This window comes from Streptomyces sp. NPDC088923 (assembly GCF_044749745.1).
Lineage (GTDB): Bacteria > Actinomycetota > Actinomycetes > Streptomycetales > Streptomycetaceae > Streptomyces.
Window position 1 is genome coordinate 224,366 of record NZ_JBIVIO010000001.1, and the last position, 54,214, is coordinate 278,579.

Annotated in this window: 60 protein-coding genes, 1 tRNA gene and 1 pseudogene (2 of these 62 cut by a window edge); 33 read left to right on the forward strand and 29 right to left on the reverse strand. The window is 72.2% G+C overall.

Going from position 1 to position 54,214, the window contains the following annotated elements; all coding sequences use genetic code 11:
* Together ACIP4O_RS01110 and ACIP4O_RS01115 are read right to left on the reverse strand one after the other, a co-directional pair.
* On the reverse strand, positions 1-2,008 hold the 5' portion of the coding sequence (locus ACIP4O_RS01110) for an MFS transporter (RefSeq protein WP_401570002.1). The gene continues 548 nt to the left of window position 1, outside the view; the window shows 2,008 of its 2,556 coding nt (coding positions 1-2,008); the start codon lies at positions 2,006-2,008; the stop codon falls past the left edge of the window.
* A 13-nt stretch (positions 2,009-2,021) separates the two neighbouring features.
* Positions 2,022-2,507 carry a MarR family winged helix-turn-helix transcriptional regulator gene (locus ACIP4O_RS01115; RefSeq protein WP_007824809.1) on the reverse strand — a complete coding sequence of 162 codons (486 nt, stop codon included), beginning with the start codon at positions 2,505-2,507 and terminating at the stop codon, positions 2,022-2,024.
* 348 nt (positions 2,508-2,855) lie between these two features.
* Here ACIP4O_RS01115 and ACIP4O_RS01120 point away from each other — a divergent pair, with 348 nt between their 5' ends.
* Positions 2,856-3,062 (forward strand): hypothetical protein, encoded by a 207-nt coding sequence (locus ACIP4O_RS01120; RefSeq protein ID WP_361326438.1) that lies wholly within the window; start codon positions 2,856-2,858, stop codon positions 3,060-3,062.
* Positions 3,063-3,137: 75 nt separating this feature from the next.
* On the opposite strand, the gene ACIP4O_RS01125 is transcribed toward ACIP4O_RS01120, so the two are convergent.
* The 3 genes from ACIP4O_RS01125 to ACIP4O_RS01135 form a co-directional block, all read right to left on the reverse strand.
* On the reverse strand, positions 3,138-4,223 hold the full coding sequence (locus ACIP4O_RS01125) for an RNA polymerase sigma factor SigF (RefSeq protein ID WP_361326771.1): 1,086 nt from the start codon (positions 4,221-4,223) through the stop codon (positions 3,138-3,140).
* A 263-nt stretch (positions 4,224-4,486) separates the two neighbouring features.
* A complete protein-coding gene (locus tag ACIP4O_RS01130) occupies positions 4,487-5,311 on the reverse strand; it encodes an RNA polymerase sigma factor SigF (protein ID WP_164290739.1) in 825 nt (274 codons plus the stop codon).
* Between the two features lie 261 nt (positions 5,312-5,572).
* Positions 5,573-5,746: a hypothetical protein gene (locus tag ACIP4O_RS01135; RefSeq protein ID WP_361326441.1), complete on the reverse strand. Its 174-nt coding sequence runs from the start codon at positions 5,744-5,746 to the stop codon at positions 5,573-5,575.
* Between the two features lie 278 nt (positions 5,747-6,024).
* Here ACIP4O_RS01135 and ACIP4O_RS01140 point away from each other — a divergent pair, with 278 nt between their 5' ends.
* From ACIP4O_RS01140 to ACIP4O_RS01150, 3 genes are all read left to right on the forward strand, one after another.
* Positions 6,025-6,231 (forward strand): DUF3592 domain-containing protein, encoded by a 207-nt coding sequence (locus ACIP4O_RS01140; protein WP_401570007.1) that lies wholly within the window; start codon positions 6,025-6,027, stop codon positions 6,229-6,231.
* Between the two features lie 279 nt (positions 6,232-6,510).
* Positions 6,511-6,942: a DUF3592 domain-containing protein gene (locus ACIP4O_RS01145; RefSeq protein ID WP_401570010.1), complete on the forward strand. Its 432-nt coding sequence runs from the start codon at positions 6,511-6,513 to the stop codon at positions 6,940-6,942.
* Positions 6,943-7,026: 84 nt separating this feature from the next.
* Entirely contained in the window at positions 7,027-7,410 is a 384-nt protein-coding gene (locus ACIP4O_RS01150) for a DUF3592 domain-containing protein (protein ID WP_401570012.1), read from the forward strand.
* A 228-nt stretch (positions 7,411-7,638) separates the two neighbouring features.
* Here ACIP4O_RS01150 and ACIP4O_RS01155 read toward each other — a convergent pair whose 3' ends face one another.
* From ACIP4O_RS01155 to ACIP4O_RS01170, 4 genes are all read right to left on the reverse strand, one after another.
* Complete coding sequence (locus tag ACIP4O_RS01155; RefSeq protein WP_401570015.1) at positions 7,639-8,628, reverse strand: aldo/keto reductase; 990 nt, start codon at positions 8,626-8,628, stop codon at positions 7,639-7,641.
* Between the two features lie 338 nt (positions 8,629-8,966).
* A complete protein-coding gene (locus tag ACIP4O_RS01160) occupies positions 8,967-9,863 on the reverse strand; it encodes an SDR family oxidoreductase (RefSeq protein WP_401570018.1) in 897 nt (298 codons plus the stop codon).
* 35 nt (positions 9,864-9,898) lie between these two features.
* Positions 9,899-10,648, reverse strand: coding sequence for an SDR family oxidoreductase (locus ACIP4O_RS01165; protein ID WP_401570021.1), 750 nt, complete (start codon positions 10,646-10,648; stop codon positions 9,899-9,901).
* Positions 10,649-10,761: 113 nt separating this feature from the next.
* Positions 10,762-11,244 carry a MarR family winged helix-turn-helix transcriptional regulator gene (locus ACIP4O_RS01170; protein ID WP_401570023.1) on the reverse strand — a complete coding sequence of 161 codons (483 nt, stop codon included), beginning with the start codon at positions 11,242-11,244 and terminating at the stop codon, positions 10,762-10,764.
* Positions 11,245-11,355: 111 nt separating this feature from the next.
* Between ACIP4O_RS01170 and ACIP4O_RS01175 the strand changes: the two genes are divergently transcribed.
* From ACIP4O_RS01175 to ACIP4O_RS01185, 3 genes are all read left to right on the forward strand, one after another.
* Complete coding sequence (locus ACIP4O_RS01175) at positions 11,356-12,147, forward strand: SDR family NAD(P)-dependent oxidoreductase (RefSeq protein ID WP_401570026.1); 792 nt, start codon at positions 11,356-11,358, stop codon at positions 12,145-12,147.
* Positions 12,148-12,432: 285 nt separating this feature from the next.
* Entirely contained in the window at positions 12,433-13,515 is a 1,083-nt protein-coding gene (locus ACIP4O_RS01180) for an NAD(P)-dependent alcohol dehydrogenase (RefSeq protein WP_401570029.1), read from the forward strand.
* A gap of 68 nt (positions 13,516-13,583) precedes the next feature.
* Complete coding sequence (locus ACIP4O_RS01185; protein ID WP_401570032.1) at positions 13,584-13,907, forward strand: putative quinol monooxygenase; 324 nt, start codon at positions 13,584-13,586, stop codon at positions 13,905-13,907.
* Positions 13,908-13,937: 30 nt separating this feature from the next.
* Here the strand turns inward: ACIP4O_RS01185 and ACIP4O_RS01190 are convergent.
* The 4 genes and pseudogenes from ACIP4O_RS01190 to ACIP4O_RS01205 form a co-directional block, all read right to left on the reverse strand.
* Positions 13,938-14,051 (reverse strand): annotated as a pseudogene (locus tag ACIP4O_RS01190) (IS5/IS1182 family transposase); the annotation flags it as partial.
* Positions 14,052-14,117: 66 nt separating this feature from the next.
* On the reverse strand, positions 14,118-15,443 hold the full coding sequence (locus tag ACIP4O_RS01195) for a tetratricopeptide repeat protein (protein WP_401570035.1): 1,326 nt from the start codon (positions 15,441-15,443) through the stop codon (positions 14,118-14,120).
* Positions 15,444-15,470: 27 nt separating this feature from the next.
* The gene (locus ACIP4O_RS01200; RefSeq protein ID WP_401570037.1) at positions 15,471-16,160 is read right to left on the reverse strand and encodes a class F sortase; all 690 of its coding nucleotides are present in this window, start codon (positions 16,158-16,160) and stop codon (positions 15,471-15,473) included.
* Positions 16,157-17,851 (reverse strand): DUF4331 domain-containing protein, encoded by a 1,695-nt coding sequence (locus ACIP4O_RS01205; protein WP_401570040.1) that lies wholly within the window; start codon positions 17,849-17,851, stop codon positions 16,157-16,159. Before ACIP4O_RS01205 ends, ACIP4O_RS01200 begins: the two co-directional genes overlap by 4 nt.
* Positions 17,852-18,336: 485 nt before the next feature.
* On the opposite strand from ACIP4O_RS01205, the gene ACIP4O_RS01210 reads away from it, so the two are divergent.
* The gene (locus ACIP4O_RS01210; protein WP_401570042.1) at positions 18,337-20,118 is read left to right on the forward strand and encodes a nickel/cobalt transporter; all 1,782 of its coding nucleotides are present in this window, start codon (positions 18,337-18,339) and stop codon (positions 20,116-20,118) included.
* A 27-nt stretch (positions 20,119-20,145) separates the two neighbouring features.
* Positions 20,146-20,493 (forward strand): hypothetical protein, encoded by a 348-nt coding sequence (locus ACIP4O_RS01215; RefSeq protein ID WP_401570044.1) that lies wholly within the window; start codon positions 20,146-20,148, stop codon positions 20,491-20,493.
* A gap of 22 nt (positions 20,494-20,515) precedes the next feature.
* Here ACIP4O_RS01215 and ACIP4O_RS01220 read toward each other — a convergent pair whose 3' ends face one another.
* On the reverse strand, positions 20,516-21,016 hold the full coding sequence (locus ACIP4O_RS01220) for a hypothetical protein (protein ID WP_401570046.1): 501 nt from the start codon (positions 21,014-21,016) through the stop codon (positions 20,516-20,518).
* Between the two features lie 113 nt (positions 21,017-21,129).
* Positions 21,130-22,392: a Type 1 glutamine amidotransferase-like domain-containing protein gene (locus tag ACIP4O_RS01225; RefSeq protein WP_401570049.1), complete on the reverse strand. Its 1,263-nt coding sequence runs from the start codon at positions 22,390-22,392 to the stop codon at positions 21,130-21,132.
* Between the two features lie 234 nt (positions 22,393-22,626).
* On the opposite strand from ACIP4O_RS01225, the gene ACIP4O_RS01230 reads away from it, so the two are divergent.
* Together ACIP4O_RS01230 and ACIP4O_RS01235 are read left to right on the forward strand one after the other, a co-directional pair.
* Entirely contained in the window at positions 22,627-23,451 is an 825-nt protein-coding gene (locus tag ACIP4O_RS01230; protein WP_401570052.1) for a hypothetical protein, read from the forward strand.
* 246 nt (positions 23,452-23,697) lie between these two features.
* Positions 23,698-24,153 carry a class F sortase gene (locus ACIP4O_RS01235; RefSeq protein WP_401570054.1) on the forward strand — a complete coding sequence of 152 codons (456 nt, stop codon included), beginning with the start codon at positions 23,698-23,700 and terminating at the stop codon, positions 24,151-24,153.
* Between the two features lie 295 nt (positions 24,154-24,448).
* Here ACIP4O_RS01235 and ACIP4O_RS01240 read toward each other — a convergent pair whose 3' ends face one another.
* Positions 24,449-25,258, reverse strand: coding sequence for a class I SAM-dependent methyltransferase (locus ACIP4O_RS01240; protein WP_401570057.1), 810 nt, complete (start codon positions 25,256-25,258; stop codon positions 24,449-24,451).
* 57 nt (positions 25,259-25,315) lie between these two features.
* Between ACIP4O_RS01240 and ACIP4O_RS01245 the strand changes: the two genes are divergently transcribed.
* From ACIP4O_RS01245 to ACIP4O_RS01320, 16 genes are all read left to right on the forward strand, one after another.
* Positions 25,316-26,032 (forward strand): GntR family transcriptional regulator, encoded by a 717-nt coding sequence (locus ACIP4O_RS01245; protein WP_401570060.1) that lies wholly within the window; start codon positions 25,316-25,318, stop codon positions 26,030-26,032.
* A gap of 557 nt (positions 26,033-26,589) precedes the next feature.
* Positions 26,590-26,856, forward strand: a complete 267-nt coding sequence (locus ACIP4O_RS01250; protein WP_401570063.1) for a DUF6284 family protein — start codon at positions 26,590-26,592, stop codon at positions 26,854-26,856.
* Positions 26,853-27,182, forward strand: coding sequence for a hypothetical protein (locus ACIP4O_RS01255; protein ID WP_401570065.1), 330 nt, complete (start codon positions 26,853-26,855; stop codon positions 27,180-27,182). Before ACIP4O_RS01250 ends, ACIP4O_RS01255 begins: the two co-directional genes overlap by 4 nt.
* Positions 27,182-28,222: a DUF2637 domain-containing protein gene (locus ACIP4O_RS01260; RefSeq protein ID WP_401570068.1), complete on the forward strand. Its 1,041-nt coding sequence runs from the start codon at positions 27,182-27,184 to the stop codon at positions 28,220-28,222. Before ACIP4O_RS01255 ends, ACIP4O_RS01260 begins: the two co-directional genes overlap by 1 nt.
* Positions 28,219-28,839, forward strand: a complete 621-nt coding sequence (locus ACIP4O_RS01265; RefSeq protein WP_401570071.1) for a GGDEF domain-containing protein — start codon at positions 28,219-28,221, stop codon at positions 28,837-28,839. Before ACIP4O_RS01260 ends, ACIP4O_RS01265 begins: the two co-directional genes overlap by 4 nt.
* Entirely contained in the window at positions 28,836-29,174 is a 339-nt protein-coding gene (locus tag ACIP4O_RS01270; RefSeq protein WP_401570074.1) for an RRQRL motif-containing zinc-binding protein, read from the forward strand. Before ACIP4O_RS01265 ends, ACIP4O_RS01270 begins: the two co-directional genes overlap by 4 nt.
* 51 nt (positions 29,175-29,225) lie before the next feature.
* Complete coding sequence (locus tag ACIP4O_RS01275; RefSeq protein ID WP_401570077.1) at positions 29,226-29,720, forward strand: hypothetical protein; 495 nt, start codon at positions 29,226-29,228, stop codon at positions 29,718-29,720.
* 31 nt (positions 29,721-29,751) lie between these two features.
* The gene (gene traA / locus ACIP4O_RS01280; RefSeq protein WP_401570080.1) at positions 29,752-30,318 is read left to right on the forward strand and encodes a plasmid transfer protein TraA; all 567 of its coding nucleotides are present in this window, start codon (positions 29,752-29,754) and stop codon (positions 30,316-30,318) included.
* A gap of 13 nt (positions 30,319-30,331) precedes the next feature.
* On the forward strand, positions 30,332-32,401 hold the full coding sequence (traB, locus tag ACIP4O_RS01285; RefSeq protein WP_401570083.1) for a plasmid transfer protein TraB: 2,070 nt from the start codon (positions 30,332-30,334) through the stop codon (positions 32,399-32,401).
* Positions 32,402-32,569: 168 nt separating this feature from the next.
* On the forward strand, positions 32,570-33,004 hold the full coding sequence (locus tag ACIP4O_RS01290; RefSeq protein WP_401570086.1) for a hypothetical protein: 435 nt from the start codon (positions 32,570-32,572) through the stop codon (positions 33,002-33,004).
* A 73-nt stretch (positions 33,005-33,077) separates the two neighbouring features.
* A complete protein-coding gene (locus tag ACIP4O_RS01295) occupies positions 33,078-33,809 on the forward strand; it encodes a DNA methylase (RefSeq protein WP_401570088.1) in 732 nt (243 codons plus the stop codon).
* Positions 33,806-34,699 (forward strand): bifunctional DNA primase/polymerase, encoded by an 894-nt coding sequence (locus ACIP4O_RS01300; RefSeq protein ID WP_401570091.1) that lies wholly within the window; start codon positions 33,806-33,808, stop codon positions 34,697-34,699. The genes ACIP4O_RS01295 and ACIP4O_RS01300 overlap by 4 nt, the downstream gene beginning before the upstream one ends.
* A gap of 340 nt (positions 34,700-35,039) precedes the next feature.
* Positions 35,040-36,188 (forward strand): DUF3631 domain-containing protein, encoded by a 1,149-nt coding sequence (locus ACIP4O_RS01305; protein WP_401570093.1) that lies wholly within the window; start codon positions 35,040-35,042, stop codon positions 36,186-36,188.
* A gap of 169 nt (positions 36,189-36,357) precedes the next feature.
* Positions 36,358-36,564: a helix-turn-helix domain-containing protein gene (locus ACIP4O_RS01310; RefSeq protein WP_401570095.1), complete on the forward strand. Its 207-nt coding sequence runs from the start codon at positions 36,358-36,360 to the stop codon at positions 36,562-36,564.
* Positions 36,565-36,637: 73 nt separating this feature from the next.
* Entirely contained in the window at positions 36,638-37,927 is a 1,290-nt protein-coding gene (locus tag ACIP4O_RS01315; protein WP_401570098.1) for a tyrosine-type recombinase/integrase, read from the forward strand.
* Positions 37,928-38,016: 89 nt separating this feature from the next.
* Complete coding sequence (locus tag ACIP4O_RS01320) at positions 38,017-38,613, forward strand: hypothetical protein (protein WP_401570100.1); 597 nt, start codon at positions 38,017-38,019, stop codon at positions 38,611-38,613.
* 67 nt (positions 38,614-38,680) lie between these two features.
* Here ACIP4O_RS01320 and ACIP4O_RS01325 read toward each other — a convergent pair.
* From ACIP4O_RS01325 to ACIP4O_RS01340, 4 genes are all read right to left on the reverse strand, one after another.
* A tRNA-Ser gene (locus ACIP4O_RS01325) sits at positions 38,681-38,768 on the reverse strand.
* Positions 38,769-38,833: 65 nt separating this feature from the next.
* Entirely contained in the window at positions 38,834-39,325 is a 492-nt protein-coding gene (locus tag ACIP4O_RS01330) for a nucleoside deaminase (RefSeq protein ID WP_401570103.1), read from the reverse strand.
* 159 nt (positions 39,326-39,484) lie between these two features.
* Positions 39,485-40,051, reverse strand: a complete 567-nt coding sequence (locus tag ACIP4O_RS01335; RefSeq protein ID WP_401570106.1) for a hypothetical protein — start codon at positions 40,049-40,051, stop codon at positions 39,485-39,487.
* Positions 40,052-40,525: 474 nt separating this feature from the next.
* Positions 40,526-40,861 carry a hypothetical protein gene (locus ACIP4O_RS01340; protein ID WP_401570109.1) on the reverse strand — a complete coding sequence of 112 codons (336 nt, stop codon included), beginning with the start codon at positions 40,859-40,861 and terminating at the stop codon, positions 40,526-40,528.
* Between the two features lie 109 nt (positions 40,862-40,970).
* On the opposite strand from ACIP4O_RS01340, the gene upp reads away from it, so the two are divergent.
* Positions 40,971-41,606 (forward strand): uracil phosphoribosyltransferase, encoded by a 636-nt coding sequence (gene upp / locus ACIP4O_RS01345; RefSeq protein ID WP_007824873.1) that lies wholly within the window; start codon positions 40,971-40,973, stop codon positions 41,604-41,606.
* A gap of 256 nt (positions 41,607-41,862) precedes the next feature.
* On the opposite strand, the gene ACIP4O_RS01350 is transcribed toward upp, so the two are convergent.
* From ACIP4O_RS01350 to ACIP4O_RS01360, 3 genes are all read right to left on the reverse strand, one after another.
* Positions 41,863-42,483, reverse strand: a complete 621-nt coding sequence (locus tag ACIP4O_RS01350) for a LytR C-terminal domain-containing protein (RefSeq protein ID WP_361326774.1) — start codon at positions 42,481-42,483, stop codon at positions 41,863-41,865.
* A 924-nt stretch (positions 42,484-43,407) separates the two neighbouring features.
* The gene (locus ACIP4O_RS01355) at positions 43,408-43,704 is read right to left on the reverse strand and encodes a type II toxin-antitoxin system VapB family antitoxin (RefSeq protein WP_009067182.1); all 297 of its coding nucleotides are present in this window, start codon (positions 43,702-43,704) and stop codon (positions 43,408-43,410) included.
* A gap of 135 nt (positions 43,705-43,839) precedes the next feature.
* Positions 43,840-44,706 (reverse strand): NAD(P)H-binding protein, encoded by an 867-nt coding sequence (locus ACIP4O_RS01360; RefSeq protein ID WP_401570111.1) that lies wholly within the window; start codon positions 44,704-44,706, stop codon positions 43,840-43,842.
* Between the two features lie 154 nt (positions 44,707-44,860).
* Between ACIP4O_RS01360 and ACIP4O_RS01365 the strand changes: the two genes are divergently transcribed.
* Positions 44,861-45,538 carry a helix-turn-helix domain-containing protein gene (locus ACIP4O_RS01365; protein WP_361326777.1) on the forward strand — a complete coding sequence of 226 codons (678 nt, stop codon included), beginning with the start codon at positions 44,861-44,863 and terminating at the stop codon, positions 45,536-45,538.
* Here the strand turns inward: ACIP4O_RS01365 and ACIP4O_RS01370 are convergent.
* The 3 genes from ACIP4O_RS01370 to ACIP4O_RS01380 all read right to left on the reverse strand — a co-directional run bounded on the left by ACIP4O_RS01370 (position 45,499) and on the right by ACIP4O_RS01380 (position 48,875).
* Positions 45,499-45,804, reverse strand: coding sequence for a hypothetical protein (locus tag ACIP4O_RS01370; protein WP_401570114.1), 306 nt, complete (start codon positions 45,802-45,804; stop codon positions 45,499-45,501). The two genes, ACIP4O_RS01365 and ACIP4O_RS01370, sit on opposite strands and share 40 nt — an antisense overlap.
* Positions 45,805-47,185: 1,381 nt before the next feature.
* Entirely contained in the window at positions 47,186-47,878 is a 693-nt protein-coding gene (locus ACIP4O_RS01375; protein ID WP_401570116.1) for a histidine phosphatase family protein, read from the reverse strand.
* 37 nt (positions 47,879-47,915) lie between these two features.
* Positions 47,916-48,875 (reverse strand): NAD(P)-dependent alcohol dehydrogenase, encoded by a 960-nt coding sequence (locus tag ACIP4O_RS01380; protein ID WP_401573756.1) that lies wholly within the window; start codon positions 48,873-48,875, stop codon positions 47,916-47,918.
* Between the two features lie 114 nt (positions 48,876-48,989).
* Here ACIP4O_RS01380 and ACIP4O_RS01385 point away from each other — a divergent pair, with 114 nt between their 5' ends.
* Positions 48,990-49,730, forward strand: coding sequence for a TetR/AcrR family transcriptional regulator (locus tag ACIP4O_RS01385; RefSeq protein WP_401570118.1), 741 nt, complete (start codon positions 48,990-48,992; stop codon positions 49,728-49,730).
* A 190-nt stretch (positions 49,731-49,920) separates the two neighbouring features.
* Here ACIP4O_RS01385 and ACIP4O_RS01390 read toward each other — a convergent pair whose 3' ends face one another.
* Positions 49,921-50,502, reverse strand: coding sequence for a TetR family transcriptional regulator (locus ACIP4O_RS01390; RefSeq protein ID WP_401570120.1), 582 nt, complete (start codon positions 50,500-50,502; stop codon positions 49,921-49,923).
* Positions 50,503-50,634: 132 nt separating this feature from the next.
* Between ACIP4O_RS01390 and ACIP4O_RS01395 the strand changes: the two genes are divergently transcribed.
* Both ACIP4O_RS01395 and ACIP4O_RS01400 read left to right on the forward strand, forming a co-directional pair.
* Complete coding sequence (locus ACIP4O_RS01395) at positions 50,635-50,985, forward strand: antibiotic biosynthesis monooxygenase family protein (RefSeq protein WP_401570123.1); 351 nt, start codon at positions 50,635-50,637, stop codon at positions 50,983-50,985.
* A 71-nt stretch (positions 50,986-51,056) separates the two neighbouring features.
* Positions 51,057-51,488 carry a DUF4267 domain-containing protein gene (locus ACIP4O_RS01400; RefSeq protein ID WP_401570125.1) on the forward strand — a complete coding sequence of 144 codons (432 nt, stop codon included), beginning with the start codon at positions 51,057-51,059 and terminating at the stop codon, positions 51,486-51,488.
* Between the two features lie 596 nt (positions 51,489-52,084).
* Here the strand turns inward: ACIP4O_RS01400 and ACIP4O_RS01405 are convergent.
* Both ACIP4O_RS01405 and ACIP4O_RS01410 read right to left on the reverse strand, forming a co-directional pair.
* Entirely contained in the window at positions 52,085-52,822 is a 738-nt protein-coding gene (locus ACIP4O_RS01405) for an anti-sigma factor domain-containing protein (protein ID WP_401570128.1), read from the reverse strand.
* Complete coding sequence (locus ACIP4O_RS01410) at positions 52,819-53,406, reverse strand: sigma-70 family RNA polymerase sigma factor (protein ID WP_361326499.1); 588 nt, start codon at positions 53,404-53,406, stop codon at positions 52,819-52,821. The genes ACIP4O_RS01405 and ACIP4O_RS01410 overlap by 4 nt, the downstream gene beginning before the upstream one ends.
* A gap of 600 nt (positions 53,407-54,006) precedes the next feature.
* On the opposite strand from ACIP4O_RS01410, the gene ACIP4O_RS01415 reads away from it, so the two are divergent.
* Positions 54,007-54,214: the 5' end (the start) of a hypothetical protein gene (locus ACIP4O_RS01415; protein ID WP_401570130.1), read on the forward strand. The gene runs 284 nt beyond the window's last position; the window shows 208 of its 492 coding nt (coding positions 1-208); it begins with the start codon at positions 54,007-54,009; the stop codon falls past the right edge of the window.

The window sequence follows — 54,214 nt, forward strand, 5'->3', positions numbered from 1 at the left end:
CGACGACGATCGTGGTGGCCTGCGGCTGGAAGCCGTCGGCCGAGGCGATCAGTACGTAGCTGCCCGCTCCGGGCGCCTCGGTGGCGTATCCGCCGTCGGGGCGGGCCGCGGCGCGGCCGAGCTGGCTGCCGCCGAGCGAGATGAGCGTGACGCTCGCCTGCGCCAGCGGGGCGTTCTCGGCGCCGCGCACGTAACCGCTGACCGGGATGCCCCCGGTCGGGGCCCCGTCCTCGGGCGCCGCGGCCGTGGCCTGGGCGACGGGGGCGGTGGCGAGGGCGGTCGCCGTGCCGGTACCGCTGCCTTCGGTGGCGAGCGGCTGCGTCTCGCTGACGGCGGTGGTGGTCTGCGGGGCGGGGACCTGGGCGGCGGCCTGGGCGGGCGCCTCCGAGGTGACCGCACCGGCCGTGGCCGGCTCCGCGCTCATCGAGGTGCGCAGCGGCACCTCCTTGATGAACAAGGTGATGAGGAAGGCGACCAGCGCGCACGGCGCGGCGAAGAGGAACACGTCCGCGACGCCGGAGCCGTAAGCGCTCTCGACGACCGTCTTGAAGGGCTCGGGGATGAGCTTCACGTTCGGGATGGCGTTGCCGTTGCCGAGTGCGCCACCGGCGGCCTTGGCGGCCTTGGGGCCGAGGTCGGCGATGCCGTCCTTGATGTGGTCGCTGACCCGGTTGCCGAGCACCGCGCCGAGCGCCGAGACGCCGACCGCACCACCGAGGGAGCGGAAGAAGGTGACGACGGAGCTGGCGGAGCCGAGGTCCTGCGGCTTGACCTGGTTCTGCGTGCAGAGCACCAGGTTCTGCATCATCATGCCGATGCCGAGGCCCATGAGGGCCATGAAGATCGCGATCTGCCAGTACGCGGTGTCGTACTCGATCGTGCCGAGCAGGCCGAGGCCCGCCGTGACGAGCGCGCCGCCGGAGACCAGCCACGCCTTCCAGCGTCCGGTCCTGGTGATGATCTGCCCGGAGACCGTCGAGGAGATGAAGAGTCCCCCGATCATCGGGATCGTGAGGATGCCGGACATCGTCGGCGACTTGCCGCGCGCCAGCTGGAAGTACTGGCTGAAGAAGACGGTGCCCGCGAACATCGCGATACCCACGAAGAGCGAGGCGAGGGAGGCGAGCGTGATCGTCCGGTTGCGGAAGAGCCGCATCGGGATGATGGGCTCCGCGGCCTTCGATTCGATGAAGACGAAGATCACTCCGAGCACCACCGCGCCCGCGAGCATCGCCCCGGTCTGCCACGACAGCCAGTCGTACTTGTCACCGGCGAAGGTGACCCAGAGCAGGAGCAGCGAGACGGCCGCGGCGACGAAGAAGGCGCCGGCCCAGTCGACCTTGACCTTCCGCTTCACGACCGGCAGGTGCAGCGTCTTCTGGAGCACGATGATCGCGATGATCGCGAAGGGGACGCCGACGTAGAAGCACCAGCGCCAGCCGAGCCACGAGGTGTCGGTGATGACGCCGCCGAGCAGGGGGCCGCCCACGGTGGCGACCGCGAAGGTCGCGCCGATGTAGCCGGAGTACTTGCCGCGCTCGCGCGGCGCGATCATGGCCGCCATGACGATCTGCGCCAGGGCGGAGAGACCGCCCACGCCTATGCCCTGGAAGACGCGGAAGATGATCAGCATCCCCGCGCTCTGCGAGAGACCGGCGGCGGCGGATGCCAGCACGTAGATGATCAGGGCGACCTGGACGAGCAGCTTCTTGTTGAACAGGTCGGAGAGCTTGCCCCACAGGGGTGTCGTCGCGGTCATCGCGAGGAGCGAGGCCGTGACCACCCAGGTGTAGGCGCTCTGGCCGCCACCGAGGTCACCGATGATGTGCGGCAGGGCGTTGGAGACGATCGTCGACGACAGGATCGCCACGAACATGCCGAGCAGCAGCCCGGAGAGCGCCTCCATGATCTGCCGGTGGCTCATCTGCACCTGGCCGTTGTCGCCAGGCGCCGCGGAACCGTGCTTGGCATGGCTGCCCCGCACACCGGATGGTGTGGTTGTTGCCATGAACTTCCTTCTTCTACGAGGGTGTACCGGTGGTCTGTGCGATGGAGTCCGGGAGCTTGGACCAGGCGGTCCGGCAGTCCCCGAAGCTGTCGCGCAACCGCGCGAGCAGCGAATTGAGCTGGTCCACGTCTTCGTCGGACCAGTCCTCCAGGTAGTAGGAGAGCGCCGTGACGTGGCGCTCGGCGAGCTGAGCCAGCAGGTCCGTGCCCTCGGGTGTGAGCCGCAGGATGCGGGACCGCTTGTCGTGCGGGTCCGCGACGCGTTCCACCCACCCCCGATCGGCCACGTGCGCCACGTGCCGGCTGGTCACGGACATGTCCACCGCGAGCAGCTCTGCCAGTCTGCTCATCCGCATCTCTCCGTACCTGCTCAGCAGGTGGAGGACGGCGGCGGAACCACCGGGGCAGTCGGGGGGGAGAATGCGGCCGAGGCTGCGTTTGACGACGCCGAAGGCGCTGAGCTGACGGGCCAGCTCCTCGTATCGAGGCTGCTTGGCCATCTCGATCTCCCGTTTTGTTGCTTAAGGCAAACATAAAACCGATGGTTGCCCCAGGCAAACGAAATCGGACCAAGCGAGTCAAAGGTTTCGCAAAGGGTCCGCAAAGCGGATGTGTTTGTTACGGAGCGTGGTGGCCGGGTGTGGTGCGTCACGTGGGGTTGTGGCCCAGGTGATGATGCGTGGGGCTCCGCCCCACACCCCGCTCCTCAAACGCCGGAGGGGCTGATAATTCCCCTCAACGGCCGGGGGCTGATGAAAGTGCGTGACCGGGCCTCAAAACCCGGGCGAAACGGGCTTGTTCGGGGGCCCGGGTTGGGGCTTGGCCCCGGATTCGCTAGGGTCCCGCCCATGGCACACAACCAGGGCCCCGAGCAGACCCCCGACCCGGCCGGCAACACGCAGATGTTCCGCGCCTTCGTGGACGAGGAGGCGCCGCGCCGCCAGGGCGGTGTTCAGCAGCCCGCCCAGTCCTCCGGCCCGCGCGTCGGATTGATCATCGGCGTCGTCGTGGCGATCGTGATCATCGCCGCCGTGGTGTGGCTGGCCGTCGGCTGACCAGCGCTTCTTCTTGTTCTACGCGTGCGGGGCGGGCCTCCGACAGGGAGGCCCGCCCCGGGACGGCGCGTACGTTCAGTCCGCGATCAGCCCTTCGCGCAGCTGCGCCAGCGTCCGCGTGAGCAGCCGCGAGACGTGCATCTGCGAGATGCCGACCTCCTCGCCGATCTGCGACTGGGTCATGTTCGCGAAGAAGCGGAGCATGATGATCCGCCGCTCGCGGGGCGGGAGCTTCGCGAGCAGGGGTTTGAGCGACTCGCGGTACTCGACACCCTCCAGCGCCGTGTCCTCGTAGCCGAGGCGGTCCGCGAGCGAGCCCTCGCCGCCGTCGTCCTCGGGAGCCGGGGAGTCGAGCGAGGAGGCGGTGTACGCGTTGCCGACCGCGAGGCCGTCGACGACGTCGTCCTCGGAGACGCCGAGCGCCTTCGCCAGCTCAGGCACCGTCGGGGAGCGGTCGAGCTTCTGCGCCAGCTCGTCGCTCGTCTTGGTGAGCGCGAGACGCAGCTCCTGGAGCCGCCTCGGCACCCGTACCGACCACGAGGTGTCGCGGAAGAACCGCTTGATCTCGCCGACCACGGTCGGCATCGCGAAGGTCGGGAACTCGACCCCGCGCTCGCAGTCGAAGCGGTCGATCGCCTTGATCAGGCCGATCGTGCCGACCTGGACGATGTCCTCCATCGGCTCGTTGCGGCTGCGGAAGCGCGCCGCCGCGTACCGCACGAGCGGGAGGTTCAGCTCGATGAGGGTGTCGCGGACGTAGGCGCGCTCCGGGCTGTCCTGGGCGAGGGTCGCCAGGCGCAGGAAGAGGGCGCGCGAGAGGGTGCGGGTGTCGAGGCTCGCGGAGGAGGCGGCGCCCGTCTCCGGCGCCGCTCCCGCCTGGGCCTCGGCGGGCGGGGCGTCGACCGGCGGGATGCCGGCCGGTGGCGCGTCGATCGACGGGACGTCAGCCGCCAGTACCGACAGCAGGTCTGACGGGGTATCGGTGGCGGCCTCGGCGAGGCGCTCCGTGACGGCTTCGGTACGGGGCTGCGGGAGCGCCGTATCGAGCGTGCTGCGGCCCGCGAAGGGCCTGGCGGGAGGCGTGGCGGCCACCCGGTCGAGCCCGTCGGGGGTGCCCTTGCTGAGCGTGAGCACCTGCGAGCTGCCCTGTTCTGCGGACATGGCGGACATGGAGGACATGCCACCCCCTTGAGGTCGCGGACGGTCGCGGCGGGCGCTCCCGTCTGAGGAACGCAGCCTTCCCCCTGAATACCGGAGGTCGGGCTGCGGCAAACGCCGTTCCAGCAGAATGTCACATGTCGGCAACACGCTGTAGCGGTATGTCGACAATCGACAGCCGGGCAGACCCGGGAAAAGGGGCTTCGAGGGCTATTTCAGGCGGGTCACGGCCTGGTGGGAGGCAAAAGCGAAAGTACCCGTTCCGGTTACGCGTCGATCCTGTTTGCGGATCTGAGACGCGCGAAGCTGCGCGCGAGCAAACGTGACACGTGCATTTGCGAGACGCCGAGCTCGGCGCTGATCTGGCTCTGCGTCAGGTTGTTGTAGTAGCGCAGCAGGAGGATGCGCTGCTCGCGCTCGGGGAGCTGGACGAGCAGGTGGCGGACGAGGTCGCGGTGCTCGACGCCGTCGAGGGCGGGGTCCTCGTACCCGAGCCGGTCGAGCAGCCCGGGGAGCCCGTCGCCCTCCTGCGCGGCCTCCAGCGAGGTCGCGTGGTACGAGCGGCCCGCCTCGATGCAGGCGAGCACCTCGTCCTCGCCGATGCGCAGGCGCTCGGCGATCTCGGCGGTGGTGGGGGAGCGGCCGTGCGCGGTCGTGAGGTCCTCGGCGGCGCTGTTGACCTGGACCCACAACTCGTGGAGTCTGCGCGGTACGTGGACGGTGCGGACGTTGTCGCGGAAGTACCGCTTGATCTCGCCTACCACGGTGGGCATCGCGAAGGTCGGGAACTGCACGCCCCGCTCGGGGTCGAAGCGGTCGATCGCGTTGATCAGGCCGATCGTGCCGACCTGGACGACGTCCTCCATCGGCTCGTTGCGGCTGCGGAACCGGGCCGCCGCGTAGCGCACGAGCGGCAGGTTCGCCTCGATGAGCGCGGCCCGCACCCGCCCGTGCTCCGGGCTGCCGGGGGTGAGGTCCTTGAGCCGGGCGAAGAGCACCTGGGTCAGGGCGCGGGTATCGGCCCCCCGGCTCCGGGGCGTCGTCGGCGGCGGTGTCGCGGGCGTCGTACTGGCCGGCACGGTCATCGCCATCCCTTTTCCGCCTCGGTCTGTCCCTGACCCGACCTGTTCACTCTTCCGTCAAAAGCGGTCATAGCATCACAAGACATGCGCATCGTGCGCAAGCACCGGTGAAGGTCGTGTTGGGGGCGCGGAGGAACGGCGCAAGGGGCGCGTGCGGTGGTACGGGCGCGGGACGGGGCCACGGGGCGGGGCCGCAGGGCGGGGCTGTACGGGGATGCGCGGGGGCCGCCGCGCGCGGGCTCGGCGCGGGGCGTTACGCGGTGGCGGGGCTCACTTGGCCCCGTTGGCCACCCAGGTCATGAAGTCGCCGACGGCGCTCGCGCCGTCCGAGACGCCCTCGAAACCCATCTGGACGTAGTCCGCGGCCTTGGCGGGGTCGGTGATGATCACGTACAGCACGAAGACGATCACCGCGAAGAGCGCGATCTTCTTGGCCTGCGGCACCCCGGTCCCCTCCCCTGTGCGTGACCCCGTGCGTGACGTTCTGTCATCGCGCCCGTGACGGCCAATCGTACGGTCGTACGGTACGCGCGGGGAGTCTAGCCTGTCCGCCCCACGAGGACCCGTGCGGAACTTCCCCCCGCGCCCGGGCGTTCCCCTCACGAGGCCCCGCCGACCCGAAGGGTGACCTGCCGTGAGCGACCCCGGCACTGCCGCCGACCCCACACCCGTCGTCGGCCTCCTGCACCCCGGCAGCATGCGACCCGGCCGATCCCACGATCGTGTCGCACCTCAAGGGGGACGGCGTCCGGCGGCACTTCCGGGAGGGCGAGCGCGTCACTCTCTCCTACGACCCCAAGAACCACCGGGACACGAAACTGGCCGAGGACCGTACGCGTCTCGACCCGTGGTGGGGCGTGCTGTACGTGTCCCCTTTCGGGCTGATCCCTCTCGCGCTGGCCTGGGTCGGCCTTTCCCTGCGGGGCTAGGAACCTGACGGGCGAGTGGCGGGGCGGCCTCGGTCTCCTCGGACACGGGCACGCCGGTCGAGTGGTGCTGGCGCCCGCTCCCGTCCCAGGCCGCCGGCACCTTCAGCGCGCGCCACGAGATCGCTCCTGGCCAGTGGAGGAACTCAAGTGTCAGGTCTTCTCGTTCGGTGTGGCCTGAGGGCTTTCGCCGTGATCTGATGTCCTGTTGAGGCGCGCGCGGCGACATCCCGGGAGCGGCCCCGACAGGTACGGGCGGGGCGGGCAGGGAGGGGCGATCGGGTGCTGTACAGCGAACTGGCGGTGGATCTGTCGGGGGGCGCGATCTGGTTCTTCACGGGTGGATTCGTGTGGATAGGAATCGGAATCCTGCTGTCGCTGGCGGAGGTGCGGCGCGCGCGGCGCAGGCGGGAGACCACCGGAAAGTGCGTGTCCTCGTCGTACCGGCCCTCGGACAGGTCGTACTCGTACACGTTCAGGGACCCGGCCGATTCCACGATCGAGGCGCGCGTCCGAGTGGGTTCGGGCGCCGGCCAGCGGCACTTCTCGGAGGGACAGAGCGCCACCCTCTCCTACGATCCCCGGGACCACAGGGATGCGAAGCTGGCCGAGGAGCGTTCTCGCCTCGACCCGTGGAAGGGCGTGCTGTACGTCTCGCCCTTCGGGCTCATACCTCTCACCCAGGCCTGGGTCGGCCTTTCGATACTCCGGTAGGGCGGCGGCGGGCATGCGGGCTTTCAGCAAACTCCCACGCGCCGTCGGCGACGGAGAACACGCAACGAACAAAGGGGTCGTGTCATGACCCTTCTTCTCTATTCGCCCGCTGCCGTTGCCGCGGTGATCGGGCTCTTGATGATGCTCCCGAGGCGTTTTCTGAAGAGGCACGGCAAACCCGTCATGGGGGAGCGGGGAAGCGCGAGCGTCGGGACCGGTTCGCTCGACGTCGTCATCCACTACGCGGACCAGCACGGCATGAAGCGGCACATCACGGTGGACTTCTCGGATATCGGCAGCGAGGAGCGGGGCGATCCGGTCGCGCTCGTCTACGACCCGGGCAGGCCGGGCCGGGCCATGACCCTGAAGGAGTTCACGGCGCCCTGGTGGCGCACGGTCGGCGGGTTCCTCGTCATCCTCGGAATGGTCATCGCTCTCGGGGCGAGCGTTCCGTTGGTCCTCGCCTGAGCCGGAGCGCGCGAGCCGGCCCGCCCGTGTCTCCCGCCGGACACGGGCTGGGCGTGAACGCGCAGTACAGCTCTTCGGCGCTCGCCTTCCCCGGGGCGCGGCGCGGCACTGGTTCGCCGGGTGGATCAGCGACCGCCGCCGCTGCCGCCGCTCGTCTCATCCGTTGAGGCTCAGTCTTCCGCAGGCCGAGCCCCGGTCTCCCTGCCGCAGGCGTCCCTTCCCCTCACCTCACCGGTTCACCGCCCGCATGCCCGCCTCGTCGTACCGTTCGCCGGCCGCCTTCGGCACCTCCGCCTCGATGCGCGCCAGCTCCTCCGCCGTCAGCTCAACGTCCAGCGCAGCCACGTTCTGTTCGAGGTAGGTACGGCGCTTCGTGCCCGGGATGGGGACCAGGTCCTCGCCCTGGGCCAGGACCCAGGCGATGGCGAGCTGCGCGGGGGTGACGCCCTTCTCGGCGGCGATCTCCTTCACCTTCGCCGCGAGGCGCTGGTTCGCGGTGAGGTTGTCGCCGGTGAAGCGGGGGCCGTGGCGGCGGAAGTCGTTCTCGTCGAGTTCCTCGGGCGAGGAGAACCGGCCCGCGAGGAAGCCGCGCCCGAGCGGCGAGTACGGCACGAAGCCGATGCCCAGCTCGCGGCACGCGGGCAGGACCTCGGCCTCGGGATCGCGCGTCCACAGCGAGTACTCGGTCTGCACGGCCGCGATCGGGTGCACCGCGTGCGCGCGCCGGATCGTCGCCGCGCTCGCCTCGCTCAGGCCGATGTGGCGGACCTTCCCCTCCGCGACGAGTTCCGCGAGCGCCCCGACCGTCTCCTCGATCGGCACCCGGGGGTCGACCCGGTGCTGGTAGTAGAGGTCCACGTAGTCGGTCCCGAGCCGCTTCAGCGAGCCCTCGATCGACGTGCGCACGTGCTCCGCCGAACCGTCCTGGGGCCCGACCGTGCTCGGGTCGCCCGGTACGGCGTCGTCCATCCGCAGGTTGAACTTCGTGGCGATCACGTACTCGTCGCGGTGGCCCTTGACCGCCCGGCCGACCAGCGACTCGTTGGTGAGCGGACCGTACATCTGCGCCGTGTCGAGAAAGTCCACGCCCAGTTCGCGGGCGCGGCGAATCGTTTCGATGCCCTCCTTCTCGTCGGCGGTGCCGTAGAAGGCGGACATCCCCATGCAGCCGAGACCGAGCGGCGAGACCTCCAGGTCCCCGAGTGTGCGCTGCTTCATGTGCGTACGAGCCTTTCGTCGTGGCCTTCGTCCGGTTATGGGCAGCCGGTGCCAGGGAACGACGCTAGGAGATGGAGTGCGCTCCAAGTCAAGAGGCGTCGCCGTGGTGTCGCTGGGGTCCGGGGTGGTGTTCGTCGACCGAGAGGACGGGGAAGGTATGCGCGGCGGACGTCCGGCAGGGCTTGTGGACGGCTCCCGTTCTGCCGTCAGTTCGCGTACTCGTTGAAGCACACCCCCGCCGGCTTCATCTCCCGGCCGGAGCCGAGCTGGGCGGCCTTGCCCGGGTTCTTGCTCGATGTGGCCCCCGGGTGAGTGGGTGGTTGCCCCGTTCCCGGCGGTTATCCGTCGGTCGGCGTGAGGAGGTCTTCGAGACCGATGCGCCGGTAGAACTCGCTGCGCACGCGGTCGCCGACGGCGTTGACCACTTCCGCGCCGTCGTCGGCCGGGTCGATGTGCACCCGGAAGGGGCGGCGTCCCTTGGGTGTGGCGACAAGCCTCACGACGGCGCGCGCGACCTCGGTCGGGTCCTGGTCGTCGGGAGCCAGCTCTGCCAGCTTGTGCGCGACTTGGTCGACCAGTCCGGCGTACTCGGCCTCGTACGCCTCGACGACGCCGCGGTCCTCGGCCTGCCCGGCGTTCGCGAAGTGGTTGGTGCCGACGGTGAACGAACCGGGTACGACGATGCAGGTGTCGATCCCGAAGCGCGCCAGCTCGGCGGCGTAGCTCACCGCGAGCGAGTCCATGGCGGCCTTCGCCGCGAAGTACGGCGCCAGGTAAGGAGGTGTGCCCCCGCGTGTGCTGGTCGACCCGATCCACACCACGAGGCCCTCGCGTCGCTGCCTCATGTGCGCGAGCGCGGCCCTGTTGACCCGTTGCGTCGAGAGGACATTGGTGTCGTAGACGCCGGCGAGTTGTTCCACCGTGAACGCCTCGGCGGGCCCCAGCACCATGTGGCCGGCGTTGTGGATGAGGACGTCGATGCCTCCCGCCTCGGCCAGGACTGTGGCTATGGCGCTGTCGACCGATGCCTGGTCGGTGACGTCCATCTCTACCGGTTTCAGCGCTACGGAGTGCGTGGCGGCGTAGTCGCGGGCGTCGGCGGCGGCCGGGCGGTTGCGGTCGTCCACGTTCCGCATGCCCGCGTAGACGGTGTGTCCGGCGTCGGCCAGTGCCCTGGCCGTCATGGCACCGAAGCCGCTGGAGGCGCCGGTGATGAGAACGGTGTTGTTCACCATGGGTCGTCCTTTCAGAGGTTGACGGTGACGGGGTGTCAGGCGACGCCGCCGTTGACGTAGAGGATTTGACCGTTGACCCACCGCGCGGGACCGGCGAGGAACGCGACGGCCTCCGCGATGTCGGCGGGCTCGCCGAGCCGCTCGAGCGGCGGTGCGGAGGACAGCTCGTCGATCACCTGCTGCGGCTTGCCGTCGAGAAACAGCGGTGTCGCGGTGGGGCCGGGCGCGACGGCGTTCACGGTGATGTCCCTGCCGCGGAGTTCCTTGGCCAGGATCATGGTGATGGCGTCGACACCGCCCTTGGTGGCCGCGTAGGCGGTGTAGGCGGGAAGAGCGAGCTTCACGACCGTACTGGAGAAGTTGATGACGGCTCCGCCGTCGCGGATGCGTCGCACGGCCTCCTTCGCCACGACGAAGGTGCCGCGCAGGTTGGTGCGCACCATCTGGTCGAAATCGTCCAACGCGAGTTCGGCCAGCGGCGACAGCCGCATGATCCCCGCGGTGTGGACGAGGACGTCGATGCCCCCGAGCTGCCGCTCGATCTCGTCGAACATCTCGCGGACCGCCACCTCGTCCGCGACGTCCGCGCCCACGGCGATCGCGGGAGCCCCGGCGGTGCGGGCCTTCTCGGCGACCGTCTCGGCGGCGTCCCGGTTACCGGCGTAGTGGACGGCGAGGGCGAAGCCGTCGGCGGCGAGTCGTTCGACGACGACGGTCCCGATGCCGCCGGAGCCACCGGTGACCAACGCGACACGGGGACTGCCGGGGAAGGTGCTCGTAGTCATGATCTCCACCTCTGTTGTCGGAAGACGATGCGTACGGGAAGACGAACCGGTGCGCGGCCCCCGTGCCCCGGGTCGGCCGCGAGCCTCGTGACCGCCCCGGGCGGCGGGCCGCGTCAGCGGTCGGAGCCCGGCGACGGCCTCCAGCCGTCCTCGGCCCGGATCGCCCTCATGATGCGGCGGCTGATGTCGTGCAGTTGCCGGGCCTGGGCCCGGGTCAGGGAGTCGAAGACCAGCCGGTTGACGGTGTCCACGTGACCCGGGGCCGCTTGACCGACCTTCCGCGCGCCGGCCTCGGTCAGAGTGGCGAGGGTGTAGCGCCCGTCGGCCGGGTCCGGTGCGCGCCGCACCCAGTCCTTCGCCTCCAGACGTGCCACCGCGCGTGAGAGGCGGGACAGGGAGCTGTTGGAGTAGCCGGCCAGGATGCTCATCCGCAGCGTGCGGTCCTTGGCGTCGGCGAGCGCGAACATCACCCCGTACTCGAAGTGCGTCAGCTCGGCGTCGCGCTGGAGCTGTGCGTCAAGGGCGGCCGGAAGCCATTCCAGGACCGTGGCCAGGGCCGACCAGGTTTCCAGATCGTCGTCGCTGAGTCGTGACATGGCGGCATCCTAGCCTCAATGACTTGACCAGGAAAGTCATCGGCCGTACGTTTTACTTGCTCAGGCAAGTAAAAGACTGCCGGCACGGCACCACAGGGACGAGCGCGACTCATGGATTTGCGACTGAACGACAAGACCGCCTTCGTCAGCGGTTCGACACGAGGCATCGGCTTCGCCATCGCGCGCGCCCTGCTCGGCGAGGGCGCCGCGGTCGTCATCAACGGACGGAGCGACACCGGCGTCGAGGATGCCCTGCGACGGCTCCGCACCGAGTTCCCCGACGCGCGGGTCTCCGGCCTGGTCGCCGACTTCGGCGACCCCGCGCAGGTCCAGAACCTGCTCGGAGCCCTGGACGAGGTCGACATCCTCGTGAACAACGTCGGTCTCTTCGGCCTCGCCCGCTTCGAGGACATCTCCGACGACGAGTGGCGGCGCTACTTCGACGTCAACGTCATGAGCGGCGTCCGGCTCTCGCGCCACGTGCTCGGCGGCATGATCGCCAGGAACTGGGGCCGCGTCATCTTCGTAGGCAGCGAGTCCGGCGTGAACATCCCCGCCGACATGCTGCACTACGGGGCGACGAAGGCGGCGATGCTGGCTCTCGGCAACGGCCTGGCCAAGCTCACCCGGGGCACCGACGTCACCGTCAACACGATCCTCGGCGGCCCCACGTACTCGGACGGGGTCGCGGACACGGTCACCCAGATCGCCCAGGCTCAGGCCGTGGCACCCGAAGAGACGAAAGCCGCGATCATCGGCGCCAACCGGACCACGCTGCTTCAACGGTTCATCGAACCCGTCGAGATCGCGCAGCTCGCGCTCTACCTGGCCAGCCCGCTCTCGTCCGCCACCAACGGAGCAGCCGTCCGCGCCGACGGGGGCGTGCTGACCGCGATGGTCTGACCGCGGCCCGACCGGCCTCTCGCGCCCGGCTCTGGAGGTCCGCGCGCCGTACGTCCGAGGCCGGGTACCCGATCAGGGTCAAGTTCGGTGGAGGTCTCATCGGTTGGCTCGTGTGCCAGGACCTGCGCGCCGCGAACACGGGGCGTCCCCACCTCCCGTCCATCCGGGTCTGCCGTCCGGCGGGAGAGCGGCGCCCACCGCCCAAGCCGTCGCTGTCCAAGCCGCCATTCCGGGCCGGGCCGCACCCCGGGGGAGGCGCGACCAATCCCTACATCTGGAGACCTCATGAGGACCACCATCGGCTGGCGGGCACAGGACGCGTCGGCGACTCTGCGGCGTACCCGTCTGGAGCGCCGCGACCTCCGTCCCGACGATCTCGCCGTCCGCGTCGACTACTGCGGTGTCTGCCACTCGGATCTGCACGCCCTCGACGCACGCAACGGCCAGGAGGACCAGCCGCTCGTGCCCGGCCACGAGTTCACGGGCGTGGTGACCGGGGTCGGGCCCTCGGTCACCCGGTTCGGCGTCGGCGACCGTGTGGCCGTGGGCAACATCATCGACTCCTGCGGCCAGTGCGCCATGTGCCGGGCGGGTCAGGAGAACTTCTGCCGCTCCTTCCCGACGCTGACCTACGGAGGCACCGATCGGCACGACGGGACACCCACACTCGGGGCCTACTCCCGCGAGTACGTCGTCCGCGAGGACTTCGCCCACCCCCTCCCGCCCGGGCTGGACCCGGCCGCCGCGGCGCCGCTGCTCTGCGCCGGGGTCACCGTGTGGGAGCCGCTGCGCGCCCTTGGAGTGGGACCGGGCAGCGAGGTCGCCGTGGTCGGACTGGGCGGCCTGGGGCACCTCGCGGTCAAGCTGGCCGCAGCACTCGGCGCCACCACCTCAGTGATCAGCCGATCACCCGACAAGGCAGACGACGCCTACTTGCTCGGCGCCCGCGACTTCGTCCTCTCCACGGCCCCCGACCAGATGGCTCACGCCCGCGACCGGTTCGATGTCGTCCTGGACACCGTCTCGGCCCCCCACGACGTCGGCCCCTACCTGCGCCTGGTCGCTCTGGACGGGACCCTGAGCCAGTTGGGACACCTCGGCCCCCTCACCGTGGACACGCTCGATCTGCTCGTAGGACGCAAAAAGCTCAGCTCCGCGGGCAGCGGCGGACGACCGTCGACAGCGGCGATGCTCGAATTCTGCGGCAAGCACGGCATCACCGCGGACATCGAACTACTGCCCTCCGCCCGCGTCAACGAGGCCCTGGACCGGCTCCGGCACAACGACGTCCACTACCGCTTCGTCCTCGACATGTCCGACCTGGACGCCGCGCCCTCACCAAGCCGAGAAACGCGGAGCCGGCTCTGACGACGCCCCGGGACCATAGTGGTCACGTCGGGCGAGCACGGAACACGACTCGTAAAAAGGGATTCACCATGACAGCAACGCGCACCGGCTACGTGACCGTCATCTGGGACGCGAAGGCGAAGGCGGGCAGGGAGGACGACCTCAAGGCGTTCATCACCGCCGCCGTCACCCCCTCGCGCAACGACCCCGGCAACATCGACTACGAGGCCCACGAAGTCGAGGGCCGACCTGGCGAGTTCGTCATCTACGAACGCTGGGAGACTCGCGCCCACCTCGACGCGCACCTCGCCGCGCCCCGGATGCGGGAACTCGTCCCGCAGATGCTCGAACTGTTGGAAGGCTCCATCGAGGACGGCATCCGGCTGCTGCAACCGTTCCGCCCCGCCCGCTAGGCCGCGTCCGCAATGACAGTCGGGGAGCCGTAGTCGCAGGCAGGCGAGGATGACGAGGGCTTTGTCGTGGCGGGCTCGTTTGTCGTAGCGGGTGGCGAGGGCCTTGTTCTGCTTGAGCTTGCCGAAGCAGCGTTCGACGACGTTTGCTCACGCTCTGTGCTCGTGCAATGGTCGTGCGGACCCAGGCCCCAAGGCACTCCGCGTTCTCGGCTACTTCCCCAGGTCCGCCAGTGCGGCGCGTGCCCGGGGTGCGTGTACGGGGCTGAAGTGCGGGTTCGTCGCGAGGGCCGCGCGCAGGGCGGTGCGGGCGGAGTCCTTCTCGCCGAGGGCCTTGAGAATCATCGCGCGGTGGTAGGTGAAGAGAGCGTTGCGGGTGCCGAGGGCGAGGGCGCGGTCGGACTCGGTGCGGGCTTCGCGGTCGCGGCCGTTGACGTGGAGGGCCCAGGCGAGGGCGTCGTGGGAGTCGAGGAAGGGGCGGGTGCGCAGGCCCGCGCGGGCGAGGGCGAGTGCGCGGTGCGGGTCGCCGTGGTCGGCTTCGAAGAGCGCGGCGTCGGAGTCGAGGGCGACCCCGTTCGCGGAGAAGAGGCGCTGTTCGGCGCGGAAGACATCGAACTGCTGCCGGGCTTCCTGGCGGTGACCGAGGGAGGCGTGCAACTCGCCCAGCTGGAGGATGTATTCGGGAAGCGGGAGCGCCCGTACGGCCTTGCTGAGGTCCTGGACGGCTGCCTGCCCCTGGCCGAGCGCGGTGCGGGCCCGTGCGCGGGCCTGGAGCAGGGTGGGGCTGTCCGGTGCGGCGCGGAGACCGGCTTGGGCTTCGGAGAGCGCCGTCTTCGGGTCGCCGCTGCTGAAGGCGATCTCGCTGAGGTAATAGCGGGCGAAGGAGATGTCCTCTGGGCCGCTCGCCGCGTCGAGTGCCCTGCGCATCTCGCGGCGGGCCGCGGAGAGGTCGCCGCGGAGTTCGGCGGCATAGGAGGCGCGGGAGAAGGAGGGGGTGCCGGGCTTGAGGTCGACCATTTTCTGCACGGCGTCGGAAGCTTCGGCGTACCGCCCGAGCTGGGTGTACGCGTCGGCGAGTGTGCCGTACAGGGTGGCGTTCCAGGGGTTCGCGGCGACGGCCCGGCGTGCCCAGGCGAGGCCGTCGGCGAACTGGTGTCGGGCGGCTTCCAGGGCGGCCATGCCGCCCATCGCGAGGTAGTTGCCGCTTTTCTGCGCGGTGAGGGAGCGGCGCAGGACGGTCTCCGCCTTCGGGTAGTAGGAGGGGTCTCCGCTCGTGTGCGCCTTCTGCACGTAGGCGAGGCCGAGTTCGCCGAGGGCGGCGGGATCGCGGGGGGCTTCGCGTACGCGTGCCTGGAGCGCCGCGAGGCCGGTGGCGCGGGCCGGGGAGGCGGGGCCCGGCGCTGCGTCCAACGGTGTCGTGTGGTCCGGGGCGAGCCCGAGCCCGCCGGCGAGGAAGAAGCTCACGCCGAGGACGGGGACGGCGATGATGGTCGCGAGGTGCCGGCGGGTCCGGTGGGGGCGGGGGAGTGGGCCGCTCACGTGCGTACTCCAGAGTCGGTACGGGGTTCAGTGGGTGAGTGTCGCGAAGACGACGAGGTTGTCCCGGTAGCCGCGCCCGGCTCCCTCGTAGGTGCCGCCGCAGGTGATCAGGCGGAGTGCGGGGGGTCCGGTGGTGGCGTAGACCTGGCTGTCGGGGACGGCGTCCTTGGCGTACTGGCGCAGGGCGCGGACGGTGAAGCCGGCGGTGCTGCCGTCGCCGCGCGTGACGTTGATGCGGGCTCCCGGGCGGAGCGCGGAGACGTTGTAGAAGGCGGCCGGGCCGTGGGCGGAGTCGAGGTGACCGACGAGGACGGCCGCGCCGTTCTCGCCGGGGCGCGGGCCGTCGCTCCACCAGCCCGCCTGGGCGGGGTCGGCGGGGACGGCGAGGTGTCCGTCCTGCTGGACGCGCAGCCCGGTGAGTGGCTCGTCGAGGTCGATGGAGGGGATGCGCACGCGGACCGGCGCGGCGGGGCGCGGTGCGGGTGAGCCGCTGGGAGCGTGGGTGACCGGTCCCGCCTCGGCGTGCACGGGGACGGTGCCGGTGTCGCGTACGTGGATCTCGTGCGGTTTCGGGCCGACGAGTACGGCCGCCCCCGCGCCCGTGACGGCGGCGGCGCCGATGCTGAGCGCGGCGGCGCCGAGCCACCAGCGGCACGGCCCGGGGCGCCCGCCCTCCGCGAGGGAGGGCGGGCGCCCCTTGGGGAGCGAGCCGGTCATGCGCGCTCTGCGCGCCTGCGGCGCAGCGCGAGGGCCCCGGCGCAGGCGAGGAGCGCGCCGCCGCCCGCGACGGTCACGGGCAGGACGGGGAAGCCGCCGCCGAAGGCCGTACCGCCGAGACCCGCGCCGACGCCGCCCTCGGGGTTGAGCGAGTCGGCCTGGTTGACGGCGGCAGTGTTGGGCAGGGCGACGTACGGGAAGTGGGCGCCCGGCTGGCGGTAGGGGGCGTCCACGGCGTCACCGGCCGCGAGGGCGGGGACGATCTTCCCGGTCTGGGCGGCGCCTTCGAGGGCCTGGAGCTCGATGTCCACGACATCGTCGTTGAGGCGGCGGCCGTTGGGGAAGCCCGCGAGGTCCTTGCCGAGGACGCCGAGCCGGTTGGGCTTCGCGGCAGGGGGGACGGCCATGTTCAGGCGCAGTTCCTCCGCCGGCACGAACGCGCTCTTGTCCACGTCGGCGTTGAGGAGCTGCGAGTTGAGGTCGGCCTTGACGGGGCCGCACGCCTTGCAGATGCCGGTGAGGAAGATCTCGACGAGGTCGTCGCGCGGGGTCGCGGGCGCGGGGACGCCGTAGATCTTCTGGATGAGCTTCGGGACGATCGGGTCCTTGACCTTGTCCACGACCGGCGTGACGGTGTGGTCGAGGTCCGGGGTGAGGGCGTTGAAGGCGTCCTTGTACTTGAGGGGGACGACGACCTCGTTGACGAGCGGGTTGCCCAGGCGCGAGACCTGGCGCCACCCCGTGTCGCGGTTGCCCATGCCGTCCTCGCGGCGCTTGCCGTCGTCGGCGGGCATGTCCTTGGCGCGGGGCGCCGGGGTGCCCTCGCCGCCCTTGGTCTGCGCGCCCGCGACGGCGGTGCCCTGACGGTCGGTCGTGGACCACACGCCGACAACGGGGTTGCGGTGGTGGTCGCCGTTGAGGGCCACCGACTTCTTCGGCACCTGGAGGGCGATGGTGTTGACGTTGTACCCGGCGAGCGTGTTGTGGCCGGTCTCCTTGAGGTTGCCCCCGTAGAGCAGGTCGAAGACGCGGAGGTCGAGGAAGAACGGGTCCGATGCCTGACCGGCGTACGTCCGGCCGCCGCCGGGAAGTCTGACGATCGCCTGGTCGCGCAGCGCGGCGTAGTCGGGCATCGACGCCTTGCCGACGTTGGAGGGCGCGGCGGGGGCGTCCTCGACGAGCGTCGTCGTGTTGCCGTGCGCGTCCGTCGAGGTCAGCGTGTACGTCTGGCGGAAGTTGAGTGTCTTGTCGTGCACGGAGTTCACGACGCCGGTGTTGTAGAGGAACTGGTTGGCGGCGTCCCGTACGTGGTCGGTGAACTTCCATGTGTAGGTGGTGTCGGGCTTGCCGTCGCCGTCCGCGTCGATCTTGATGTTGTAGCGCGCGTCGTTGGCGAAGGGGTAGAAGTTCGGTCCCCCGTTGGGCTCCTCGAAGGGAATCCAGTTCGCCACGAGGGTGACGGTGTCCGGCTTGTCGGGGCTGGTGAAGGCGTAGACGTCGGTGTTGTCAGCCTTCGGGTCGCCCGAGGTGAGCGGTGCCTCGCGGTGGCTGGAGGCGGCGCTGTTCGTGGGCGCGAGCCCGGTGATCGCCGCGGCGGTGACGAGCGAGAGCGTGCCGGCGCAGGCGAGGACGCGCTCGGTGCGCTTGGAGACGCGGGCCCGCGTGGGGCGCGCTGTGGGGGAGGACTGCATGGCCATCCGTTCGGGTGGAGCCGCGAGCCCTCCGAGGGGTGAAGGCGAGCAGCGGTCGAGGTGAGCTGATCCGGGTCCAGCGCCGTCTGTCCCCAGGGCAGCGAGGAGGACAGGAAGGCGGATTAATCCGCTTATGTGACGCAGGGCCACTTCCAGAGCACCACGGGTGTCCGGGGCCCGCAACGACGCCGGACCGAAAGGGAAGGCGGCAACCCGAACGGCCCCCTGCTGGGCTCGCCGCTCTGACCTTCCACTACGCAGGTGGGATACGGGCTACGCCTTCTTGAGCCTGTCCGGCGGCGGCGCTGAGCCGAGCGGGTGGCGCGGGCGGTGACCCGGGCCGGGCAATTCCGTCGCGGGTACGTATGTGGCTCCCGTCCGTGACGACGGTTCGGCGGTGCGCATCGCCCGCCCGCGCCCCGCCGTTCTCTCGCCGGTGGCCGCGCCCGTACGCCTCAGCCTGTCGACCGCCGGAGTTCCCCAGGATGTCCTTGCCCCTCAGCCACGCCTCCCCCCGCCGTTCCCGTCGCCTCCGCCGTCAGCGGTACGCGCTCGCGGCGGCCCTCACCCTCGGCCTGTGGTGCGCGGGCAGCCCCGAGGCCGGAGCCCATCCGCTCGGCAACTTCTCGGTCAACGAGTACACCGGCCTCACCCTGCACCCCGACCGTGTGGAAGCCCTCCGGGTGACCGACACCGCCGAGATCCCCACCCTCCAGGCCGCGCCCTCGCTCGACACCGACCACGATGGAACGGCGGACGCCGGCGAACGCGCGGCCTGGGCCGCCCACCGCTGCGACGACGCGGCGCGCGCCTTGGAAGTCACGGCCCCGCGCCGCCTGTCCTGGCACGTGACCTCGGCGCGTTTCCGGTACGAGGCGGGGCAGGGCGGCCTGCGGACCGGGCGCCTCGAATGCCGGATGCGCGCCCCGCTGAGCATCGGCGACGAACCGGTACGCCTGAACGTGCGGACCGGGGACGACGCGAAGCGCGTGGGCTGGCACGAGATCACCGCGAAGGGCGTCGGCGTGAGCTTGCGCGACTCCACGGCGCCGCGCACCTCTCCCAGCGACGAACTGCGCGACTACCCCCGCGACCTGCTGTCCACCCCCCGGGGCGACACGCGCGCACGCCTCACCGCCGTCGCGGGCGGGGCGACGGACGGGGCGAGCGGGGCGGGGCCCGCCGCTCCTTCCGCCAACGGCCCCACCGCGCAGGTCGAGGCGCTCTCGCAGCGGCTCCTCGCCCTCACCGGCACCCGCGACCTGACGCTGCCGGTCGGCCTGCTCGCCGTGCTCCTCTCGCTGCTCCTCGGCGCCGGACACGCACTCCTGCCCGGCCACGGGAAGACCGTCATGGCGGCCTACCTCGCGGGCCGCCGCGGCAGCGCGCGGGACGCGGTCGTCGTCGGCGCGACGGTGACACTCACCCACACCCTCGGCGTCGTGGTCCTCGGCCTGTGCCTGACCAGCTTCTCCTGGCTGGCCGGCGACACGGTGCTCGCCTGGCTCGGCGTGGTCAGCGGTGCCCTCGTCGCGCTGGTCGGTGCCATGCTCCTGCGCGAGGCGGTGCGCCGGGCCCGTAGCGTCTCCTCGGCGCGCGGGCCCGAGGGGGTACGGAGCGGACTCCCCGCCCAGCCGGGCGGGGCGGCGACGGGTCCCGAAGCCCCGGACACCCGCGCCGGACACGCCGTCGCCCCGCAGACCGTCGCCCTGCTCGCTCCGTTCCCGCACGAGGCCGACGGGCACGACCACCACCACAGCCATGCTCCGGACGAGGGTGGCGCTGCCCCCGGCACGCGTCCGCACCACCACGCCCACCCGCACCCGCACCCGCACGAGGACGAGCAGCCGCACCGCCACGGCTGGTTCGGCCACCACCACACTCACGGCCACGGCCACCACACCCACGCGCACGAACTCCCGCCCGAGGGGCGCCCGTTCGGGCTGCGCGGCCTGATCGGGCTCGGTGTCGCCGGAGGGCTGGTGCCCAGTCCGTCCGCCCTCGTCGTCCTGCTCGGTGCCATCGGCCTGGGCCGCACGCTCTTCGGCGCGAGCCTCGTCCTCGTCTACGGCCTCGGCATGGCCGCCACGCTCACCGCCGTGGGCCTCCTGCTCGTACGGCTCGGCGCTCGCGCGGACCGGATCGCGGCCCGCCCCGCCTTCGGCCTGCTGCGCCGCCTCGCCCCGTACACGGCGCTGCTCACCGCGGCACTGGTGCTCCTCGTCGGCCTCGGGCTGATCATCCGCAGCCTTCCTCCCATGCTCTGACCTTTCGCCACCCGCTTGGAGCAGCCCGTGCGCCGCACCTTTCGTGCCGTTGTCCTCCTCGTTCCGTGCGCGCTCGTAGCGACCGCGTGCACGGCGTCCCCCACCACCGCTGATCTCGTCACCGGGGCCGCCTCCCCGTCCGCCGACTGCCGCGTCCACCAGAAGGCCGCTCCCGCCTCCCGGTACACCGCCGGTGCCGGCGCCGATCCCGCTGCCGTGCTCGCGATGCTGCGGTACTGGACCGCCAATGGGGAGAAGCGATTCTGCGACGGCAAGGGCCCGACCGACGCCGACCACGCCTGGGCGGAGCTGTACGCGAGGCTCGGCGGACGCACGGCGGATGCCGGGGGCCCCGCGTCCCCCCGCGCACACTGACCGCGACGGCCTGCCGCCCCGCTCACGCATCCCCGGCCTGCCCCGCGAGCGAGTACGGCAACGCGGCGAGCGCGGCACCGAGTCCGGGCAGGCCCGCGAGGTAGGCGGCGACCACGGGGTCGGTGCGCCGCAGGAAGACGAGATGCCGGACGGCGTGTGCCGCGACCTGCGCGACGCTCACGTGTTCGGGTGCGGGCCGGTCGCTCGCCGCTCCCCGGGCGAGAACCTCCGGCGCGGTCAGGGTGACCGCGGGTGCGGCCGGGTCAGGATCGGGGTGCGCGAGGTAGGTCAGCACTACCTGGCCCCCCTCCTCGCAGCGCCAACTCGTCGAGTGCGCGAGCGCCGCCGCGGACGGCTGCCCGCCGGAGCGGCCGAGGTGTCCCACCACGCGGTCGGGGTGGGTGCGCGCGGGCAGGTCCGTCGCGACGCGGCGCCAGGCGAGGCCAGAGGCCGGGTCGTGACGGAGGAACAGCACCTCCACCACGACGGGTGGTACGGCTCGCGGCGTCGCGGCTGCGCTCATCGTGCGCTCCTGGATCGGCGGGCATCCTGCCGCCGACCTTATTGCGCATCATACGCAACTGCGACATATGGGAATTTGATCCGGTCGCCGGGGAAGGCGCAGGGCCGTCCCCGTCAGGACGCGGACGAGTCCGTAAGCAGTTCCCACTCCCCACCCTCGGGGGTGTCCCTGATCGCCACGCCACCGGATGCCAGCGCGACCCGCAGTTCGTCGGCAAGCGTGAAGGAACGCTCGGCACGCAGCCTGTCCCGCAGTTCCACCAACGGGCCGAGGAGAAGCCCCAGCGAGCGTTGGGGCTCGGCGAGGCCCCGGGCCAGCGGTGCGGCCAACTGCCGTACGAGACCGCGCAGCACCGTACGGGCCCACTCGCCCCCTTGGTCCTCCTCCGTGTCCGCGCCCCACGCGACGATGACCGCCTCCAGGCCGAGGACCGCCGCGACCATCCCCGCCGCGTCCCCGTCCGCGTGGCTCCGCTCGAACCGCGCCTCCCACGCGGCGACGGCCTCCGGCAACGGAGCGTCCGGCTCCTCCGCCTCCGCCGCGTGGACCTCCGTCACCGCGGGAACGGCTGCGACCGCCACCTTCCTCCCCCGTACGAGTCCCCTCAGCTCCCCCAGCGAGAGCACCGAACCGGCAGGCACCGTCACGCTCGACCCGTGCCGCCGTACCGTCATGACGCCGCGCCCCCGCACCCGCACCTCGGACGAGCCGAGGTCGACGAGCACGGCGGTGTGCTCGTCGATGCCGAGCACGGCGCTCCCCGGCGGCAACTCCTCCTCCATCGCGGCGAGGCGGGTCTCGCCCAGGTAGCAGAAGCGGGTGTCATGGGTGCCGCCCTCCGCGTTGTCGTAGTGCGGGACGACCGCGACCGGTACGTCCAGTGCGCCGAGGACGTCCAGCCCCTCCAGCCAGTGCGGCGCGTGGCCCGCCTTGTAGATCTCGTACACCGGTATCGCCGCCAGCCCGGCCGTGCAGGCCGCCGCCGAGGCGAGCAGGGTCACCCCTCGCCCGCGCCGCACCCGCTCGCGCAGGACGCCCGCCAGTCCCCATGCGCGCCAGCCCGCCAGCGCGTACGAGGGACTGCCCGGCCCCGAGAACACCCAGCTCGCACGCCGTACCCGATCACGCAGGAGGTCGTGGTCCGAGGCGTCGGCCCCGGTATCCGGGAGCACGCTCGTGCCCAGCCCCACGCTGTGGCGAAAGTACTCGCGGGCCTTCGCCGAGATGTCCTCCCGGTTCACCTGGAACGCGTACGGGGTCTCCAGAATCACCGACTCGTCCCCGTCCCCGAGCCCGGCGGCGATCTCCCGGTGCGGGGTCACCATCGTCGGACTCGTCTCGCCCGAACCCATCAGCGCCAGCAAACCGTTGCGCACAGCCAGTCCCCCTGCCTTCGCCCGTATGCCCCTCCGTACCCACAAGTGGCGGTGATCGTGCCGAGCCGGGCCCACGGCCGTCCGCATCCCGCCCCCGAAGCGGTGCGCGGTCAACTCCTCGTGTCAGTAAGCGCGAAGTGAGACCAATCCGCGCGGGACACCTGTGCGAATCCCTTGTGTCACCGCTGACACCTCCCTCCCGCAACCGGGGACGGACGACGAAGGGGAATCCACGTGAAGAACCAGCTGACCGCCCGTCTCGCCACGCTGCTGGCCGCCTCGGCCGCGCTCACCCTCTCGGCCGCGCTCCCCGCCGCCGCCCACACGGGCCACGGCGAGCAGGCGAGCGCGGCGGCGGACGCGCACTCGTACCAGGTCGACCTGGACCAGCTCAACGACTCCGGAGCCCACGGCACCGCGATGCTCACCCTCGACGGCCGCGCACTGACGGTGAAGATAGAGGCGACCGGCCTCGTCCCCGGCCAGCCGCACGCCCAGCACCTCCACGGCTCCACCGACGGCCACGACTTCCACTGCCCCGACGCGAGCGCGGACAAGAATCACGACGGAATCGTCACCACCGCCGAGGGTCTGCCGATGTACGGCGACATCAACATCTCCCTGACCACCAAGGGCGACACCTCGAAGAAGAGCGGCCTCGACGTGACCCGCATGCCCGTCGCGGACAAGAGCGGAAAACTCTCCTACGAGCGGATGCTGACCGTCTCGCAGGCCGTCGCCGACCACATCAAGGACCTCCACGTCGTCCAGCACGGCATCGACCCGAACGGTAATGGGAAGTACGACTTCGGCAAGGGCGAGAGCGAACTCGACCCCAAGCTCCCGCAGGAGGCGACCGCCCCCGCGGACTGCGGGATGCTCTCCGGCGCGGCAGTGGGCTCCATGCCCGTGGGCGGTGTCGAGACGGGCAGCGGCGGTACGCAGGGGGTGCAGAGCCCCGCGCTGCTGGCGGGCGGTGCCGCCGCGGTGCTCGGCGCGGGCGCCCTGGGCTTCGCCCTCCGCCGTGACCGCGCCCGGAACGCCACCGGCCGGAGCTGACCGCTCGTGACCAGCGATCGCGCCGCGCCCGGCGGTGAGCCGAGCGCTCCCCGGCGACTGCGCCGGGGACTGCTCACCGGGCTCGCCTGCGCCCTCGTCGCCGGTGGCGGCGTCGCGCTGGGGACCGGCCTCACGGACCAGGAGCCCGGCCCCCCGGGCATCTCGCCGAGTGCCGAAAGCTCCCCGGGCCCCCGCCCCGTGACGGGTAAGGCCCGTGGGACCCCGCGGTCTACCCGAGGGCCGGTCATGCCCGCGGCACGCCCCACCCGGCTGACGATCCCCGCCCTCGATGTCTCGACCCCGCTCGAACGACTCGGCCTCGACACGCACCAAGTCCTCGAACCACCGCACGACCCGGACCAGGCCGGCTGGTACGAACGAGGCGCCGAACCGGGCACGCGCGGCCCCGCGGTGATCGCCGGACACGTCACCTGGAACGGCGCGAAGGCCGTCTTCTTCGACCTCGCCCGCCTCCGCCCCGGGCAGCGCATCGAGGTACGCCGTGCGGACGGCACCACCGCCGTCTTCCACGTCACGCGCGTCAGCCAGTACCCCAAGGACCGCTTCCCGGGCATCGAGGTCTACGGCAACACCGCCCGCGCCGAACTCCGCCTCATCACCTGCGGCGGCAAGTACAGCGGCAGTGCCCACCATTACAGCGACAACATCGTGGTCTACGCGACCCTGGCCACGCGAAGCTGACTCCGCCCCATGGTCCGCAACCACCCATGACGCTCCGCCCCACATACAAAACCGCCCCCGGCCTGGTCTCCCAGGTCAGGGGCGGTTTTTGCTGGCGGTAGCGGTGGGATTTGAACCCACGGTGACGGGTTACGCCACACTCGCTTTCGAGGTCTGCTCGCGGGGCGCGGCGGTTTGTTCAGGGGAGTTCGCGGGCGTTCATCTCGCGGTTCCTCCAGCGCGCCAGTACCGGGCTGAACGAGGCTGAACGAGCCTGACTGAGACGGAAACCGAGACGGACCGCTCCCGGTCCGGCCTACTGCGGGGCCCGCCCTACCGCCAGGAGGTGAGAGCTGGCGGCGAGCAGTTCGGGGTAGGGCTCCGCCATTCTGGCCGCTTCCAGAGCGGAGGCGATCAGGTCGTCAGTCGGGCCGCTGCCCGGCTGCTGCTCGGCGGCCTTCACGAGCGCCCAGGCGGGCCCCTCGATCCCGAAGACCTGTACGTCGGTGAGACCGGCGCCGCTCAGCTCCGCCGCCAGCCCCTCGGCCCTGTGGAAGTAGGCCAGGGTGAATCCCCTGGCTCCGTCGTGCACTGCCGTCGCCAGAATCTTCGAGACGGAGGCCCGCATCCGGTCTGTGTGCAGGTGCGCGTACGTGACGTGCTCGAAGAGGGAAGCGTAGCGGTTGATAGCAGCCGCCGCGATCAGGCCCCCGGGCTTCACGACGCGGCAGGCTTCCGCGAGCGCCTTGCGCCGGTCCTCTTCGGCCGGCAGGTGGTAGAGGGGCCCAAGGAGCTGCACGGCGTCGAAGGTGTCATCCGGCTCCGGCAGAGACCTCGCGTCACCCACGACGGCATGACACACGGCGGATGCTTGCTCCACGTGACGGGGCACGGGGTCCACCACCGTGACTTCGTAGCCGTCCTTGATCAGCCACTCCGCGTGGATGCCGGTTGCCCCGCCGACGTCCAGGACTCGGGCGGGCGCATCGGGGAGAAACCGGCGCAGAAGCTCCTGCGTGCGTACCAGCTCCATCCGCCCGTCCGCTGTGTCGCGCAGGCGCGCGTCCTCGTTCACCGTCTCGCCGTAGAACCGCATCACGGAGGGAGCCAATTCGAGATTCGACATGAGCGCAGTATCGTTGCGTACCGGTGGACCAGTCCAGCGCGCGAGGTAGGGAAACCCATGGCTGTCCTGAAATACGAAGAGATCGCGGAGTCGCTGCGCGCACGTATTGCCGCAGGTGAGTACGGTCCGAACGACACCATTCCTTCGGGCCGGGAGCTGGCCGAGCAGTGGAATGTGTCGCGAGCCACTGCCATCAAGGCGGTGGACGTGCTGCGTAACGACGGCATCGTCGTGGCCAAGCAGGGAACGGGGTTCGTCGTCACCGAGACGCCCGTCGCGCGGCCGGCTGGCGCTCGCCGCGCCGGATCTGCGCGCATCCTCGGCGGGATGCCGTTCCTTCGGGTAGGCGAGCCGGATTGGGCGGAGCCGCCTCCGCATGTCGCTGCGGCGCTGCGTACCGCGCCGGGCGAACTCGCCCTCCGGCGGGTTCGGGTTCTCCAGTTGCCGGACGGCAGTCCGAACAGCTGCGTCGAAGCGTGGTTCCCCCGTTCGATCGGTGAGGCGGCGCCGCGTCTGTCCGACACCGCTCCCATTGCCGAGGGGACGACGCGCTACGTACGTCGGCAGACCGGACGATTCCCGGTGGAGGGGGTGGATGTCACCACGGTCCGTCAGGCGACCGAAGTGGAAGGCGAGCGGTTGAACGTGCCGGAGGGGAGCGCGGTCGCTGTCCTGCTCCATACCGCGTACGACCAAGAGGGCCACCCCCTGGTGTGCGAGGAGGGGGTCACTCCCGCCGCCCTCTTCGAGCAGGTGGACACCTACGCCATGTAGGCGTCCACCCCCTCAGGCAAACTGGACCGGCTGACCGGTCCAGCTTTTTTGACGCCTTTTTAGGTCGTCTGAGCTGCAAAAACGTCACCTGTTCGTCGCCAAGTCCATCTTTGACGCTTGACTGGACCGGTCCACCGGTCCAGTCTGGTTCTCGTGAACGCCGCTCCTGAACGTCGGGAGGGCTTCGGTTCGGGATAGCTCGTGCTGTTGGGGCCCTGAGCTGCTCGTTCTTTGAGAACTGAACAGTTGAAGCAGCGGTTGAAGCCGGGAGTTCCGCATGGGCCCGGCTGAGCCCCAGGTAGGTCCCTGGCTAGCTCGCACTGCCCGATAAGGGCCTGTAGGCCGCTGCACGCGCCGCCGCACCCCGCTCACGGCGGGAGTCAGTGTCTAGGCGCGCATCTAAGCCCCGATGGTCGTAGGCCGGGTTCGACTCCCGGCCGGGGCACTGCCTGCCGCTCCTCGCGGCGGGCCACCTTCCCAACGGCGTGAGCCCCCGGTGCTCGAACACCGGGGGCTCTGTTCGGGCCGTTGCCCATCTGCAAGGGAGATCACGACCCATGGATCACATCGTTACTGTTCAGGACGCCGTTACGGCGTTCGCTGACTGGCTGGAGCCGACCGCCGACGAGTTGGACGCCGTCGAGGCGGAGATGCCCGCGATCCTCGCGGACGTCGACCTGCTCGACGCGCACATCCTCGTCCTGGACCGGACGCCGAGCGAGCTGGACGCGGCGCGGCTGCGGCGGGCCCAGCGCAGGGTGCTGCGCGAGCGGGCCGCCCTGGCGAACGTCGCCTTCGGGCGGCAGGCGGGCGGTGCGGCGTGAGCGGCATTCGCCTCAAGGACTTGAACGCGCCGCTGACCGCGCTGGAGCTGTTGTCCCTCGAACACCCGGGCCTCCCCGCGCCCACCGTGGGCATGAGCACCGTTTACCCGGGCCGGTTGCAGCTCGCCTTCCACGACGACCCCGCCGACTTCGAGGCGTGGCGTGAGGCCCTGGACGCGGATCCGGCCACGGTCGGGATGTGGCTGTGGAGCGACGGCACGGGCGGGGCGCTCACGCTGTTCACGACGTACGCCGGAGCGACCGTCGAGCTGATCGGGTACCTCACCCTCCCGGCCCGGCAGGAACCCGCTGAGGAGGCGGCGTGATGGACAGTGTTCACGCCTCCGCGCGGGGTGTTCACGTGCGTTCGGCCGAGCGTGCGTTGTCGGTCGGGACGTGGTTGATCGTGTCCGGCGCGATGCTCTACTCGGTTCTCACGGTCACGCCGTTGATGGCGGACCACACGGCCCCGTCGTGGCGGTGGACGGCGCCGATCCTGCCCCTCGTGGTGGACGCCGCTGTCGTCATCGTCGTCCGTCTCGATTCCGTCCTGGCCCGCTTGGGCGGGCAGGGTGGGCGGTGGCCGGTGGTGCTGCGGTGGATGACCGGCGCGATGACCCTGGCGCTGAACACGGCGGCTTCCGCGTTGGCGAAAGACCTGGTGGGGGTGGCCGTGCACGCGGTCGCGCCGCTGCTGCTTATCGTCACCGCTGAGACCGGCCTTGCCTACCGGCGGGCCATCACCCGCGCCCTGGACGACCTGAACCAGCGCCAGACGGCGGAGCGCGAGCAGGCCGCACAGCGCGCCCGTGAGGACGCGGAGCGGCGTGCCCGTGAGCGTGAGGCGCGGGAGGAGCGCGAGGAGCGCCGCCGCCGCGAGGAGCGCGAGCACGCGGCTCAGCTCGCCCGTGAACAGCGCGAGCACGAAGCCGCCCTTGCTCGTGAACAGGCGGAGCGCGAGGAGCGCCGCGCGGCCGAGGAAGCCCGCCGCGAGAGGGAGCGGGCGGCGGGTGAGCGGGCCGAGCGTGAACGCCGTGAACGCGAGCGTGAACACCAGGAGCGCGCCCGTGAGCAGGCCGCCCGTGGGGCCCGCGAGAAGGCCGAGCGCGAGCGCCGCGAGAAGGCGCTTCGTGAACAGCAGGAGCAGCGCCGTGAACACGAGCGGCGCGAACGTGAACGCGCCGCCCTCCTCGACGCCGCCCCTGTCACCGAGAAGCTCGGCGAGGACGAGGCCCGCCGCGTGGTGTCCGCCGCGTTCGACGTCGGGCTGTCCGTACGCGAAGCTGCGAGCGCCTGCGGCTGGTCGGTGGGTTGGGTCTCCAGCCGCTACGCCGAGCATCGCGACAACAAGGCGGTGGCCGCGTGAGCGCTCTCGACCTCCTCGCCCTCGTACCGCTCGCTGGGTGGGCCGCCCACGTCGCCCTCCTGCGCCGGGGTCTCACCCGTGCTCGCCGTGACCCGCTCACCGGGTTGTGGACGCGCGACGCCTTCACCCGCCGCGCCCGGCGCCTGTTCCGCGACAAGCGGGCCGTCGTCGTCCTCGCGGACGTCGACCACTTCAAGCAGATCAACGACCGCCACGGTCACGCCGCCGGCGACGCCCTGCTTGCCTCCGTCGCGCGCCGTCTCGCCCACGCCGCTGGCACGGACGGGGTGTGCGGGCGCTTGGGCGGGGACGAGTTCGCCGCCGTCCTGCTCGACAAGGACGGCACTGCGGCTGACCTCCTCGCTCTGCTGCACGGTGTCCTCGCCCGGCCTGCCGAGGGCCAGCCGGCCGAGGTCGCCACGACGGTTTCGCTGGGCTGGGTCCGGGCCGCCGATCACGCGGGCGCCGATCTGTCCTCGCTGCTGGAACGCGCGGACGAAGCGATGTACGAGGCCAAGCGCGCCGCGCACGGTCCCGTACGCGCTCCGCTCGGGCGCCGCCTGTGGCACGGGCTCACCGCCCGCCGGGGCGGACACCGTACGGGGGCGGCGGCATGAGCGCCCTGCCTGTCTACCCCTGGCGTTGCGCCCCCGAGGGGCTCGCCACTCGCCGTCAGCTTCGTGCGCTGGGGCTGCGGCCTGGCGGGCAGGACGTCGCCGCGCAGGTGGAGCGGCCCCGTCGTCGGCGGGGGCCGCTGGTTGCGTACCTGTACCGCGTCGACCTGGCGAAGCCCGTACGCCCCATGACCCCGGCCCGTACGTCGGCGTTGGCGCGGGCGAACCGCGCGCGCCGTACCTGCCCGGTCTGCGGGCGGACCTTCCCGTACGTCCTGCCGGTGTCGCTGGGCTGCTGCCCGCAGTGCGCCGAGGTCCCCGCCGCGCTCGCGGCCTGAGCTGAACAGCGCCCCTCTCCGAACGTCCCTTCCAGCACTGGGAGTTGTGCTGTGAACAGCCGTACCCGTGCCCGTCTCTTGAAGACCGGCGCCCACACCGTCCAGATTCCCCGCACCCGGGGCCGCCGGGGCATGTCCCCGTACGTCGTCGTCGTGCCCGAGCGCCCCTCCCTCACCCACGAGGCCACCGCGATGCTGCTGCGCTGGCTGTGGCGCTCGCGTGCGGGGCTCGTCCCGACCGGGGTCGCCCTCGGCGCGCTCCTCCTCGGCGTCCTGCTCCACCTGCTCGCCCCCTGGGCCGTCTGGCTCCTCGCGCCGCTCGCCGCCGCCCCGCTCGCCTGGCTCACGCTCGCGCACCGGTCCCACCCCGCGCATGGCCCCGCTCTCGCCTGGCGCGCCGGTCTGACCGCGGTTGCCCTCTCCGTCCTCGCGCAGCTCGCCGCCACGGTCGCCTACGGGCCGCTCACCGGCGGGCTGGGCGTGTGGTGGCTGCTCAACCTCCTCGTCGCGCAGACGGTCTGGCCCGTCCTGCGCCGCACCCGCTGACCCGACCCGCCCACGTAAGGGAGTTCTTTTCATGGCTGAGCACCGCTCCGCGCCCCGCCCGTCCGCCGGTCGTTCCGGTGGGGACGACGGGGGCAAGTCCAACAAGTTCGCGAACGCCGGGGCCGCCGCCGGCGGCTTCATCGGCGCGTTCGGCAGCTCGGTGACCCCGCCGATCAGCGTCACCGTGAACAGCACGAAGAACGTCGGCAACCGAGGCGGCGGGGGCAACCGCCACTCGCACGCCGAGAGCCTGCTGCCCGCCCCGGAGTTCACCTCTCCGGCGCAGGTGCGGAACTACTGCAACACGCTGCGGGCCGCCGCCGTGACCCTCTCGATCGAGGTCGCGATGGGCGCCGAGATCCTCAAGGGCGTCCTCGCCGCCGTCCCCGACCCGGACGGGCGGGCGTTCGGCTCCCGTATCCGGGCGGCGAAGGTCGCGCGGAAGATGCAGCGCAGCGCGGACGCCCTGCGCGATGCGGCGAAGAACGCCGCGGCCACGTACTCGGTGTTCCAGCAGGAGTACCAGGAGGAGATCAACCGGGTCCGTCACCGCGCCCGCAAGCCGCAGCAGCCCGTCATCAACTGGGCCCAGCAGTAGGGAGGCCGGGATCATGACGCGCACCAACCGCAACCACTCCCTGCACCCCGCCTTCGCCTACGCCGACGACACGTTCGGCGGCCCGTCCGGCGGCGGTGTCGGCGGATACCTCCTGCACCGGGTCAAGCCGCACCTGCCGCCGTGGCTCGGCGTCGCCGGGACCGGCCTCGTCGGAGCCTTGGGGAACTGGCGGTGGGGCGAGAGCGCCGCCGCCGGCGTCGGCCTCACCCTCGGCTCCGTCGCCCTGACCGGCGCCACCTGGTTCATCGGCAAGTCCACGAGCCCGCAGCGCCGCCTCCACTCCGCCATCACCGTCGCCGCCGCCTCGGCGTGGGTGACGGGGGCGTGCCTGGCCGGACCCACCGCCGGACCGCTGGACGACCTGTTCCTCATGGGCGGCCCGGTCGTCGCCCTGTCGTGGAACGTCCGCATGATCCTGCGCCGCAACGACGACCCCACCGGCGAGAGCGGCGACAAGGGCCTCCTCGCGAAGGTCGGCCTCGCCCGCGCCCAGGTCGGCGCCGCGCGGGTGGAGCCGAACCGGGTCACGGCGCCGATCGCGCTGGAGGCGGGGGAGCAGACGCACGACGACGTCACCCGCAGCCTCAACCGGCTCGCCTCCGCCCTCGACCTGCCCCGCACCGCCATCCGCTACCGGCCCGACCCGAACAGCGAGCGGCGCGGCGAACTCGTCATCGTCCCCGAGGACATGCTCGCCGACACCGTCGAGTGGGACGGCCCCTCGAACCTGGGCGGGTCGATCGCTGACCCGCTGGTCATCGGGCGTTACGACGACGGGGCGCCGTTGGAGATCTGGCTGCCCGGTGACCCGGAGGCGAAGCGCAACAGCACCCACGTGCTGATCAGCGGGGGTACGGGGTCCGGCAAGGGCGACGCCGCCCTGAACCTCCAGACGGAGATCCTCTCCCGCCGGGACGTCGTCGTCTGGCTCTCCGACCCGAAGTTCTTCCAGGACTTCCGGCCCCTCGTCCCGGGCATCGACTGGGCCGTCGAAGGCGGCGCCCCCACCGAACTCATGGTGGAGGCCGTGCAGGCGGCGATCCCGGCCCGTACGCGGTGGCTGGGCGCGCACCAGTACCGGCAGTGGACGCGAGAAGCCGCGCAGCAGCAGACCAGTCCGGCGCACTCGTGCCGCCCCGGCACGGCGTGCGGGTGTGAGGGGATGCCGTTCCTGGTGGCGTGGATGGAGGAGGCGGCGAACACCCTGCGCGCCCTCGGTGACGACGCCTTCACCGGCATCGCCCAGGAAGCCCGCTCCGCCGGGATCTCCCTCGTCGTCTCGCTCCAGCGGCCGTCGTACGACCAGATGTCGACGAGCACGCGGGCGTCCCTGCCGTCCGTGATCGCGCTGGGCTGCGACCCCCGTGACGAGGGGTTCAGCCTCCCCGAGTCGGTCATCGACGCGGGCGCGCACCCGGGGGCGTGGGGCAACCGGCGGCCCGGCTACTGCTATGTCGTCTCCCCGGGCATCGACGAGGAGCGCTACCCCTCCCCGGGCCGCACCCGCTACTTCCCGCACACGGCGGTGGAGCTGATGGAACAGCTCGCCGCGTGGGCCCTCACCAACGGCGCCACCCCCGACCCGGTCACGGCCGGTGCGGCGGCGGGGGTCGCGGGCGTCGCGTACACCGACCGAACCCGGGCGTCCGGGCAGCAGCCGCAGGAGACGGGGCGGCACCTGCGCGCCGTCCCCGAGGAGGGGGACGAGGACATGGAGCAGTACGGGGGCAAGCTCACCGACCCCGAAGACGACGCCATCGACCCCGAAGTGGACCTCCCCGCCGCCGAGGACGGCGACGACGCCCCCCTCTTCGGCACGGAGACCGGCCGCAAGCCGGGCCCTGAGGAGGCGCGCCGGCTGTTCGCGCAAGCGCTGGAGGAGTTCGAGAACGAGGGCCGGATGATCGTGGGCCCGGTCGACTTCACGGGCTGGTGCGATCGCCACAACCTTCACCGCTCCTGGGTCTCCAAGCGGCTCAAGGAGGCCGCCCTCGACGGGCGGTTGGAGGCGACGAACACCACCGGCCGGTGGCGCATCGTCCCCGCTCTCGCCGCCGCCTGAGACGCGTCACATGTGACGGGCGCGTCACACCCAAACCCCTAGGCAGGCGCACGTGTGACGCGCCTTCACACCGCCCCGGCACATCCCCGCACACCGGCACATCACACCGGCCGCACCGCCCTCGCCCCCGCCCGTCACAGGGGGCGGTGCGGCCTCGAAGGGACTTCGATGACCCCCGACCGCTCCACTCCGGAACTCCATCACCCCGTACCCCTCAACCCCCTCCCGGCGCCCTTCCCGGTCGTCCCGGCGGGTGGGGTGCCGGAGGTGACGACGATCGTCCTGCCGGACGGCCGCACCCTCACGGGCTACACCGTCCCCGCCGCCCAGCCCACCCCGCTCACGGTGAAGCCGCCCGTCTCGCGGGCGGCGGTGAACATCGCGCTGGGCGGCGTCGGGTTCGCCGCCGTCTGCGGCGGGCTGTTCCTCCTCACCGCGTTCATCGCGGCGCTCACGGCGTTCATCACCCAGCTCGTGATCCTCGCGGCCGTCATCTTCGGCGGGTGGATCGCGGTGCAGGTCTTCGGGCACCGCGACCGCGCGAGCGGGACGACGGTGAACATCCGCAAGGCGACCTTCAAGCGCAACCACTTCCGCAGCTGAATCACCGAGGGCGGCCCCCATTCCGCCAAGAACCGGGCCGCCCTCACCAGCTCTTCAACTGGAGGTATCCAGCATGCCCGACCTGATCCCCTTCCCGCGAGAGCGCGGGCGGCGTCCGCGTCTGCTCGATCTGTTCTGCTGCGCCGGCGGGGCCGCCACCGGCTACGCCCGCGCCGGTTTCGACGTGACCGGCGTGGACATCGCTCACCGCTCCAACTACCCGTACACCTGGTACCGGGCCGACGCGCTCGCCTTCCTCACCGGCCTGCTCGACAGCGGGGAGATCGCCGGGTTCGATGCGGTGCACGCCTCCCCGCCGTGCCAGGCCGGTTGCGCGCTCACCGTGGGCACCAACGCCTCTCGGGGGTGGGGGCGTTCGCACGTCCAGCTCATTCCCGAACTGCGGGTCCTGCTGGACCGTACGGGGTTGCCGTGGGTGCTGGAGCAGCCCACCGGCAAGGCCCCCGTCCGCGCCGATGTGCGGCTGTGCGGGGAGATGTTCGGCCTCGGCGTGATCTGGCACCGCGTCTTCGAGCTGTGCGGGTGGAGCGCTCCGCAGCCCGCGCACGTGCCGCATCGGGGGCCGGTGCGGGGGTGGCGGCACGGCGTCTACCGCGACGGGCCCTACGTCGCCGCGTACGGCAACGGCGGGGGCAAGGCCACTGTCCCCGAGATGCAGCACGCCATGGGCATCACCTGGACCGACGAACGCGAGGAGCTGACCGAAGCCATCCCCCCGGCGTACACCGAGTGGCTCGGCGCTCAGCTCCTGGCCATCCTCACCGGGGCGGAGGTGGCCGCGTGACTGCCTCTCTCCTCGCCGCCGCCCTCGCCTGTGCCGAGCGAGGGTGGCCCGTCTTCCCGCTGCGCCCCTGGAGCAAGCGCCCCGCCCTCCACGGCGAGACCCGCTGCCCCCGCACCGGCCCGTGCGAGCCCGGCCACCTTGGTTGGGAGCAGCGTGCCACGACCGACCCGGACCGTATCCGCCGCGCGTGGGCGAGCGGGGACTACAACATCGGCCTGGCCACCGGCCCCGCCAACCTCCTCGTCATCGACCTCGACATACCCAAGCCGGGCACCGAAGGCCCTGACGGCGCCACCCACCTGCGGGCGCTCGCCGAGCGGCACGGGCAGCCGGTACCGAGCACGAAGACGGTGCGCACACCCTCCGAGGGCATGCACCTGTACTTCCCCGCCCCGCTCGCCGCCCGACTCCACAACACTGCCGGGACCCTCGCCCCGCTCGTGGACACCCGCGCGTGGGGCGGCTACGTCGTCGCCCCCGGCAGTATCCTCCCCACCGGCCGGTACGAGAGCATCGCCCCGTTCGCTCTGCGCCCCCTGCCGCCATGGCTGCGGGGCCTGCTGACGCCCCCGCACCCGTGCGAGCAGGCACGCGCCGCCACCGTCGGGCGCTCGGGTTACGGGAGCGCCTACGCCCGCGCGGCGCTCGACGGCGAGACCACCAACGTGCGCACCGCCCGTGAGGGAACCCGCAACGCCACCCTGCTGCGCGCCGCCCGAGCGCTCGGCCGTCTCGTCGCCGCCGGCGACCTCGCCCGCCCGGTGGTCGAGACCGCTCTTCAAGGGGCGGGGGAGGCAGCCGGATTGGGCGCCGTCGAGTGCGCGGCCACCATCCGCAGCGCCCTGAACTGGTCTCTCGCCCACAACTCGGCAGGGAGGCAGGCCGCATGACCGCGCCCCGTCCCTCCCCCTTGAACAGCACGACCTGCGCCACCACGACCGGCGAGGACGCGACCGTTGCCGTCCCGGAAAGGGCCGTGGGCGGACCGGAGAGCGCCGCCCGTAAGGGCGTCGTAGTAGCTCTTCGCCCGAAGCCGCGCCCGACCGGACAGCGGTACCCGGTCGGCGGGCTCCACGTCATCGCGCCGCCGCGCCGCACGCCCCGGGCCCGCTCGTGGTGCGTGTGTGGCAGGGACCGCACCGCGACCGGCGCCACAGCCGTGCTCGCCCTCGTCACCGAGCACCGCACCACTTGCCCTCGCCTGCACCCCACCGAAGGGAGGGCCGCCGCGTGAGCACCGAACCCATCGATGGGACCGAACTGCTCCACGAGGTCGAGCAGTTCCACCGCCGCTTCAACGTCTTCCCTCAGGAAGCCGCCTACGTCGCCGTCGCCCTGTGGGACGCCCACGCCCACCTCCTCGACTGCTTCGACTCCACCCCCCGCCTCGCCTTCCTCTCCCCCGAACCGGGGTCGGGGAAGACGCGGGCGCTGGAGATCGTGGAAACCCTCGTCCCGCAGCCCATGACGGCGGTCAACGCGTCCGCCGCCGCCCTCTTCCGCAGCGTCTCCAGCGGCGAGGGCAAGCCCACCATCCTCTTCGACGAGATCGACACCGTCTTCGGCCCCAAGGCCGGGGACAACGAGGAGCTGCGCGGCTTCCTCAACGCCGGGCACCGCCGCACGGGCGTCACCTACCGGTGCGTCGGGGACGGCGGACAGCAAAGCGTCGTCGCCTTCCCCTCGTACTGCGCCGTCGCCGTCGCCGGGCTCGGCTCGCTCCCCGACACGATCCTCAGCCGCTCCGTCATCATCCGGATGCGCCGCCGCGCCCGCAACGAGAAGGTCGAGTCCTTCCGCGCCCGCGTCCACGAGGCCGAGGGGCACAAGCTCCGCGACCGCCTCGCCACGTGGGCCGAGCACGCGCGCGGCACCGTCATGGGCGCCTGGCCCGAGATGCCCGAGGACGTCACTGACCGGCCCGCCGACGTGTGGGAACCCCTCCTCGCCGTCGCGGACGCCGCCGGCGGGGACTGGCCCGAACGCGCTCGCGCCGCGTGCGTCACCCTCGTGACCGCCTCCCGCGCCAACGACAAAGGCAGCCTCGGCGTCCGCCTCCTGACCGACCTGCGCGACCACGTCATGACCGGCATCGACCGCCTGCCCACCGTCGCCATCCTCGACCGCCTCAACAGCATGGACGACGCCCCCTGGGCCGACCTCAACGGAAAGCCCCTCGACAACCGGCGCCTGTCCAAGATGCTCGCGGAGTACATGAGCGCCGACAACGAGCCCGTCACCTCCCGCAACATCAAGACCGGCGCGAGCGTCCTCAAGGGCTACTACGCGGCCGACCTCCACGACGCCTGGCAGCGCTACTGCCCCCCTCCCCCCGAAAGTCCGCTACCTCCGCTACCCGACCCCGGAAACACGCCCTGACCTGTACCGACCCGGTAGCGGCAAGCCACCGCGCTTGCCGCTACCCATCCGCTACCGCTACCCCATCCGCTACCCCCGACAGGGCCCCTGACCTGCGCGGTAGCGGCGGTAGCGGAAGTAGCGGACTTCCAGGGACACCCCGAGGGCTCACCCACGCGAAGGGACACCCGTGACCGCCGAACCGACGCCCCCGCCCGCCGACACCACCCTCGTCCTCCTCACCGTCGAAGAGGCCGCCCGCCGCCTCCGCATCGGCCGGACCACCTGCTTCGCCCTCATCCGTACCGGCGAGCTGGAATCCATCACCATCAACCACCTCCGCCGCGTCCCCGCCGACGCGCCCGCCGCGTACGTCGCCCGCCAGCGCGCCGCCTGAACTTGTAGCAAGGCAGGCCACTCAGCCGTACGGCTGAGTGGCCTGCCTTGCGCTGCACAGAACCGGAGACACTGTGACCGAAGAGAAGAAGCGCACCCGCCAGCCCAACGGCCGCTCGTCCATCTACCAGGGTGCGGACGGGAGATGGCATGGGCGGGTGACGGTAGGCGTCCGCGACGACGGATGGCCGGACCGGCGGCACGTGGAGCGCAAGACCCGCTCCGAGGTGACCGCCGCCGTGCGCGAGCTGGAGAAGCAGCGCGACGCGAACACCCTCCGCAAGCCCGGTCGCCCGTGGACCGTCGCCATGTGGCTCACGCACTGGATCGAGAGCATCGCCCCGCTCGCGGTGAACGAGAACACGATTGTCGGGTACGGGGTTGCCGTACGGAAGCACCTGATCCCCGCCCTCGGGGCGCACCGTCTCGACAAGCTGGGCCCTGAGCACATCGAGCGCTTCTACGGGAAGATGCGGGCAAGCGGGCGCAAGCCCGCGACGATTCACCAGATCCACCGCACCTTCCGGGCTGCCCTGAACGAGGCGGTCCGTCGCGGCCACCTCGGGCAGAATCCCGTGAAGCTGGCCAAGGCGCCCCGGCTCCGGGAGAAGGAAGTCGAGCCGTTCACCGTCGACGAGGTGCAGCGGTTGCTCGCCGCGGCCGATCGGCGCCGGAACTCCGCTCGCTGGGCCGTTGCGCTCTCCCTCGGGCTCCGGCAGGGGGAGGCGCTGGGGCTCAAGTGGACGGACGTCGACCTGAACCGCGGCGTTCTTATGGTCCGTCGGAGTCGACGACGCCCGCAGTACGCCCACGGGTGCGGCGACGGTGCCCCTTGCGGGCGCAAGGCCGGGTACTGCCCCCAGCGGCAGCGTACGAACCCGGAGGTGGCTGATACGAAGTCGCGCGCCGGCCGACGTGCGGTCGGGCTTCCTCCACAGCTTGTGGACTTGCTCCGCGAGCACCGCAAGAGACAGGACGCCGAGCGGGAGGCCGCGGGCGGCAAGTGGGCGGATGAGGACTGGCTCTTCGCCACCGAAACGGGGCGCGGCACGTCGCCCCGCACGGACTACGACGATTGGAAGGAGCTACTCCATGCGGCGAAGGTCCGAGACGCTCGCCTCCACGACGCCCGGCACACCGCGGCTACGGTCCTGCTGATCCTCGGAGTTGCCGAGCGCGCCGTGATGGGCCTCATGGGCTGGTCCTCAACCGCCATGGCCGCGCGGTATCAGCATATGGTCGACACGGTCCGGAACGACATCGCCCGACAGGTCGACGGACTCATCTGGAAGCCCAGTGGTCCGAGGGGCGAACGTCCGGACGATGACGATGGATCCGCCGGCGCAATGGTGCCAGTCGGGTAGTACGAGCTGGGCCGCGGTTCCTGACGGGATCGCGGCCCAAGCCGCCAAACTCCGTGCAGGCCCGCGCTCCGGGCTTGCATCCTGCTGCCATGGATGAAGGAACCGTGGCGTTAGTGACAGCAGGTGTCGGCCTACTCGGGGCAATTGCGGGCGCCGCTGTGGGAGGTCTGGCCGCGGTCCGTGGAGCGCGGATTGGCGCTGAGACCACGGCCCGGGCGACGGTCGAACAGGCGCGAACGCAGGAGCGTGCTCAGCATGACCACTGGTTGAGAGACGAGAGGAAGCGCGCGGCGGTCCTCGTGCTTGAGGCGTACGACAGGTTCATCATGGCCGCATCTAACGTCACACGGATGTTCGATCTTGAGGTCGAGGCATCAGCCGACATCTGGAGTGCCTACAACAGCAGCGTGAACGAGATCCGGGCGACTTACTTCCCAGTCCGTCTGCTGGGGCCACCACAGGTGCATCAGGCGGCACGTGAACTCTGGCAGTTGATCGAGGACTACAACGACGAGATACACGAGTGGGCCGACGGCATCATGACAGCGACTGAGGAGACCCGAGCTGGATGGCGGGCTCGTGAGGAGCGCAGGAGACCTGCACTAGCAAGCGCGCATAGCACCCTGATTGATGCCGTGAGCGCGTCATTGCAGGGCAGCGGCAGAGCTGTCTTGGGACCCAACTGAGACGGGAACTGAGACGGAGCAGCACGAAGGGCCCGGTCTACTGCGGACCGGGCCCTTCGTCTACCTGCGGTAGCGGTGGGATTTGAACCCACGGTGACGGGTTACGCCACACTCGCTTTCGAGGCGAGCTCCTTCGGCCGCTCGGACACGCTACCGAGACAGACTCTAGCCCATGAGGGGCCGTGGTTCGAAATCGGTTGGGGACCGGCCGGGGGACGGCTCAGCGGGTGGCGGTGAAGAAGGCGTCCAGGAGGGCTGTGGAGTCGGGGGCGAGGACTCCCTCGATCACCTCGGCGCGGTGGTTGAGGCGGCGGTCGCGGAGCAGATCCCACTGCGAGCCCGCCGCGCCCGCCTTCGGGTCGCGCGCCCCGTAGACGACCCGCTCGACGCGCGACTGCGCGAGCGCGCCCGCGCACATCGGGCAGGGCTCCAGCGTCACGACGAGCGTGCAGCCGGTCAGGCGCCATTCGCCCCGTACGGCGGCGGCGCGGCGCAGCGCGAGGACCTCGGCGTGCGCCGTGGGGTCGTGCGTCGCCTCGCGTTCGTTGCGGGCCCGCGCAAGCTCCGTACCGGACGCGTCGAGCACGAGCGCGCCCACCGGGATCTCCCCGGCGCGGGCCGCCTCGGCGGCCTCGGCGAGGGCCGCGCGCATCGCGGACCGCCAGGGGTCTCGTACGGGATCGGGGTGCACGGCACGTACCTCGGGCTGCATGGCACGTACCGTAGCGCCGCCGTACGAGGGGGCCCGTACGGCGGCGCGGTGGTGATGCGGTGATGCGGTGATGCGGTGATGCGCGGTGGTGTGGTGGCCGTGCGGTGGTGCGGTGGTGTGGTGGCCGTGCGGTGGTGCGGTGGTGGCGTGGGGCCGGGGTCAGCGCACCGCGTCCGCCAGTTCGCCGATGCCGAGGGCTTCGCCGATCGCGGAGAGCGGGTCGGATTCGTCGACCGTCAGCAGGTCGGCGGGGGCCATGCCCAGGTCGGCGAGGATCTCCGCGTCGCCCACCGGGCCCGGGGGTACGGAGTCGGCGGACGTGGAGGCGTACTCCTCGCGGTCCGCGTCCTCCTCTTGGTCGGGGTCGCCCTCCTCGGTGCCGTCGAGGTCCAGGGCGTCCAGGTCGGTCGAGGGGTCGGCGTCGGTCGGTTCGCGGCCGAGCAGTTCATCGGTGAGGAGGATCTCCCCGTACGAACTGCGGGCAGCCGCCTGCGCGGCGGAGACATAGACGCGGGGATCGTCCTCCCCGTCGACCCGGACGAGGCCGAACCAGGCCCCCTCCTCCTGCTCCACGTAGACGAGCACGGTGTCGTCCTCGGCACCGGTCCTCTCCGCGTACTCCCTGGCCAGATCGGTCAGGTCGGACAGGGTCTCCACATCGTCCAGCTCCGTGTCGCTCGCTTCCCACCCGTCTTCGGTGCGCGCGAGCAGTGCGGTGAAGTACACCGTGACTCTCCCACTGGTTCTGAGGGTGCCGGTCGCCCGGCTGAGGCCGGGGGCGGAGGGCGGTGCGAAGTCCCCGTCCCCTTCATCGGAATCGTGGCAGAAGCGCGGTCGCCGGGTGAAGCGTTCCCGCCGCTGTGTCCGCACCCCGCCTCGACTCCGCCACCGAGTCTGCGCCGCCCGCCCACCCGAGGAACAGGGGCCGCGCCGAAACGGGGTCGGCATTGGGGTGGTCCGGGGGACGCGGATGGGGGAAAGGGGCGGTGGGGGAGGGGGCAGCGGGAGAGGGGCGGTGGGGGAGGGAAGCGGGGGAGGGAGGAGTGGTGCGGGCGGGACGGGGGCAGGTGCCGGCCGCGTCCTCGCGGGGGTGGGTGCGGGTGCTGGGCCTGGTGCTGGGGCGGGTGGGGGTGCTGGGGCTGGTGCTGGTGTGGGCGGGGGTGTCGGTGACTGTGGGGGGACCGGGCCGTGGTCGTCCCGTCACCACCGGAAGCTCCGCATCCGCAGTTGCTGGCGCCGCATTCGCGCTGCACGGGCCCGGCGCGGTTGGACCCGTTCGCGCAGCTCGCGGGCCTCCTTCAGATCGCGCAGGAACTCCGCCCGGCGGCGGCGCCGTTCCAGGTCGGGGGGAGGTACGGGGGCCGGCGGGGGTGTGGGGTCCGGCGGGGGCCGGTGGTACGGCGGGGGTACGGGCGTGTCTTCTGCGCGCGGCTCGGGGAGTCCCGTTCCGCCGTCGGGGGTGCCGTTGGGGGTGCCCCGCCCGCGACGCGGCTCCTCTCCGTCACGTACCGTCGCCTCCGTCATGCCGTCCGTCACCGTCCTCCGCCCCGGTGGGCAGCCCGCGCCCATGTGTCCCTTCGGTTCCCCGGGCTGGGGGCTTTGATGCCGGTCGGGGGGCACGGGGGCGTCCGGTTACTGTGGTGAGATGCGGATTCACGTCGTCGACCACCCCCTGGTGGCGCACAAGCTCACCACGCTGCGCGACAAGCGCACCGACTCGGCCACCTTCCGGCGCCTCGCCGACGAGCTGGTCACCCTGCTCGCCTACGAGGCCACGCGGGACGTGCGCACGGACCAGGTCGACCTGGACACCCCCGTGGCCAGGACCACCGGCGTGAAGCTCTCGTACCCGCGCCCGATGGTCGTCCCGATCCTGCGCGCCGGGCTCGGCATGCTCGACGGCATGGTCCGGCTGCTGCCCACCGCCGAGGTCGGCTTCCTCGGCATGGTCCGCAACGAGGAGACCCTCCAGGCCTCGACGTACGCGACCCGCATGCCCGAGGACCTCTCGGGCCGCCAGGTCTACGTACTCGACCCGATGCTCGCCACCGGCGGCACCCTGGTCGCCGCGATCAAGGAGCTCATCGCGCGCGGCGCCGACGACGTGACGGCCGTCGTCCTCCTCGCCGCGCCCGAGGGCGTCGAGATCATGGAACGCGAACTCGCCGGCACCCCGGTCACCGTCGTCACCGCCTCGGTCGACCAGCACCTCAACGAGAACGGCTACATCGTCCCCGGCCTCGGCGACGCGGGGGACCGCATGTACGGGGCGGCTGAGTAGAGGAGTGACAAGCACCCCTCTACCAGAGGAGTGACAAGCACCCCTCTACCAGAGGGGTGACTAGCAGCCCCTCCGGCGGCTGAACCGCAGGGCCCGGGGCGGAGCCCGGTGCGGCGAGCCCGGCGAGGGGCGACCAACAATCCGGCCGCCCCGCGCTAGCGCCCCGGCCCCGTCGGCCCGAGGGGCCGCCCCGCCGGGGCCAGGGGCCGCCTCGGCCCCGAGGGTCCCGTCGGCCCGCCCCGCCAAACCCCGCCCCTCAACACGTGGGCTTCGCCGCGGCAGTCGGCCCCCGCTGCAAAGCGGCAAGCGACTTCTCGGCCACCCGCGGAGTGGTGAGCTTCGTGAAGCCGTCCCCGATCACGAGATCCAGTGTCGCCCCCTTCCGCCCGTCGGTCCGCGTCCCGGCCCCGGCGAACTGCGTTCCGAGGACCTTCAGCGAACTGTCCGTCGCGCTCTTCGGCCCGATCAGCAGCCCCGCCGTCTTCACCTTCTTGTCGTACGCCGCCGGCGCGTTGCCGACCTCGCCGATCGTGAAGCCCCGCTTCTTCAGCTCGTCCGCCGTCTCCTTGGCGAGCCCCGACCGGGTCGTCGCGTTGAGGACGTTGACCTTGACCGATTTCGGCGCGGGCAGCTTCGTCACTCGCGCGGGCTCGGCCGAGGGGCGGGCACAGTGCTTCGGTCCGGCCGCAGCCGTCGCCTTGCCGCCGCCGGAGAACACGTCGAAGAGCTGGAGCGAACCCCAGCCGAGCAGACCGAGGACGGCGGCCGAGGCGACGATCACCGCCACGAGCCTGCCGCGTTTGCGGGGGCGACGCATATGGGGGTACTTGTCCCCCGTGATGCGGTACTTGCCGCCCATGCCGGGAGGTGTGAGCATGCTCATACACGCAGCGTAGTGCTGCCTGCGGGCCATGCCTACTTAATGATCATCCACTTGGGTGCAGATCACGCGGAGCGACCCGAACGGCCGAGCGGAAACCGCGGTGGTGGGCGGTGCGGGGTGTGGGGCGCGGGGTGCAGGGTTCGGGTGCTGGACGCGGGCGTGGGGCCAGGTCTCGGTGCGGGGTGGGTGCCGGTTGTCAGGGTGGGTGTCGGGGGTGTCAGGGTTGTGCTGGGTGCTGGGTGCTGGGTGCTGGGTGCTGGGTGCTGGGTGCGGAGGACCTGTCCGGGGCGGTGTCGGGTGTCAAGCGGGGGCGCGGACTGGGTGCTGACCGCATGGCGTCGGTTGCCCGGTGCTGACACCGCCTGGCGTCGGCTGCTGGGTGCTGAGCATGCGGCGCCAACTGGATGTTGCTGTGCCGCGGGCCGTCGCCCGGGGGGCGTGCCGCCTGCTGAAGCTCGGCGGGATACCTACCTGGCTGAGGGGTGGCGCGCCGTCTGACGGTATTCGGTATGGCTCCGTCGGGAAGCCGCGTGCGCCGTCTGCCGGCGAGAGGGTCGTGTGCCGCCCCGCCGTCCGCCCGGCGCTCAGGCCTGCCGCCTGCCGGAAGTGCAGTGCGGCAGCCGCCCGTGCCCCGCGTGGCCCCTGGCGGCAGTCCGCGTGCGGTCAGCAGGCTGCGCGCGGACTACCTGCCGGGAAGCCGCGGTTGCCACCTGCCCCTCAGCGTGCCGCCCGCCGGGAAGTCCCGTGTGCCGTCCATCGAGGAGTCGCTCGTGCCGCCCGCCGGGAAGTCCCCTGTGCCGCCCGCCGGGAAGTCCCGTGTGCCGCCCGCCGGTAAGCCTCGCGTGCGGCCCACCGGGAAATTTTCCGTGCTGCCGAAAGCCCCGCCAGAGCATCCGGCCCGGCGTGCCCTCTGACCCCTCAGTCCATCTCCAGCACGCGCGCGTGCAGCACCTGTCGCTGCTGGAGCGCCGCCCGGACCGCGCGGTGAAGGCCGTCCTCCAGGTAGAGGTCGCCCCGCCACTTCACGACGTGCGCGAAGAGGTCGCCGTAGAAGGTGGAGTCCTCGGCGAGAAGGGTCTCCAGGTCCAGCTGCCCCTTGGTGGTGACGAGCTGGTCGAGGCGGACCGGACGCGGTGCGACGTCCGCCCACTGCCGGGTGCTTTCCCGGCCGTGATCGGGGTACGGCCGGCCGTTTCCGATGCGCTTGAAGATCACACGGAAAGCCTACCGGGCCGCGTCCCCGAGGCGCAGCCGAGCGGGCGGTTTACGGCCCGCCGCGACCGATTCCCCTACGTTTCGTGCACGTATCCCGTACGGACCGAGTTGTCACCCCGCGTGTTCACGCCCCCTTCACAGGCTTTCCGTCAGAAAACCGCGCAGGTCACGCGGTTCACGCCCGAGCAACTCGCCGAGCGCGGGCCCCGTCTCGGCGAACTCCCTCGCGCGGCTCGCCCGGAAGAGGCCGAGCAACAGGTCCGCCTGTGGCTCCGGCACCCCGTGCCCGACGAGCTGGTCCCGCCACTGGTCGTCGGGCACGACGATTCGCTCGACCGGGCGCCCGGTGACCTCCCCCGCGATCCGTGCCACGTCGGCGAGGTCGAGGGCCTCGGGCCCGGTGAGAGCCGGGGTCGGGCCGTCGAACGGCGCCTCGCCGCGCTCCCCGGCGGCCAGGATCACGGCCGCCGCCTCGGCGAGATCGGCGTGCGTGGTCCAGGAGACCGGGCCGTCCTCGGGCGCGTAGAGCTTCCCGCTGTTCAGCGCGTCGCCGAGGAGCTGGAGCGTGGTGGAGGCGTAGAAGCCGTTACGCAGCGAGGTGTACGCGATGCCGCTCGCGGCGAGCAGTTCCTCGGTCGCGGCGTGGTCGGGCATGGGCGGGAAGGGAGAGGTGGGAGAGGCGCCCTGGTGGCTCGTGTAAAGCACGCGCTCCACGCCGGCCGCGCGCGCCGCTTCGAGCGCCGCCGCGTGCCGCGCGACGGCCTCGGGACCCGTGGCGTCCACCGATACGAGCAGGAGCTGACTCGCGCCTTCGAAGGAATGCGCGAGGCTCTCGGCTTCGGTGAAGTCCCCGCGCCGCACCCGTACGCCCTGCGCCGCGAGGTCCGCGACCTTCTCGGGGCTGCGCACGCTGACCCCGACGCGCTCGGCGGGAACGCGGCGCAGCAGCTGTTCGACGAGCGGGCGGCCGAGCTGCCCCGTGGCTCCGGTCACGATGATCATGGGTGTCCTCCTGAAGTCGATATCGTCGCTAACGCATTCACTGTAACACCGATACTTCCCGCGTTACCAATTTGGCGATAACGGTGATACTGTGTGAGGGCGGGCATGAGGACGCACCGCGTGCGTACGGACGAAGGAGGGACCGGTGGCGGCTGTGGAGGGACTGCGGGAGCGGATCGTGGCGGCTGCCACGGAGCTCCTGGAGGAGAGCGGCAGGGAAGCGATGACGACACGGGCCGTCGCGGCGCGCGCGGGCGTCCAGGCTCCGGCGATCTACCGGCTCTTCGGTGACAAGGACGGTCTGCTGCGTGCCGTCGCGGACGAAGGGCTCGGCGCGTACCTGAGCGAGAAAGAGGCGCAGGGGCATGTGGAAGACCCGGTCGACGACCTGCGGGCCGGGTGGGACCTGCACGTCGACTTCGGCCTCGCGCACCCTGCGCTCTACTCCCTCATGTACGCGGACCCGGGCACCACGCCACCCGGGTCGCCCGCCCTCACGGCCGCCGAGGAACACCTCACGCGCCGCATACGCAGGCTCGCCGCGGCGGGGCGGCTGCGCGTCGGCGAGCGCCTCGCCACCGATCTCGTTCACGCCTCCGGTCGTGGCACGGTCCTCACGGTGCTCGCGGAGGGCCGCCGCGACGAGGAGTTGCTGACCGCTTCGCGCGAGGCACTCGTCGCCGCGGTGACCACCGAGGCCCCCGCCTTCGCGAGCCCAGCGGGCCCGGCCGGGGCGGCGCGCGCGCTCCGAGCCGGGCTCGACGGGATCACAGGGCTGTCGACGGCGGAGCGTCAGCTCATGGGGGAGTGGCTGGAGCGGATCTCCGACTGAGCGGCCGGACGGGGCGAAGGGGGCGGGGCCGGGGCGGAGGCTGGCTCCTTCCTTACGGGCTCGGGTCCCGGCTCGGGCTCGGATGCGGGCTCGGGCTCGGAGGCGGGGTCCGGCTTGGGTGCGGGGTCCGGCTTGGGTTCGGCCTTGGACGCGGGGGCGGGCTCAGGGGCCTGGGCCCGGGCGCGGTCGTCGTCGCGGTGATCAGTACGGCGGCGCGCCTCGGCGCGGAGCAGGGCGTAGAGGGCCGCGTCACGGTCGAAGGGCATGGGGGTGCTCCCTGGTGGTGCTGGTGAGTCGTACGGGGCGTGCTGAGTGGGTGGAGCGGGAGTCTCAGCAGCGCAGGACGACGTGTGGGGGAGCGGGGTGATTGGCGGGGGCGGGAGGGGCCTGCGCGAGGACGGGCTTCTCCGGTACGGGGGCGGGACAGCGTCCGGCGCGGGACTTGGGCGTGCGGGGCCGAGCGGCGGCGGCGCCCTCGGCGGCGGTCTCCTCGACGGGCGCGCCCGCCTCGACCTCGGCGAGGGAGCCCCCTGCGCTTCCGGCGGAGCCTGCGCTTCCGGCGGAGCCTGCGTTTCCGGCGGAGCCCGCACTCCCGGCGGAGCCCGCACTCCCGGCGGGGCCTGCGCTTCCGGCGGGGCCCGCACTTCCGGCGGAGCCTGCGCTTCCTGCGGAGCCCACACTTCCGGTGGGTCCCGCGCCCTCGGTGGGACCCGCGCTCCCGGTGGGTCCCGTGCTCCCGGTGGGACCGGCGCTTCCCGTGGGATTCGTGCCTCCGGCGCGACTCGCGCTCCCGGCGGAGCCCAAGCCATCGGGGGTGGCCCCTGCGCCTCCGGCCGAGCCAGCATCTCCGGAGGCCGCCGGGCCCCGGGGGGAGGCGCACGCGCTCTCGGCGGGGCCCACGTTCCCGGGGGCGATCTCCACGCTCCCGGGATTGGCCCCCGCGCCTCCCGCCGGGCCGGCGAGTACGCAGCAGAGGCCGAGCAGCACGGTAGCCAGCGGCCTCAGCCACTGCCCCGACCCGCCCAAGCTCCGCATGGGGCGGTTCTTCCCATCGATTCGGCCGCCCGTGCGCGAAGACCCCGCTTAGCACCCGTACGGGGGACCCGCGCAGTCTCCCGCCCCCGTACGCCCGTACTCCCCGACCCTCTACCGCCCTTGCCCCTGCCCGCCCTTCGTCCCTTCCCCTGGCCCTCGTCGTCCCGTGCCCGCCCTCGCCCCCTGCCCCCTGACCCTGGCCCTCGCCCTCATGCCCTCGTGGCACCGTGCCCTCGTGCCCGCCCTCCCCCTCGCTCCCCCGCGCCTGCCCTCCCTCCCGCCCCCGCTCCCTGCCCCCTGGCCCTCGCCCTCATGCCGTCGAAGCCCCCTACCCTCCTGCTCTACCCCAGCCTGCGCGGGCCCTCGCCGCCTCACCCCTGCCCGCGCTGGCCCTCGCCCTCTCGCCCCCAGCCTGCGCTGGCCCTCGCCGCCTCACCCCTGCCCGCGCTGGTCCTCACCCCTGCCTGCGCGGGCCCTCGCCGCCTCGCCCCTGCCCGCGCTGATCCTCGCCCCCAGCCCGCGCTGGCCCTCGCCCCCTCACCCCCAGCCTGCGCGGGCCCTCGCCCCCTCGCCCCTGCCCGCGCTGGTCCTCGCCCCCCGCCCCCCGCGAAGTCACCCCGGCAAGTGCCCCACCTCGCCCCACTCGGCCAGGCTCAGTCGGCCTGCTTCCGTCACCCACCGCGATACCGAGGCGTTGGGGACGGGTGGGAGGTGGTCCGGGGTTGGGTAGCCGATGCCGCCGAAGTACTGGCGTACCGCGACCACGACCGCGTCGTGTGCCACGAGGAGTACGCGCCGTCCCGTCGCGGCGCGCGACAGTTCGGTGAGGAACTGGCCCACGCGGACCGTGACGTCGGTGAGTGCCTCGCCGCCCGGCGGACGGTAGTACCAGGTGCCGACGCGCTCGCGCCGTTCTGCCTCGCGCGGGTCGCGGGTGCGGAGTGCGGCGGGCGGGTGAAGGGCGAAGATGCCCTGTTCGCGGTCGCGCAGGCGGTCGTCGACGAGGGCGTCGTCGGCGGGGAGTCCGGCGGCCTCGGCCATGAGACGCCATGTCTCACGGGCCCGCAGGTACGGGGAGGAGATGACGAGCAGCCCGGGGGCACGCTCGGCGAGCCAGCCGCCGAGCGCGGTCGCCTGGGCGATGCCCCGTTCCGAGAGGGGCACGTCCCGGTCGAGTCCCGGCAGCGGCTCGGTGCGGTCCGCCGTCGCGGGATCGGCGTACACGGCGTTCGCGGTGCTCTCACCGTGGCGTACGGCCCACAGTTCGACGAGTGCGCAGGGCGGGGTCAGGGCGGGAACCGACACGAGTACCTCCCGGGCTGGGGAACGTCCTCGCTCAGCTCTACCCCTCCGCGTCCACCCGCACTACGTACTTGCCCCGAACGCCTCCCGCCTCCAGCGCCCGGTGGGCCTCCCCGGTCTCCTCCAGCGGGAAGACCTTCTCCACCTCGGGGTGGAGGGCCCCGGTGGAGACGAGCCGTGCGACCTCGTCGAACAGGGCACGTTTCGGGTTGCCGCTGAAGAAGCGGACGCGGCGGCGGCCGTGCACGGCGCTGGCGGCGACGCACCCGAGGGAGGCGAGGGGGTGGGCGAGGTCGAAGGCGATCGTCACCATGCGACCGCCGGGGGCCAGCAGGCGTCGGAACGTGCGGAGTTCGGTGCCGGCGGTGTCGAGGACGACGTCGTACAGGCCCAGCTCCGCGGGGGACACGGTGCGGTGGTCGTAGGCGTGGGTCGCGCCCAGGCCCCGGACGAAGTCCAGGTTCGCGCCGCGCGCCAGGGCCGTCACCTCGGCGCCGAGAGCGGCGCCCAGCTGGACGGCGACATTGCCCACGCCGCCCGCCGCGCCGCGCACGAGGAGCCGTTCGCCGGGCTTCAGCCGGGCCTTGTCGCGCAGCGCGGTCACGGCGGTCGTGCCGACGGGGAGCGCGGCGGCGGCCACGAGATCGAGCCCGTCGGGGACTTTGCCGAGGCGCGCGGGCGTCGTCCTGACGTACTCCGCCGCGCTGCCGAAACCGGAGGTACGGCCCAGGACGCCCCAGACGCGGTCGCCCGGGGCGAAGCCGCTCGTCCCGGGGCCGAGCGCGGCGACCTCGCCGGTGAAGTCGAGCCCGACGCGCTGCGGGAACTTCCGTCCCGTGACGAGCCGCACCCGTCCGGCACGTCCCGCCAGCTCACCCCCGTTGACGCTGAACGCCCGGACGCGCACGAGCACTTCGCCGGCCTTGGGTTCCGGACGGGGCACGTCGCCGACGTACAGCACCTCGGGGCCGCCGTAGCGGTCGTAGAGCACAGCCTTCATGATCACGCACACCTCTCCTCGTCCGCCCCCGCCCGGCCGAGCGTAGGCTGGCAAGCGGACGAAACCGTCCACTTCGAGCGGGAGTGAGAAACAGTGCCGACCGATTCCTCTCGGATGCGCTCCGAAAAGGCGTACCCGTCCCGGGCCCACGTCGCGCCCCCCGTCCCACCCGTCGACCCTGCCGCGCCCCCCGCTCGACCCGCCCCTCCCGCCGCGCCCCCTGCCCCGCCCCTGCGCGCCGACGCCCTCCGCAACCGCGCCCGTCTTCTCGCCGCCGCCCGGGAGGTCTTCGCCGAGCGCGGCCTCGACGCGCCGATGGCGACTGTCGCGCGGCGGGCAGGGGTCGGCGTGGCCACGCTCTACCGGCGGTTCCCGACGCGCGACGACCTCGTACGGGCCGCTTTCGCGGAGCAGATGGACACGTGCGCGCGAGTCCTCGACGAGGCGGTGGCAGATCCCGACCCCTGGCGCGGTTTCCAGCGCCTCGTCGAGACGGTGTGCGCGCTCCAGGCGGAGGAGCGCGGCTTCCCGGAGGCGTTCGTACGAGCCTTCCCGGACACCGCCCGGGCGCACACCGGCGCGGCTCGCGCGCGGGCCGCTCAGGACTTCGGCCGCCTCGTCGCCCGCGCGCAGGCGGCCGGAGCCCTCCGCCCCGACTTCCACCCGGCCGACTTCTCGATGCTGCTCCTCGCCCACGGCGGCCTCGTCGCCGCCGCCCCTGCCGACCGCGCGGCCTCGCGCCGCCTCGTCGCCTACCTCCTGGAGTCCTTCCGCGCGGGCCCGTCCCGGGCGGCCCTCCCCGCACCGGGCGCCCTGGACCTCATCACCTGGCCATCGTCGAACGGCGAGGTCTAGTCCGGCAGTTGGGGCTGTGAAGCGGGCGGCCCAGCCGCTGCCGAACGGCGAGGCGGCGCCCGGCGGCCGGGGCGCGTGAAGCGGGGCGCGGCGGCATGCCCCTGCCGTGCCGTCTGTGCTGCCCTGCCCTGCCCTGCCCTGCCGTCTCTGCCGTGCCGCTCCTGTCCGGCGTCGCGCCGGGAGGGGGGGCTCAGGGCTCGGGGGCCGTGAGGTAGCGCTGGAGGGTGGGGCCCAGCCAGGAGACGATCTGGTCGGGGGTGAGGGACATGCTGGCCGGGAAGCGGAGGACGTAGCGGGTCAGGGCGAGGCCCAGCATGGTCGAGGCGCACAGGGCCGCGCGTGTTTGGGCCTCGGCGGGGTCACGGCCCAGGCGGCGGGCCAGGGGCAGCAGTTGGTCGCGCAGCACGGTCTGCATGCGTTCGGCGGCGTGCGGGTCGGTGGCGCCGACGCGCATCAGTGCGGTGAGTTCGCCGTTCTCCTCCCACAGGGTGAGGAAGTGGCGCACCAGGGTGCGGCCGATCTCCTCGTGGGGTCCGAGGTCGAGGCCCAGCAGGTCCGGGTCGATCGTGACGGCCGCGGCGAAGAGGCCCGCCTTGTTGCCGTAGTAGCGCATCACCATCGAGGGGTCGATCTTCGCGTCGCGCGCGATGGCCCGGATCGTCGCCTTCTCGTAGCCGTCCTCCGCGAACCGCTCGCGGGCCGCGGCGAGGATCGCGGCGCGGGTGGCGTCGGAACGGCGCGCGGCCTGCTGGTTCTCGGTGGTGCCGGTCATGCCAACAAACATAGGCCAACGCGTGTTGACAGTCCAGGTGCACGGCTCTAGCGTGGCCAACACACGTTGGCCAACGCCTGTTGGCGCGGCTTGGTCGCCGTCATCCGACGTGGGGGACAAGGGAGTCGCAGGATGGCTGAGATACGGAGTCTGGACCCGAAGACGCCGATGTTCGCGCAGTTCGCGCAGGAGACGGGACAGGTGGTCCTCGCCAACACCTTCGTCGTTCCGCCGGAGCGCGGCGAGGCGTTCCTGGCGCTCTTCCGGAGGCAGGCGGAGTTCATGAAGGCGCAGCCGGGGTTCGTCTCGCTGCGGATGCACAAGGGGACGGCGGGCAGCCGGTTGCTCCTGAACATCGCGGTCTGGGAATCGACCGCTGCCCTGGCCGCCGCGCTCGCCGGCCCGGAGTTCCAGCGACTGGCCGCCGACTTCCCCGACGACGTCGTGTCCTACCCGCACGTCTTCGAGCGGATCGACGCGTGACACGCCCGCCGCGGCCGGTCGCCTTACCGGTCGCGGCCCCACCCCGCGCCGCGACCCGGAGGAGAACTGTCATGTCGCTCAAGCACGTCAACACCGCCCTGGCCACCGTCGGCGCCCTGTTCGTCCTCTACCTCGGGTTGTCCTTCGTCCTGACCCCCGAGACGTCCACCCCGGGCGTCGGCCTGCCGCACTGGCCCGCCGGCGACGGCGACGGCTTCCTCGTCATGAAGGGCATCCGCGAGGTGTCGATGGGCCTTGTTCTCGGCATCCTGCTGGTGACGCGACACCGCCGCGCGCTGGGCTGGGTGCTGCTGATGGAGGCTGTCGCCCCGTTCGGCGACATGATCAACGTCCTGACCCACCACGGCTCCTCCGCCGCCGCGTTCGGCATCCACGGCCTGACCGCGGCGTTGATCGCCTGCACCGGGCTCCTGATCCTCCGCGAGACGGGGAGGGCCGCCGAAACCACCGCTCCGGGGGCGCGCGGGGCCCGTACCGCCTGACGGACGGGGAGGGGAGCGGGCGGGAGGGGGGAGGGGAGGAGGGAGGAGGCGCGCGGAGGAGGGGAGGAGGCGCGCGGAGGCGCGAAGGGCGGAGAGGGGCTGCGGCTGGTTCGCGGCCCCGCGTTCGCGTTCCGCGGTTCCGTCTCCGTCTCCGTCTTCGGGGTCCGCTGTCGCGTTCTGCGTCCGCTGTCGCGCTCGCCCCGCCCTTGTCGCAGGCGGCCGGCTCCGTACGAGGACCGCGCACGCGCGGCAGGGCCGGAGCCGCGACCGCATGCCGCCCCGCCAACGCGACCGCATGCCGCCCCGCCAACGCGACCGCATGCCGCCCCGCCAACGCGACCGCATGCCGCCCCGCCAGCGCGACCGCATGCCGCCCCGCCAGCGCGACCGCATGCCGCCCCGCCAGCGCGACCGCATGCCGCCCCGCCAACGCGACCGCCTGCCGCCCCGCCAACGCGACCGCCTGCCGGACGTACGTCCCCGCGCCGCCGTGCGCACGCGTCCGCAAGCCGCGCGGACGTCGTTCTCCCGCCCGCGAACGCCCCGTGATCCGCGTCGCGGACCCCGTCCCCCGCCTCACCCCTCGCCCTTCCCCCTCATCCCGGCAACGCCATCAGCGCCACCGGTTTCGAGGTCGGGGCCCGCGAACCCCCCTCCGGTTCGACCGTCACGCCCATCGCCGTGGCCGCTCGCGGGGAGCCCTCCATGAGGACCGTGCCCGAGGAGTCGGGCAGGAGACCGGCGGGGCGCATCGTGCCGTCCACGTCGTACCAGAGCTGGTAGACCTTGCCCGCGGGGGGACTGGGCAGTCCTGCCGCGGCGAAGACCGCGCCGTCGCGGGCGCGCGAGACGACGACGGTCGCGCGGCCTCCCGCGTCGAGCGGCGCGCTCGTGACCTTCACGTCCGGGGCCGAGAGGACCGCGTCCAGGCGCGCCGCCCGGTCCTGGGCCGCGCGCGCCTGCGTACGGGCGTCGTCGGCGCGCTGCCCCTGCCACACCGCCGTCCCGCCGAGCGCCGCCGCGAGGGCGACGCAGGCGGCGAGCGCCCAGTGCACGGCGCGCGGGCGGCGGCGCGGCGGCGTGGCGCGTACGGCCCGCGGCGGCTCCTGCCGTACGTCGGCGATACGGGCCATGACCGCGTCCTTGAAGCCGGGCGGCGGGTTCACCGCGGCGGCCAGGCCCAGCTTCGTGGCCGTATCGGTGAACTCGCGCACCTCCTGCGCGCACGCGGCGCAGTGCGCCATGTGCCGCTCGAAGGCGGCCTGTTCGGCCGGTTCGAGCGCGTGCAGCGCGTACGCGCCGGTGAGGAGGTGGCTGTCGGCCGTGGTGCTCATGTGCCCACTCCCAGGCAGTCGCGAAGCCGGATGAGGCCGTCACGCAGACGGGTCTTGACGGTGCCGAGGGGCAGCGCGAGGAGTTCGGCGACCTCGCGGTAGGTGAGGCCGCGGTAGTAGGCGAGGGTCACCGACTCGCGCTGGCGCTCGGTGAGACTGCCCAGGCAGCGCCGCACCTGCTCCTGTTCGAGCCGGGTCTCGACCTGCTCGGAGACCTCGTCGTAGGCGGGGGTGTTCTGTTCGAGCAGGCCCGCGCGGCGCTCGCGCGCGGCGGAGGCCTCGACGGACCGTACGCGGTCGACGGCGCGGCGGTGCGCGAGCGTGAGGACCCAGTTCGTGACCGAGCCGAGGTCGGGGCGGTAGCGGCCCGCCGTGCGCCACACCTCGACGAGGACCTCCTGCGCGACCTCCTCGGACTGCGCGCGATCGCGCAGCACGCGCCGTACGACGCCGAGCAGCGGCCCCGCGACGGCGTCGTGCACGGCCGAGAAGGCCTCGCGGTCGCCGCGCGCGACCCTGGCCACCAGCTCTTCCAGCGGGGGCGCGGCGGCCGGGTTCCCCACGATGTAGACGGGCTCTTTCACGCGTACCTCGCTCGCTCCAACTGCCTCGGCCCCGGTGCCGGTGCGGTGTCGCCCCGGCGGCCCTTGCCCCGTATGCCCCGAACGAGGGCTGGGGCCTCGGCGTTACGGGGGTGATTCGGAGCGGGGGGCGGGGCGGATGGGTGCGGGATTCCCGGGCGGGGGCAGGGCGGGGGTGGGTCGCGCCCTCGTGCGGTGCGGGGCTGGCCTCGTGCGGACGGTCCTCGTCCGGGCGGCCCTCGTGTGGACGGCGCGCTCTCGTGCGGACGGTCCACGCCCGCGTCCGCCGTGTGCGCCAGCGGAAAGGGCGCCCGGTGCGCGTCGCCCTTCCCCCCCAGGTGGTCCGCCTGGGGGAAGGGCGCGCGCCCCGTACGCCACGGCGCGATCCACCGCCGGAAGCGTCCCTTTGGCTGTGGGAAACCCCACGAAACGGACACAAGCGGCTGGCGGACGCGCGTAGTCACATCGTCAGGGGACTCCCCTCGCGGCCCCCTGGCGTATGTTTTTTCGAGTTAACAGTGACGTAGAGTGTTTGCGCAAGTCTGATTTCGCGTTCGGGGCCACGGAATTCCGTGTTCCGGGCGGGCGGAGGGGGGAACGGGGGTGGCCGTGGAGGAGTCCGCGCCGCAGCTCAGCAGCCTGCGCGCCAAGGTCGAATACATGATCGAGAGGACGTTCCCGGGGCAGCGGGTCTCGGGGCGTTTCTTCGCCGAGCACGTCCGCCGCAAGGGCGGCGCTCTCTCGCACAGCTACTTCTCCAACATCCTCGCGGGCAAGGTCACGCACCCCTCCGAGGACATCCTCAAGGCGC

Coding starts and splice junctions, on each gene's coding strand:
- ACIP4O_RS01235 (WP_401570054.1), top strand. CDS start 23,698: ATGCCCGCGGCACGCCCCACCCGGCTGACGATCCCCGCCCTCGATGTC.
- ACIP4O_RS01260 (WP_401570068.1), top strand. CDS start 27,182: ATGGACAGTGTTCACGCCTCCGCGCGGGGTGTTCACGTGCGTTCGGCC.
- ACIP4O_RS01240 (WP_401570057.1), bottom strand. CDS start 25,258: ATGTCGAATCTCGAATTGGCTCCCTCCGTGATGCGGTTCTACGGCGAG.
- ACIP4O_RS01175 (WP_401570026.1), top strand. CDS start 11,356: ATGGATTTGCGACTGAACGACAAGACCGCCTTCGTCAGCGGTTCGACA.
- ACIP4O_RS01370 (WP_401570114.1), bottom strand. CDS start 45,804: ATGCCCTTCGACCGTGACGCGGCCCTCTACGCCCTGCTCCGCGCCGAG.
- ACIP4O_RS01380 (WP_401573756.1), bottom strand. CDS start 48,875: ATGAAGGCTGTGCTCTACGACCGCTACGGCGGCCCCGAGGTGCTGTAC.
- ACIP4O_RS01385 (WP_401570118.1), top strand. CDS start 48,990: ATGCGCTCCGAAAAGGCGTACCCGTCCCGGGCCCACGTCGCGCCCCCC.
- ACIP4O_RS01185 (WP_401570032.1), top strand. CDS start 13,584: ATGACAGCAACGCGCACCGGCTACGTGACCGTCATCTGGGACGCGAAG.
- ACIP4O_RS01155 (WP_401570015.1), bottom strand. CDS start 8,628: ATGAAGCAGCGCACACTCGGGGACCTGGAGGTCTCGCCGCTCGGTCTC.
- ACIP4O_RS01360 (WP_401570111.1), bottom strand. CDS start 44,706: ATGATCATCGTGACCGGAGCCACGGGGCAGCTCGGCCGCCCGCTCGTC.
- ACIP4O_RS01220 (WP_401570046.1), bottom strand. CDS start 21,016: ATGAGCGCAGCCGCGACGCCGCGAGCCGTACCACCCGTCGTGGTGGAG.
- ACIP4O_RS01250 (WP_401570063.1), top strand. CDS start 26,590: ATGGATCACATCGTTACTGTTCAGGACGCCGTTACGGCGTTCGCTGAC.
- ACIP4O_RS01290 (WP_401570086.1), top strand. CDS start 32,570: ATGACCCCCGACCGCTCCACTCCGGAACTCCATCACCCCGTACCCCTC.
- ACIP4O_RS01130 (WP_164290739.1), bottom strand. CDS start 5,311: ATGGCGATGACCGTGCCGGCCAGTACGACGCCCGCGACACCGCCGCCG.
- ACIP4O_RS01170 (WP_401570023.1), bottom strand. CDS start 11,244: ATGTCACGACTCAGCGACGACGATCTGGAAACCTGGTCGGCCCTGGCC.
- ACIP4O_RS01295 (WP_401570088.1), top strand. CDS start 33,078: ATGCCCGACCTGATCCCCTTCCCGCGAGAGCGCGGGCGGCGTCCGCGT.
- ACIP4O_RS01350 (WP_361326774.1), bottom strand. CDS start 42,483: ATGCTCACACCTCCCGGCATGGGCGGCAAGTACCGCATCACGGGGGAC.
- ACIP4O_RS01320 (WP_401570100.1), top strand. CDS start 38,017: ATGGATGAAGGAACCGTGGCGTTAGTGACAGCAGGTGTCGGCCTACTC.
- ACIP4O_RS01125 (WP_361326771.1), bottom strand. CDS start 4,223: ATGTCCGCAGAACAGGGCAGCTCGCAGGTGCTCACGCTCAGCAAGGGC.
- ACIP4O_RS01120 (WP_361326438.1), top strand. CDS start 2,856: ATGGCACACAACCAGGGCCCCGAGCAGACCCCCGACCCGGCCGGCAAC.
- ACIP4O_RS01200 (WP_401570037.1), bottom strand. CDS start 16,160: ATGACCGGCTCGCTCCCCAAGGGGCGCCCGCCCTCCCTCGCGGAGGGC.
- ACIP4O_RS01390 (WP_401570120.1), bottom strand. CDS start 50,502: ATGACCGGCACCACCGAGAACCAGCAGGCCGCGCGCCGTTCCGACGCC.
- ACIP4O_RS01150 (WP_401570012.1), top strand. CDS start 7,027: ATGACCCTTCTTCTCTATTCGCCCGCTGCCGTTGCCGCGGTGATCGGG.
- ACIP4O_RS01270 (WP_401570074.1), top strand. CDS start 28,836: ATGAGCGCCCTGCCTGTCTACCCCTGGCGTTGCGCCCCCGAGGGGCTC.
- ACIP4O_RS01205 (WP_401570040.1), bottom strand. CDS start 17,851: ATGCAGTCCTCCCCCACAGCGCGCCCCACGCGGGCCCGCGTCTCCAAG.
- ACIP4O_RS01245 (WP_401570060.1), top strand. CDS start 25,316: ATGGCTGTCCTGAAATACGAAGAGATCGCGGAGTCGCTGCGCGCACGT.
- ACIP4O_RS01400 (WP_401570125.1), top strand. CDS start 51,057: ATGTCGCTCAAGCACGTCAACACCGCCCTGGCCACCGTCGGCGCCCTG.
- traB (WP_401570083.1), top strand. CDS start 30,332: ATGACGCGCACCAACCGCAACCACTCCCTGCACCCCGCCTTCGCCTAC.
- upp (WP_007824873.1), top strand. CDS start 40,971: ATGCGGATTCACGTCGTCGACCACCCCCTGGTGGCGCACAAGCTCACC.
- ACIP4O_RS01165 (WP_401570021.1), bottom strand. CDS start 10,648: ATGACTACGAGCACCTTCCCCGGCAGTCCCCGTGTCGCGTTGGTCACC.
- ACIP4O_RS01160 (WP_401570018.1), bottom strand. CDS start 9,863: ATGGTGAACAACACCGTTCTCATCACCGGCGCCTCCAGCGGCTTCGGT.
- ACIP4O_RS01405 (WP_401570128.1), bottom strand. CDS start 52,822: ATGAGCACCACGGCCGACAGCCACCTCCTCACCGGCGCGTACGCGCTG.
- ACIP4O_RS01330 (WP_401570103.1), bottom strand. CDS start 39,325: ATGCAGCCCGAGGTACGTGCCGTGCACCCCGATCCCGTACGAGACCCC.
- ACIP4O_RS01115 (WP_007824809.1), bottom strand. CDS start 2,507: ATGGCCAAGCAGCCTCGATACGAGGAGCTGGCCCGTCAGCTCAGCGCC.
- ACIP4O_RS01210 (WP_401570042.1), top strand. CDS start 18,337: ATGTCCTTGCCCCTCAGCCACGCCTCCCCCCGCCGTTCCCGTCGCCTC.
- ACIP4O_RS01180 (WP_401570029.1), top strand. CDS start 12,433: ATGAGGACCACCATCGGCTGGCGGGCACAGGACGCGTCGGCGACTCTG.
- ACIP4O_RS01395 (WP_401570123.1), top strand. CDS start 50,635: ATGGCTGAGATACGGAGTCTGGACCCGAAGACGCCGATGTTCGCGCAG.
- traA (WP_401570080.1), top strand. CDS start 29,752: ATGGCTGAGCACCGCTCCGCGCCCCGCCCGTCCGCCGGTCGTTCCGGT.